Genomic DNA, 57,671 nt, shown 5'->3' with positions numbered 1-57,671 from the left:
ATTTCGCGTTCTGAACTCCTTTCTGGACTTGATATTGCGTTATTGACTCGGTGCATTATGATTCCCAACCATGTTCAGGCAATCAGGGAGTTTATGAGTGCGCTCGCTTCGGTCTAGTAACTAGATTTAGCGATCGCAATAGGTAGAGACATACCATGGCATGTCAGTTGTAGGGGCGGGTTTAGCCGTTTAATTGTGGTATCTAAGGATAACTTCAAAGGCAAAACCCGCCCTTCGTCCAAACTGACTCAAACATAATGGCATTCACCCATCTATCCGGCACAATGAAAGCTAGAATCGCATTCAACAGCTAACTCGTCATGCAAATTACCCAATGTCTTCATACAGCCATTCTCGTCTCTAACCTGGAGGACGCCGAAAACTTTTATGGCAACATCTTAGGGTTATCGAAAGTCGAGCGATCGCTAAAATATGTAGGTGTCTGGTATCAGATTGGCGATGTTCAACTCCACCTCATCGTTGACACTACGCTTTCAACTCACCGGCAAAACCCCGAAAAATGGGGACGCAATCCTCACGTCGCCTTCTCGATTGCTAACTTAGATGACGCTAAAACCAAGCTATTGGAACATAACTGCCCGATCCAAATGAGTGCATCGGGTCGTGCGGCTTTGTTCACCCAAGATCCCGATGGTAACATTATTGAACTCAGTCAAGTTTAGCCATTTATCCTTTGTCATTCGTCATCATTAAACTCTTGCCCTCAGTCAGGGCGGGTTTAGTTACATCTGGGCTAGATCAGAAACGAGAGTCGTGAAACCCGCCCCTACAAACCATGTCCGAAAAGCGTTGCGAAGGGTCAAAAATGCGAATCGTCGCCTACCTCTACAGCGATCCCCTCTTAGAATCTCCTCCTGATCCAGTGATCTGGGGTTGGGAGGTGGATTACGTCTATCAAGACTTGGGTGGGCGTCAACAGTGGCGACAACTCATCGCTGATTGTCAAACTGAATCGGCTGATTATTTGCTGATCCGCCGTTTAGAGGAACTGGGCGATTCTATTACACAAGTGAGCGATCGCCTCACTCAAATCCAAGCCCTAGGTGTCATTGTCATAGCGACTGAACAATCCTACTCCTCCCATGACACCAACTCCCAAACCAACTTACTCAAACTTCTCAGTGAAGTCCAGCAAGAAGCCAGTTCTCGCCGCCTGCGTCAAGGACATGCCCGTAATCGTCTCAACGCCTTACCTCCACCGGGAAAAGCCCCCTACGGCTATCGACGGGGCAAAGACCGCTATATTTTGGATCGCAGTACCGCCCCTTTAGTCAAAGATTTTTTTGACCAATTTCTGCTGTACGGCTCATTACGCGGTGCGGTGCGGTATCTGGAAAAAAAGTATAGTAAAAAAGTCTCAGTGGCAACAGGTAAACGTTGGCTAACCAGCCCCGTCTATCGGGGTGATCTCGCCTATCGCAACGGAGAAGTTCTCTGTGACACCCATAGCCCGATTCTCAACCGCGAAGAAGCCGCCCAAATTGACCGTCTGCTGCGTCGCAACCGTCGTCTCCCCTCTCGAACAGCCAGCGCCCCCCGTTCCTTAGCCGGTTTAGTCGTCTGTGGTGAGTGTCAATCTCAGATGAGTGTCACCAACGTCACTCGCCCCCGCCAGAACTGGGAATATGTTTACCTGCGTCCGGTTAACTGTCCCAAGCGCCCTAAATGTCGTGGTATTCCCTATCAACAGGTTTTAGAAACCACAATTCAATCCATTTGTCAAGAATTGCCCCGTGCCGTAGCTGGGATGAACCTGCCCAACTTGGATGATGTCAAAAAATCTCTAATCAGCCAGATTACTGAGAAAAAAGCGGTATTAGACCAGCTTAACCACTTAACCGCAACCGGTGTCCTGGATACCGAAACCGCCCAGCTACGCGCCTATAAACTCCGCACCGAACAGTCTCAACTCCTTTCCCAGCTTGCCTCCCTGCCCCCTGTGAATTTAGGCGCGATCGCACAAACCGTATCCATTCCCCAATTCTGGTCAGATTTATCGGAATCTGAGCGCCGATTTTATTTTCGAGAATTTATTCGGCAAGTCGAACTCATTCGTCAGGGTAAACAGTGGCGGCTTCAACTTATTTTTATCTTCTAGTTGACAAAGATTAAATTATATGAGGATTGCTTGACAACCAATTTCCCAACGATACGTCACCAGATGTTCCGGAGGAGTGTCAAAAATACGATATAGTATCTAACTTGGGTGCGTATCATTACTAAGGTGAGTTATCCTGATTACTCTATTCATAGGGGGTAAATCAAGGATAATCCCATCCCGACCAGGTGCAACTGCCTCAAATCACTGATGAATTAGGACGTTAGCGAGAGGCTAAGACCTGGGAATTTTTATGGATGCTGCTGAATTGCTAAAGGGTTATGCTGCCGGAGAGCGAGATTTTGAGGGAGTTGAACTCCGGGGAGCCTATCTGACTGAAGCAATTCTCAATGGAGCGAATCTGAGACACAGCGACTTGAGCGGTGCTAATCTCAGTGGCGCTAGTTTGAAAGGAGCGAACCTGAGCGAAGCCAATCTGAGTCAAGCCAACTTAAGCGTCGCTAATTTAAGCAAAGCTGAACTGAACGATGCCAATTTAACGGCGGCTGAGTTAGTCAGAGCCACGTTGATTGAATGCAACTTAAAACGGGCTAATTTGACGGGAGCGCACCTGCGGGAAGCAAGTTTGATGTTTGCCAATCTTGCCCAAGCCTGTCTTTATCAAGCTGATTTACACGGCGCAATGCTGCACCAAGCTATTTTACATTGGGCAAGCTTAAAGAATGCAGATTTAATTGGGGCAATCTTGCAAGGGGCGGATATGAGGGGCGCTGATCTCAGTCAAGCCTGTTTGATTCGTGCTGATGTATCCAAGGCAATTTTGATGGTTGCTGATCTGCGAGGGGCAATTGTCATGGGGGCTAACTTTAAAGCCGCCATACTCACAGGCGCTGTTTTGCCAGATGGCAAAATGCATCAGTAGAGGCAAGGCATCCCTAGTCTGGGATCTGTAGGGTGGGCATCGCCCACCAGCCTTTAGACTAATTGGCAAAACGACTATGCTCGAAAACTTGAAGACTATGCAAAGAGTATACCAGAAAAAAGGCGCGATCGCATATCCTGTAGGATCATGTCAGTTCTGCACAAAATTCTTGTAGGTTGGGTAGAGCGTAAGCGTTACCCAACAGCCTAACGATGGCGACAAAGATGACATGCTCTCATGCCCACCCGACGATTCTATTCCACTTTGTTTGATTAGGCGACTGCCTCGTATGACTGGGATTGAGCCTCAACTTGTCGGAGAATCTCCATGGCTTCTGGTAGAGTCTCACAAGTATAATTCGCTTTAAACTGAAAGGGTCGAACCCGAGAGTCACTCAGCACAGCCGGTTCCCAGATACACAGTTTGATCGGCTTGTTGGGATTGTTCGTGGCACTAATGGAGTATTGAACCATGGCAGTGCTTTGTTCTACAAAAGGTCGATGATATCGCAGTACAGATTAAGGAGATATTTTTCTCTCCATACTAAAATTATGAGCTAAAACGAGACTTGAATGTTCCCTCTGGCTGAGGATTTGCCAGGAAAAACAGCAAGGATGAAGGCAAACCTGGATTTTATCATCCTTCTCTAATTTAGCCACAACCACTATTGTCTGGCTTGAGCGCAGGGGACTTACACTCTCACAGTAAGGGACGGCTGAATAAGTGCAAGCGGTGGGTGCTTGTCGCAGGTAGGGAACTCCAATTAGTCTAGGTGGCAATGATGTGCAAGTCAACATCCTTGAGATATCGCAGCAACTGCTTCACAGGAGAACCTCGTAACGCTAACTGCCATCGGGATTTATGAGTTTGTCCCACCACAACTTGAGTAATGTGGTAGTTATGTGCTACTTTCGCGATCGCCTTGGGAATATTGGTGCTGGTGACGTGTAAAAATTCACCCCCAAATTCCTGACAAAAATGCTCACACATTTCTATATAGAGGCTTTCATCTTTGGTGAGAAACTGTTCAGGGTGAGCCACAAACAATCCATATAAACGCGCTCGCATGATAGTCGCTAACCGTGCCCCCCGTCGCAGCAGTTGAGCTGAATTAGGATAGGTTGATACAGAAACTAACACCCGTTCGTGAACGCTGTAAAACTTGCCTGTTAAGGTAGACTTTTCAGCGGTGGCTTCTAGGTTGTCAGCCACTTCCCGCAGTGCCAATTCTCGCAAGGCGAGTAAGTTTCGGCGTTGGAAGAAATTCTGTAGAGATTGTTCTATTTTTTCAGGGGCGTAAATTTTCCCTTCGATTAATCGTTCTTCTAAGGTTTCTGGCGTGACATCAACGATAACCACTTCGTCAGCTTCATCCAAGAGGCGATCGGGTATCCGTTCTCGCACGACAACCCCGGTAATTTTGGCAACTAAATCATTGAGACTTTCTAAATGTTGGATATTAACGGTAGAAAAAACATCAATCCCGGCATCTAAAATAACTTCAACATCTTGATAACGTTTTTCCCTAGGCAAACCCTTTATATTCGTATGGGCGAGTTCATCAACTAACACCAGTTGCGGTTGACGCGCCAGAATCGCATTGGTGTCCATTTCTGTGAGCGTTGTGTTTCCTCGACATATAGATAAACGGGGAACCATTTCTAGTCCCTCAGCGGCTTCTGCTGTCTCTTGGCGTCCGTGAGTTTCTAATAACCCAATAACAACATCAATTCCTTCTTCTCTAAGTTGATGTGCTTCTTGTAACATTCGATAGGTTTTACCCACGCCCGGTGCCATACCGACATACAAACGGTGTTTTCCGCGACGGCGTGTAGGGGGTTCGGAAGATTCAGGGGAAGCGGATAAATGGGTGAGTTCGTCTTTACTAATCATCGCGGATCAAAAAGTAGAAATTAACTTATAAAATAGTCTTCGGGAAGTGAACCACAATCATCGAGGTATCGGGATGAGTTCGTGCGATCGCCTCGGGTTCCATTAGTTGCCCTGGCAAACTTAATAAACGAGTAGAATCCGTGTGTGCCATTAAAATTAGCAAATCATCCCTTTGCAGCAGGCGCGAAACTTTTTTGACAAAATTTCCCCGCACTTGCATTAGTGGAGTATCGATACTTAACCCAACTGATTCTGGCTGTAGGTTGAACGGTTTCGAGTGAGTCGCAACTACCACAAGTTGGAGCGTTGCTTTGAGTTCTTTGGCTAAATTATCAGCGACTTCTACGGTTTGTTTAAATGTAGCCGATGACGTAGTTTGAGCGTCTGCGGCTAAAAGAACTCGTCGGGTATTTTCAATCGGTTGGGAAAACCGACTAATTAATACGGGGACAGGGGAGCGCTGGATTACATTATCGATAACACTGCCAAAAAAATTCTCGCGCGTGGTTGAGTATCCTTTCCACCCACAAATAATCAGACTGGCATCACGTTCTGATGCTGTGCGGGTAATTCCTCTGTCAATTGCATCATCCACTCGACCAATTGACTCCACCTGAGTTACGGCGGCATGAGCGATGGCTTCTGCTGTGGCTAAGAGCTGGGTTTGTAGCATCTTCGCTTGGGGAGTTACAGGTTTATATTTATCGGAAATAACATGAAGTGGCAGTAATGTTCCTTGAGCAGTTTTTGCTAAAATTAATGCCAATTGCAGCAGGTTATCTTCAGTGTTGGGATTCGCTACGGGTACCAGAACGCGCTTGCCCAATCGCTGAGGACTTTCGGTTTCAACTGAGACAGTTTGGACAGTTTCGACTTTCTTACCCCAGCGCTCAGTGATCCAGGGCGAAGCAATACAAGTAACTAGGATCATGGCAATAATGCCATTAACGGTTAACTCATCAACCAGTTCGACATCATAGGCAACTGTAATCGCGGCTAGGGTGGAAGCGGCTTGAGCCATGGACAAACCAAACATGACCATGATGCTGGGAAATCGAAAGCCAAACCACTTCCCTGTTCCCCAAGCCGCCAGAAATTTACTGATGACTTCAACGACAACAATGACAGCAGCAATTAAAATAGATTTTGGTTGCTGGATTAACACCATGGGGTTAATCAGCATTCCTACAGAAATCAGAAAAAATGGCACAAATAAGGTGTTGCCAATAAACTGAATCCGATTCATCAAAGGACTCAGTTGGGGAATTAGTGGAGTTAGGGCAATTCCCGCTAAAAATGCACCAATAATGGGTTCAATTTCAATCAAGCCTGCCAGATAAGAAATGACAAATAACGTCGCCAGAACAAAGATAAATTCTGCACCTTCGTCATGTCCAAACCGTCGGAAAAACCAGCGACCGATTTTAGGAACGCCCCAGAGGGTGGCAAATGTATAAATACAAAGCGCTGGAATCAGAAATAACCAAAAACTGAGGGTGAGTGTTCCGTCATAGGCTTTGAGGACAACGGCTAATACTAATAATGCCAATACATTCGTGATTAAAGTGGCTCCCAGAGTCGCGGTTACAGCCTGAGTTCGCATAATTCCCAGCTTGTTCAACAGGGGTAATGCTAGGAGGGTATGAGACGCGAAGCAGGAGGCTACCAGTATTCCGGCTAAGACGCCATATCCCAACACCAACATGGCAAATGTCCCCAGCACCATCGGCACAGTAAAGGTAGTTAACCCGAAAATAACGGCTTTACTAGCATTGTCTTTAAGGTCATTTAGGCTGGTTTCCAACCCCGCCATGAACATCAAAAATAGCAACCCGACGGTTCCTAATAGAACAATTGTACTGTCGCGTTCCAGCAGACCCAGAACATGGGGTCCAACCACCACACCAGCCAGGATTAACCCGACAATACCAGGGAGTTGCAGTCGCTCAAATAGCAGGGGAGCGACTAACATAATCGCCAAAATGGTGAGAAAAACGGCTACGGGGTCAGTAATCGGTCCGGGTAAGACTTGAGCTAGATAAGTTAGTAGGTGCATTCTACTTAGGGATGTCTATTTTACAAGTAACCAACAATTTAGTTTTGGACGGGTTTTTTTGTACGTTTAACCTGTGGAGAATAGCCGTGTTTATAAATAAACCATTGTTTTCGCACAGGTCGAGTGATTTGCCAAAACATCTTAGCAACAGGTTCTTCTATCCATTCCGGGATAAACACACCAATTATACCTCGCCCATCATCTTCTTGGAAAAGGACAAAAAGCCGCTCTAAAAAATAGAGAAATAGAAGACCTCCAAAAAAGTTAAACAGATAACTCCCGACGTAGAATCCAAAGAGCCTGAGAAATAGAAACCGCAGCGGAATCCAAATTAGAACTCTGACAATAAACGAAGTGGTCAAAAATAAAATTAACTTCCGCATGGCTTTACCTCAACGGAAAACGCCTTTTAGGTGATTGTGTGGCTCGTGTGAGGTTCGCTTGTGCCGATTTGGAGGTGGGGTCAAGGTCTAGAGCGACTCGGTAATTTTTTAACGCTTCCAATAACTCGCCTTTAATTTCCTGTAATTCCCCCAACATATAGTAAGGGTTTGAGGGCAGTTGGCAAAACTTAATGAGTCTACCCTTTTTTGGGTTCGACTACTTACTTAGTCACAACTCATTGAGGAAGAATGTCACTGAATTAACTTAGGTTATCGTTAACCCGTTACAGCGCATCAAGTGCCAAATTCAGCCTTAAAACATTCACTCCGGGTTCACCAAAAATGCCGAGAAATCGACCGTCTGTATATTGACGAATGAGAGTCTCGACTTGATTGGTTTCTAGGGAACGTGCCTGTGAAATCCGTTCAATTTGTCTTCTGGCTGCCTCAATGCTAATATGCGGATCTAAACCCGAACCAGAGGCATAAACTAAATCAGCCGTCGGCTCAATTCCTGCTTCCTGAAGTTGATCAATGGTTTCCTGAATTCGGATGATTAATTCTGGATTACTGGGTGCTAAATTACTCGCACCAGAAACACCAGTTGGTGCCGCATCTTCTCCTTCAGAGTAGTTTACGGTGCTGGGGCGACTCCAGAAGTATTGTTCAGAGGAGAAGGATTGACCAATCAACGCTGAACCGATGACTTGTCCTTGGTTATTGGTAATCAAACTGCCATTGGCTTGATAGGGAAAAAACACCTGACCGATAAAAATCATCAAAAAGGGATAAATTAGGGCGGTCAAAATCCACAAAACTAATGTGGCACGAATTCCGGTAATGGTTTCTCGAATGACAGACATGGTTTTGAATGATGAATGGGTAGTGCAGGTAGGGTAGGTTAAGGGAGCAAGATGCTCCCCCTATTTCTGAGGCAAATTAACGGAATTGACAGAGTTCCTGCGGCTGGTTCGGTTCAGATGTCTTTGATTGTTTTTTCTGGTGTTTCTTTTGATACCGTTCTAACCATATATGCCGCCACTGGCGCTTGATGCGCCAATTGGCTATTCTAGTCCGAATTTCTTCAACAAGTTCTTTCCACATAATTAAAATCGCTCCGGTTGAAAAATAACCACAAATAAGTACACGGATAGTCCCAGAGTGACAATGCCCAAAATGCCGAGCGCATAAGCCGCTTTTCGGGTAATTTCATTCCCTGTCGTGGCATAGACTGCTGGCGCGATCGCGAGATTTAAGCACATTAGTAGAAAGAGTTGAATCGGTAAGCGATTGCCTTGCCACTGTTCCCGGACTAACTCAATCAGTTCACTCACGTCTCTGGGTACAATTTCGTTTAAATCTCTCCCTGTTTTCATCGGTTATCTCCTTTTTAAATCTTGGTTCTACGCCAATCCCACAGCCGCTATTAACCAATCAATCCCTTTAATTCCGATAAACGGTGCAACAATTCCCCCTAACCCGTAAATCAATATATTTCGTCGCAACAGTTGATTAGCACTTAAGGGTCTAAACTTCACACCTTTTAATGCCAAAGGAATTAAGGCAGGAATGATCAAGGCATTGTAAATCAGCGCCGCTAATATGGCAGATTGAGCGCTGGCTAACCCCATAATATTGAGACTGCCAATACCAACAGCCGCAAACATGGCGGGTATGATGGCAAAATATTTGGCGATATCATTTGCCAGAGAAAAGGTGGTTAACGCCCCCCGCGTAATCAGCAACTGCTTGCCAATAGTGACCAAATCAATTAACTTAGTCGGATCAGAATCTAAATCCACCATATTCGCCGCTTCCTTTGCCGCTTGTGTGCCAGAATTCATGGCTAATCCCACATTTGCCTGTGCCAATGCTGGGGCGTCATTCGTCCCATCCCCCGTCATCGCCACCAATTTGCCCGCCGCTTGTTCCCGTTGAATCACGGCGATTTTATCTTCCGGTGTCGCTTCGGCGATAAAGTCATCCACTCCGGCTTCTTGGGCAATCACCGAGGCAGTAATTCGGTTATCCCCAGTCAGCATCACACTCTTAACCCCCATGCGTCGCAACTGGTCAAAGCGATCGCGCATTCCGGGTTTAATGATATCTTTGAGGTAAATGACGCCATAAATATCCTCACCACAGGCAACCGCCAAGGGAGTACCTCCTAAGCGAGAAACCCGTTCGTAAGCTTCATCTAAGTCAGATGTCAATTGACCGCCCCGAGACCGCACAAATCCCTTAATCGCATCCACAGCGCCTTTGCGTATCTCGTCCCCATTGGGGAGATTTGTGCCACTCATACGAGTTTTCGCCGTAAACTCCACCCCCTCCGCCGCGTTGCGGTCAAATGTGACGGCTGAACCCATCTGATGTGCCAGTTTCACAATCGACTTGCCTTCCGGCGTCTGATCAAAGATACTGGCAGCTAATGCCATATCGGCAACCTCGACAGCAGAATGACCATTTACGGGAATGAACTCCTCCGCCAAACGGTTCCCCAGGGTAATCGTGCCCGTTTTATCCAGAACCAACGTATTCACATCACCACAGGCTTCCACTGCCCGTCCCGAGGTGGCTACTACGTTAAACTGGGCAACTCTATCCATCCCAGCGATACCAATCGCACTGAGTAACCCACCAATTGTTGTCGGAATTAGCGCTACCAATAGGGCAATTAAGGTAACCACTCCCACCGGTGAACCCACATAATTAGCAATTGAGGGAATCGTTACCACGACAATTAAAAACACCTGGGTAAGAACCGCCAACAACACCGTTAAAGCAATCTCATTCGGCGTCTTGCTGCGTTGTGCCCCTTCCACCAAAGCAATCATCCTATCCAAGAATCCTTGACCCGGCTCTGCCGTTACCCGGATAATCAGTTCATCAGATAGAATCCGGGTTCCCCCTGTCACAGAACTTGCCACATCTGAACCGGGTTCCTTGAGAACCGGGGCGGATTCCCCAGTAATAGCTGATTCATCAACCGAAGCCACCCCTTCAATCACTTCCCCATCGGCGGGAATGATGTCACCGGCAATCACTTTAATGGTTTCACCTTTATGCAATTCGGTGGAACTCACCTCTACCACGGTATTATCAGGTAAAAGTTTCCGGGCGATGGTATCGGATTGAGTGGAACGCAAGGAATCTGCTTGTGCCTTACCCCGCCCTTCTGCCACGGCTTCGGCAAAATTGGCAAATAGAATCGTGAGTAAGAGAATGATGGCAACCAGACTATTAAATAAGCGCTGATTGTCTCCAGGAACCGAACCAAATAAACTCGGATATAGCGCCAGCAAAATGGTGATGATTGTACCCACCCAAACCACAAACATGACTGGGTTTTTCATCATCACGCGGGGGTTCAGCTTGAGGAAGGCTTCCCGTAATGCGCGTTTGTAAAGTCCTTTTGTATTCACTCGCCCTCGTTTATTTTGCTGTCGATTCTCACGACGGCGAGGTGGTTTTTGGGGTGTTTCCAGAGGTTGTTTGGTTTTCATACCGTAACGATGGATAATGAATGGGTTTAGTCAGGGCGATGAAAGGTTGAATATTAACCGCCAGCGGCAATTTGAAAGGCTTCGGCAATCGGTCCTAGGGCAAGTACGGGGAAGAAGGTGAGGGCGCCAAGGATGAGAATCACGCCAGCCGTTACACTGGTAAATAATCCCGTATCTGTCCGCAGCGTACCTGTTGTTTCTGGTACAGGTTGTTTCCGGTACATACTGTCGGCTAACAGTAATAGGGCAATAATGGGAATGTAACGTCCTGCCAAAAGGCTAATGCTGGCTGTCAAATTCCACCACAACGTACCATCGGCTAATCCTTCAAATCCTGACCCGTTATTGGCGGCGGCAGAGGCATATTCATAAATAACTTGGGAGATGCCGTGAAAGCCGGGATTCGTAATTCCGGCTAGGGTTTCTACCTCTGGCAAACCCACCGTATCCGCGAAGGAAATACTAATCGCACCAGGAATTAAAATCATAATCGGGTGGACTAGCAAAATCACACTTGCCAGAATAATTTCCCGCTTTTCAATCTTGCGTCCAAAGAGTTCGGGGGTTCGCCCTACCATCAATCCGGTGAGAAATACCGTCAAGATTAAGAAGGTAAATAAATAGGCAGTTCCCGTTCCTTGACCCCCCCAAACAATTTGTAGGAACATATTAAATAAAGTGGTAAAACCTCCGGGTGGCATTAGTGAATCATGCATTCCATTCACTGCACCACACATCGTTCCTGTGGTAGACACTGCCCAAAGTGCGGTTAATGCCCAATCAAAGCGCACTTCTTTTCCTTCTAAGTTTGTTGCCAGTTCGCCTAAAGGATTGTTGACTAAGGGATTGCCTTGATACTCACCTATGGCAGCAACTACAATCAGGACGGCATAGATCAAAAAGACCATGCCAAAGAGTAACCAGCCTTGCTTTTTGTTATTAGCAAAGATGCCGTAGGTGTAAATTAGTGCGGCGGGAATAACCAACATGGTAATCGTTTCAATTAGGTTAGAGGCACCGTTGGGATTTTCAAAGGGATGGGCTGAGTTGATGCCAAAAAATCCTCCCCCGTTTTCGCCCAGTTCTTTAATAATTTCAAAGTGAGCAACTGGACCTCTGGCAATGTATTGTGTGGCACCTTCTAAGGTGGTGGCAACCGCAGATCCAGCCAAGGTTTCTGGGACACCGAGGATGAGTAAGACTAATCCCCCAACTAGAGAAATCGGCAGTAAAATTCGGGTGATTGATCGGGTTAAATCGACATAGAAGTTCCCTAATGATCTACCTGTTAACCCTCGGATAAATGCGATTCCTACTGCCAAACCCGTCGCGGCTGAGGTAAACATTAAATACCCCAGCGCTAACATTTGAGAGGCATAACTGAATGTGGTTTCGCCAGAGTAATGCTGTTGGTTTGTGTTGGTGACAAAGGAAATCGCCGTGTGTAGGGCTAAATCCCAACTCGGTGGATCTAATTCTGTGGGATTTAGAGGTAGAATTCCCTGAAGCATGAAGATTAAATACACCAGGACAAACATGGTGAGGTTGCTGTACAGCACGCCTTTGGCATACTGCCAACCAGTCATATCCCGTTGCGGGCGGATTCCAATTAGCTTATAAATGACTCGTTCAATCGGTGTCAGAATTGGGTCGAGGATGGTTCTCTCACTCAAGAACACCCTCGCCATATAGGTGCCAAAAAAGGGAACAATTGCCACTAATATTGCTAAGATTATGGCAATTTGGAAAAAGCCTTGTAACATAAGTTAAGCTAAGTGGGGATAAGAAAGTTTAACGGCAGTGATTGTCATTGGTCATTGGTCATTGGTCATTGGTCATTTGTCCTTTGTAAGGGACGAATTCCGTCCGACGGGAATAGGGCATCACTGTTGTCATTTAGGACTTAGTAAATAGACGCGATCGCGTCGGAAAAAGCGACCAAGAGAAAGTCCTGTCCGTAATTCATTGCTGCTTCAATTGTGGCGGCAATTCCATGGGTAAGTCTCACCGTATTCATGAGTAGGCATTCTTTGGGTATCGGCATAACCGAAAAATTCATACCGAATTGGCGGCTATACCATTGAACTTGATAGTGAATCAGGTTGATTGACAATGTAAACATGGTTTTGCATTGATAGCTGTTCTGGGAATGGTGATCTGGTTTTCAATAATTTAATTATTAACGCTGAGGAAAAAATGCACATCAGCCATCGAATATAAATTTATTTATTTTTAAAAAAACGGCTTAAATTTATCGGATTATATGCGGATTTATATTTGATGAATATCTGGGTTTATTTAAAGATATATACTTGGAGATATAGTTGGTATCTGAACGCTAAGTTTAGGCTAGATTAGGAGTAATCTATAGGCTTGGATAAAATAAACAAAGCGAATTATAATGTTGCGCCGATTACTGGCTCTAAAACCTAATTTTTTCCCTGAAAACCAGTACCACAAAACCTGTTGGCTGATAGCTGGGACGTTTGCTGTGGTGATTGCCCTGGAGTATGCCACACCCTCAGACTACGTGTTTGGCTACCTGTACACCGGACCAATTTTGCTGGCGAACCCCCGCTTAAATCGTTCAGCAACCCTGCAAGTCACGCTGATAGCCTCTGTGCTAACGCTTTTAAATTTGGTGGTTCCCACTGTAGAATTAACCAATCCAGCAACAGTCGCCAATCGATTCATTGCGGTGATGGCATTAGTCGCGACAGGTTGGTTAAGCGATCGCAACCGCCGCTATGAAGAAGCGATCGCGCGACACAAAGCCCAGTTGCAAGCCCAAACCCAACTCGCCAGTATTCGCGAAGATTTTGTGTCTACCCTCACCCATGACCTGAAAACCCCCCTCTTGGGAGCAATTGAAACGATAAAATTGTTTCAGGGTGGTCAATTTGGCACGATAACGCCACCTCAAGAAAAAGTGCTGAGGATGATGGATCGCTCTCATCATGCCTCATTACAACTCATCCAGACGCTGCTGGATGTTTATCGTAATGATGCCGAGGGGCTAAAACTCCAACGCCAACCTGTAAATTTAGTCGCGTTAGCAGAGGAAGTGATTGCCACCTTCACCGATTTAGCCGCCAGCCGTCGGGTACATATCCTCTTGAATCATAGTGAATCGGACTTTCGCCGTTCTTTATGGGTGAATGGGGATGCTTTACAATTGCAGCGAGTGTTTGCCAATTTACTCGTTAATGCCATCAACCATTCCCCCCGTGGCGGCAAAGTCGAAGTGAGACTAGCATCCTCTGGAGAGTATCAAGTTGTCAGGATGCTTGACAGTGGACAAGGCATTACAGAGGAAGAATTACCTCACCTATTCGAGCGATTTTATCAAGGACACACCAATCGCCAAGCCACAGGTTCGGGACTAGGACTATACTTGACGAGGCAGATTATTGAAGCCCATGGCGGTACAATTTGGGCAGAGAACCGAAAACCAAAAGGGGCGCTGTTTGGGTTTAAACTGCCTGCTTATTTTAATGACAAATGACAAATGATACCAAATCCGGGTTAGCTACCCCCGTTATAACCCAGTCCGCGCAGGCGGACTTTGTTTGTATAGCAGCGATTTCAATCGCCTCTTACAGGGAGTAATAAAGGCGGATTTTGTATGACATAAACAAATGACATAAACGAATGCGGATTCTACTCGTAGAAGATGATGAACTGTTCCGCTTAGGACTATCGACGCGATTGCAGCAAGAACCCGGATTAGAAATTGTGGCAGAGGCGGTAGATGGCGAGACGGCGGTGGAATTAACCAATCAGTATCTACCCGATGTTGTACTGTTGGATGTGGGACTACCAGGAATTGGTGGTGTGGAAGCGTGCCGTCAAATTAAGCAGCAACATCCAGAATTACCGATTTTAGTTTTAACCTCTCATTCCCAGAAACCTCTAATTGAGCGGCTAATTGCAGCGGGGGCTTCTGGATACTGTCTCAAAGGCATTGAAGCAGAAGTATTAATCTTAGCACTGCGTTCTGTGGCGGTGGGGGCGTCATGGTGGGACAAAACCAGTACCAATGAAATTCGCGCCGCTGTGGGAGAACAGACGCCGGAGGTTGCCCAATCGACTGATGAATCGCCCGCCAATCCTCTGACTCAGCGGGAACAGGAAATTCTGGCGCTGATTGCGGCGGGTAAGAGTAATCAAGAAATTGGGGAACTCTTACATATTGCCACAGGGACAGTCAGGGTTCATGTTCATGCCATTTTACAAAAATTAGACGTGCGCGATCGCACCCAAGCTGCCGTTCTGGCGATTCAAAAAGGATTGGTGCAAACGTAACTGTTAAGAGTAATCAACAAGTGAGGCTGATCATTCGTGACCCGTTAAAATAAAGCGATCGCTTCTCAACTAGCAGCCTTAGACAGTCTTGAATGGAGAGTAGGGTTATGGTTTTTCGACTAGAGGCTCAGACAAAAGAAGATGTCATTTACCCGGAAAGTGATGGTCAACCGATGGCAGACAATACCAAGCAATTTCGCTGGATTACGATCATCTACTACAATTTAGAGTGGCTCTTCGCTGATGATGCCAATGTGTTTGTTGCGGGGGATTTGTTATGGTATCCCGTTCAAGGAAATAATAAAATTCGTCAAGCCCCTGATTTGATGATTGTCTTTGGTGTTACCAAGGGCGATAGAGGTTCCTACCAGCAGTGGAATGAGGGGAATATCGCGCCGCAGGTAGTGTTTGAAATTCTCTCTCCTGGTAATACCTTAACGGAAATGAATAAGAAGCAGGTCTTTTACGATCGCTATGGTGTTGAGGAATACTATCTGTATGATCCGGATAAAAATGATTTGAGTGGTTGGTTGCGTTCTGAGTCTCGTTTGGATGTAATTGACGAGATGAATAATTGGGTGAGTCCCCGACTGGGTATTCGCTTTGATTTGTCTGGGGAACAGTTGCAGCTTTATCGTCCTGATGGGAACCCATTTGCCAGTTATGTGGAGATTCAACGACGCCTAGAAGAGGCTCAACAACGAGTCCAAGACGCTGAACAACGAGCAGAAGCTGAACGACAACGGGCAGAAGCTGAACGACAACGGGCAGAAAGGTTGGCACAGCGGTTGAGAGAGTTGGGTATTGACCCGGAGCAAGTGGATTGACTAGCCGTGGACAAAAGCAGGGGAAGCAGGGGAAGCAGGGGAAGCAGGGGAAGCAGGGGAAGCAGTGTAGAGACTCCTAGGCGTGGAACCATGACTTTCGGTATTTAATAATATAGCGCTTTGCGCTGTAATAAAGTACAGTCGCTCAAAGTCCCCCTTTTTAAGGGGGATGCGAGGGGGATCGACAATGTACCGCATAGCCGAGCAAACTGCTGTATTGAGGGCGCACGTCGGTATTTAGCATTGAGGGCGCACGTCGGTGCGCCCCTACGGTTTTATTGAACTGGACTTAATTCCCGTTGTGCCACCGCATCGGGATTGGCTTCTGGGGTATCTTCTTCCGAGGGTGGCACGACTTGCCAGAATTTCGGTAAGAAGTCTGACCAATTTGCCAGAATTGTCTTGGCTTTAGCACTTCCAGTGCGGTCAACATGGGCTTGTATCAGGGCTTTTAGCTGCTGTTCCCCAGCCGATGTGGTTACCCGTTGAATCTTAACAATTTCGGGGTTGACTTTTGCCGGGAATTGTGAATCTTCATCCAAGAAGTAGGCTAACCCTCCGGTCATCCCTGCACCGACATTGCGCCCGACACGACCTAAAACCACAATCACACCACCTGTCATGTATTCACAGCAGTGATCGCCAGCGCCTTCAATCACGGCTTGACCTTTAGAATTGCGGACGCCGAATCGTTCACCCGCCCAGCCATTGGCAAATAAAGTACCGCCTGTGGCACCGTAAAGGCAAGTATTGCCCACAATCACGTTTTCTGCTGGGTTATAGGTGGCATCAGTGGGAGGCGTGATAATAATTTCACCCCCATGCATTCCTTTGCCTACATAATCATTGGCTTCCCCAACTAGGCATAGGGTGATTCCAGGTAAATTAAAGGCACCAAAGCTTTGTCCGGCTGCGCCCTTGAAGTTCAGGGTAATTTGCCCTTCAAAGCCATTGTTACCGTATTTTTTCGCGATCGCGCCCGCTAGACGTGTCCCGACACTGCGATCAGTATTCAACACCGCTACGTCTTTGGTGATTGTACCTTGGTTGGCGATGCAGGCTTGAATCTCTGGATTAGCCAATAGCTGATCATCGAGAACAGCTCCATTGCTGTGAACCGCCTCATGGTTGAGGAAGGAACGATCTGTGCGCGTATCGGGTAAATCGGTTAAGCATTTCACCGATATCGTCGCCGTCTTAGTTAACGCCACATCCTCTCGTTGCTGCAATAAATCCGCCCGACCGATTACCTCGTCTAACTTACGATACCCTAACCGTGCCAGGAGCGATCGCACTTCTTCGGCAACAAAGTAGAAAAAGTTGACCACATGATCCGGTATCCCGATAAACCGCTTTCGCAAATGATCCTGCTGTGTCGCCACCCCAACCGGACAGTTATTCGTGTGACAAATTCGCGCCATGATACAGCCTTCAGCAATCATCGCCACCGAACCAAAGCCATATTCTTCCGCGCCCATTAACGCCGCCATGACTACATCCCAGCCGGTTTTGAAGCCACCATCTGCCCGTAAAATCACGCGATCGCGCAATTGATTCCTCATCAGCGCTCGATGTACCTCGGTGACACCCAACTCCCAAGGAACACCCGCATGTTTAATCGAACTTAAGGGAGATGCGCCGGTTCCACCATCATGACCCGAAATTTGGATCACATCAGCATTTGCCTTAGCCACACCCGCTGCGATCGTACCAATCCCGATTTCTGCCACCAATTTTACCGACACCTTCGCCTCTGGATTAATTTGATGCAGGTCAAAAATCAGTTGAGCGAGGTCTTCAATCGAATAGATATCATGGTGGGGGGGTGGTGAAATCAGCGGTACACCCGCTTTAGAGCGCCGCAGCATAGCAATATAAGGACTCACCTTTTTCCCCGGTAACTGTCCCCCTTCTCCGGGTTTCGCGCCCTGAGCCATTTTAATTTCCAATTGTTTGCCACTCATCAGGTACTCTGGCGTTACACCAAAGCGCCCTGAGGCTACCTGTTTAGTCGCAGAACTCGCTGTATCCCCATTTCGCAGCCCTTTAAGATGAGGCAATGTGGGCGAATTTCCTTGATCATCCACATCATCCAGGATTTTAAACCGAACTGGGTCTTCCCCACCTTCACCGGAATTTGACTTCCCGCCAATCCGATTCATGGCGATTGCCAAAGTTTCATGTGCTTCCCGCGACAGGGAACCCAAGGACATAGCACCAGTACAGAAACGCTGGACAATCTCCGCCACAGGTTCTACCTCCTCAATCGGGATAGGGGCGCGATCGCTCCTGAAGTCTAACAAATCCCGTAACGCCGTCACTGGGCGCTCTTCGAGGTATTTTTTATAGATTTCATAGTGGTCATATCCTGTCTGTTCGTTGTCGGTTTTGCCGTTTGAGTTTTTGACCGAGGAACCTTGACCCTTAAAAGACGCCACGGCTTTATGCAGCGCCTTTGCCATCTCCGGGCTATTCATGTGATATTCCCCACCGGGACGATACTGGATAAACCCAAAATTTTCCAGTTTCTTACCCGTCAAATCCGGGAACGCCCGTTGATGGAAAGCCATCACTTCCTGTGCCAATTCTGCCAAATTCAAACCACCCAAGCGGGAGGTTGTACCGCGAAAGGCTAAATCTAATACCTCTGCACCAATTCCCAATGCTTCAAAAATCTGCGCCCCTTGGTAAGACGACAGTAAAGAAATCCCCATTTTGGAGAGGATTTTCAATAAACCCGCTTCCACCGCCTTACGGTAATTTTTCTGTGCCTCTTCAATCGTCAGCAGCTCAATTTTACCCCGATCCATCAGTTTCTGCGTCTTGGGATTAGACCACCACTGACGCACAGATTCCAATGCCAAATAGGGATGAATTGCTGAAGCCCCATAACCAATTAAACAAGCAAAATGATGAGTACTCCAACATTGTGCCGTTTCCACAATTAGGGATGCTTTCATCCGCAACCCTTCGCGAATCAGATGATGGTGAACCGCCCCGACTGCTAATAGCGGGGGAATATAACTGGTTGTTTCACCCACACCCCCGCCAATTTTATCGCTCAAAATCAGGACTTTTGAGCCCGATTTCACGGCTTGATCGGCTTGGTCACACAATTGGTCAATGGCATTTTTTAGCCCATCCGGACCCGCGCTAATTTCAAATAAAGTTGAGAGTTCTGTGGTGGTAAATCCAGAGGTTTTTACCGCATTTAACTCCGCTTCATTCAGCACAGGGGTTTTCAGTTTCAGCAGTTGGGCATACTCTGGTTTGGCATCTAGCAGATTACCGCGTTGACCCAGTTCTATACTCAAGGACATAACCAGACTTTCCCGCAAGGGGTCAATCGGTGGATTGGTTACCTGAGCAAAGCGCTGTTTAAAATAGTCATAAAGCAAACGTGGCTTATCTGAGAGAATGGCTAAGGGAGTATCATCCCCCATACAAAACGTGGCTTCTTTCCCTTGAGTGGTCATCGGTTCCAGGATCATATCCAAATCCTCAGCCGTATAACCAAAGGCGGTTTGCTGCTGTAGTAACGTCTGGGCGTCTAGTTGGGGATTATCCGTAAAAGGTTGAGCGGATAAAACCTGACGATGCTGTTTCAGCCAGTCTCCGTAGGGTAAGCGTTGGGCAACTCGCTGTTTGATCTCCCAGTTTTTGAGAATTTCGTGGTTGGCTAAATCCACAGCAATCATCTGTCCAGGTCCTAGTCTACCCTTTTCCACGATTTCCGCTTCGGGTAAGTCTACGACTCCAGCTTCTGAGGCGACGACGACATAACCATTCCGAGTAATACTATAACGGGCAGGTCGCAGTCCATTGCGGTCTAGGGTTGCACCAACCACTTGACCATCACTAAAGACTAACAGCGCAGGACCATCCCAAGGTTCTTGAATGCCACTGTAGTATTCGTAAAAATCAACAATTTCTGGATGATCCTGCAAATCGGGTTGATTTTTGTAGGCTTCGGGAACCATGATCATCAAGGCTTCCAAAGGAGAGCGACGCGATCGCACGAGTAACTCAACTATATTATCCAGAGTAGCTGAGTCACTATTATCCGGATCAACTGTTGGTTTGAGATCTTCGATTTGATTCCCCCACACCGGATGAGATAAATCCGCTTCCCTTGCCCGCATCCAGTTAATATTACCCAGCAGGGTATTAATTTCACCGTTATGTCCCAATAACCGCATCGGTTGCGCTAGGGGCCATTTGGGTAGAGTATTGGTACTAAAACGGCGATGATAGACGGCAAAGGGGCTTTGAAATTCAGGATGTTTTAAGTCCAGATAAAATTCACCCAGTACCGCCGAACGCACCATGCCTTTATAGACAATTGTGCGACTCGATAGGGAGCAAATATATAAATCATCAGACCAATGGAGGGTGCCATCCGCTTCTAAAGCATTGCCAATGCGACGGCGGGTTTTATAAAGGAGACGTTCCCGCTCATCCCCAGTCTGATTTGGGCAGCTAACAATAATTTGCTCGATTTGCGGTTGATTTTCTAGGGATTGAGGTCCAACAACCGACTCGTTTAGGGGAACGACACGCCAACCCAATACAGTAAAACCATCTTGTTTAAAGACTCCGGCAACAATTTCCCGCACTTTAGTCGCCAATGTCCCATCTTGGGGTAAAAATACCATACCCACCGCCAACTGTTCTGTTGGTGGCATGGTGATTCCTTGTTCCTCAAACCAAGACTTAAACAAGCCCCAAGGAATAGCCGCCATTAAGCCAGCGCCATCACCCGAATCTCGGTCAGCGCTACAGCCGCCGCGATGTTCTAAACAGGTTAAAGCACAAAGTGCCTGTTCAATCAGTTCATGGCTAGCGACACCTGCGACTGAGGCGATAAAGCCAACGCCGCAAGCATCCCGTTCTTCAACTAACCATCGTTGTCCTGGATAGGCTACATCGTCTCGATTCCAAGATTGATGCTGTTGATTTGAGTTGATGCTCCTGTTTGTCATAAGATAGTTCCTGGTGTTATTGGTCATTCGTTATTGGTCATTCGTCATTAGTCATACTTAAGGGGAATGGCACTGAAAATTTGCATTGTTAGATCGGCAAAACCTTTGATCTACCGTAGGGTGGGCAATGCCCACCAGCCTTAATTTAGTGATATTCTACTTAAGGGAGCGTCAACTGTGCCTCTGTCTGTGTAGTTGATAAAAAATAGATATTTTTTCAGGGGTAAAGGAGTAATTGAATTGTTTCTTCTCCTAGATGCGCCATGGCACGTTTGGTACATATTCCCTTACTCCTTGAAGTATTGGGTTGTAGGTGAAATAAGCCATAGCCATCAAACAGATAATCAGAGGGCTAGCAACCTTAGTGTTGACATGAAGCTTTTTAGATGGGGAGATTAATCTTAGCGAAAATACTTGACTCTGGCAATCCCTGATGTCATAAGTTTAGTCTGGAGTAATGCCACATATTAGAAAACGTGGCATAGAATGAATAATGTGGCACAAATAAAGCAGTATGAGCGAACTCTCCAAATCCGTAGAAGTACATTTGGATCGTCAGGGGCGGTTAGTCATTCCGGCAGTGTTGCGGCGGTTGTTGGGGTTTGAGGAAGGGGATAAGCTGGTTGCCCGTGAAGAAGCAGGGCGGTTGGTGCTGGAAAAGCCGGAGGCGATTAAGCAAAAGTTGAAGGCGCGGTTCGCACAGATACCCAAAAATCGCAGTTTGGTCGATGAATTGATCGCTGAACGTCGCCAAGCCGCGAAACAGGAAGTTACAGAATGACGGTAGTGTTGGATGCTTCGGCGTTGCTGGCTTATCTGAAGGGTGAGCCGGGAGAAGAGATTGTAGATGGCGTGTTAGCAGAATCAGTGATATCCAGTGTGAACTGGGCGGAAGTCGTGCAGAAGGCGATCGCGGCTGGAGTCGAGGTGGATGGCATGATGGATGATTTACAGGCACTGGGGCTGACGGTAGAGCCGTTTACGCTGGAGGATGGGGAAATGGTAGGACGACTGTGGGAGTCAACTCGGCAAGCGGGGTTATCCCTGGGAGATCGTGCCTGTTTAAGTCTGGGATGGCGATTGGGAGTTCGAGTTTTGACCTGCGATCGCGCCTGGGCTGCTCTCAATCTGTCTGTCGATGTGCAGGTAATTCGCTGATGAGCGACTTATGTTCTGTTAAGGAAAGTAGGGGGTTTCAACCGCCAAGACGGTTAAGACACAACGGATTTGTAGAGACGTTCCGTTGGAACGTCTCCAAAAAGTGCGTTTGTCCTAATTGATGTGTTTACTGCTATATAGCATTTCTCATAGGATGAGGTACATAAGTGTGGGCGCAAGCCTTGCGCCCCTACAGTTGGGTGTACTATTAGCACTTGAGAACCGCTATTATAGTGGTTTGTTCCAGAGGTTTTAGGCAACGTCTTTACTGTAGCCATCGCCTGTTTTACCAAGGACTTCCTACTAACGTAAATGCACTCCAATAATAAGGATGAGTTAGTTCTTTATCTGGTAATTCAGCCAACTGGGGCGGTAAAGGAATGGTACGATTCGGCGTAATCAGTTGACCCTTTTCAAGTCGCACTTCACCCCGAATCATCGCCAACTGTGTTTGTCGTAATGCTTCAGCTTTAATCGGCGCTTGTTTTAATTGGGAATAAAAGGTAGTCATTAATCCCAATGTCGCTTCATCACTCACGTACCAGAGACTTCCCAAGGCAGATTTCACCCCGGCTTGTACCGCTAATCCGGTAAATCCTAACTCAGCCTCTTCATCTCCTAAAGCGGTGCGACAGGCGCTTAATACCATTAGTTCCACTGGGGGGTTATTTAATCCCAGTTCTCGGATTTGGTCAAGGGCTAACTTGGTCTGCCAAAACTGAATATAAGAGTTTGGAATTTGGGTTTGGACGATTGGGGGTGGGTTTTGGGGCAATTGGAGTAGATTAACGGGATTAATCGTTGGATTAGCAGATGATTCATTGATGGGATTGACAGAATTAATTGTTGGATTGGCAGATGATTCATTGATGGGATTGACAGGATTAATTGTTGGATTGGCAGATGATTCATTGATGGGATTGACAGGATTAATCGGTTGAGGGGTTGATGGGGATTGGGGTTCGGGTTGAGGAGTTAATGGCGGTTGAGTTGGGTTATCTGTGTTGGTTAAATCAAAGGGTGTCAACTGTAAACCGTTAGCGGTAGCGATGACTTGATAGTTTCCCGCGACTGTGTTTGCTGTAACCGGATTCTCGGCGATACCTTGAGGATTGGTGAGTACGGTTGTACCGTTACCAAAACTGCCTGATGCACCACTTGATGGGGCATTGAAGGTGATAGGGACACCTGGAATCGGCTGATTAGCAAAGTTCTCTAACACTTGCACAGTCAATGAGTCAGCAAAAGCCGTATTGACTAGTGTACTTTGAGGGGAACCTGTGACATTTAAGGTAAAGCCTTGGGACTCAAATGCACCAATATCAACAATGTCATTAATAATGCGGGTTGCTCCTCGTTGGTCAGTCGTTATATCAGCAGGAATATTAGCATTATTCCCCGCATCCAAGGCGGGACTCCCTGGAAGAAGAGCATGGGTTTGAGTTGAGCCGCCATTGTTCGCTAAGGGAGCAAGAATTTGGTTGATAGTAGTGATACCTAAACTGGCAAAAGTGAGGTCACTCCCTGTACCGATAGTACCGTTTGCGCCTGTGGGGTCGCCGATGAGGTTATTCGCATCACCATTAATAGTAGCTCTACCCGAAACATCAGAGTGAATCCTACCTGCGAGATCAAAATTACCGGCAACAATGCTGTTGCGGATGGTTAAAGTGTTGCCGCCCAAAAGAGTTGAATTATAGATACCACCGCCATCTCCTATCCCATTGGCATCGGAGTCTGCTGTGTTGTTGGTGATAGTGCTGTTAATGATTGTGCCGCCACCACGGGTGTTAATACCGCCGCCGTCACCTGTTGCTGTATTGCCACTTATGGTGCTGTTGATAATGGTTACTCCACTCCTACTGAAAAGACCGCCGCCAAGTCCGACAAGACCGTCGCTCAATGCGCTTGCCGAATTTCCATTGACAGTGCTGTTGGTCAGGGTTACGGTATCTGCGCTGCGAATGCCACCACCAAGATTGTCACTCACCGTGCTGTTTTCCAGTAGCACCGCACCATTACTGATAATGCCATGACCAGAATTACCCCTCACCGTACTGGTATTGAGAGTGACTGTACTATAGATGCTGCGAATGCCTTCACGAGAATTTTCACTCACAGTGCTGTTGTTGAGTGTCACCGCACGCCCAGCTAAAATGCCACGACCAGAATTATTACTCACACTGCTATTGTTGAGTGTTACTGCATGTTCTTGGTTAAAAATGCCGTCACCAGAATTATTATTCACAGTACTGTCAGTTAGAGTCACTGCACCTTGAGCGGAAATACCGTCACCAGAATTATTATTCACAGTACTGTTGGTCAGAGTTACGGGATCTATGCTGCGAATGCCGTCACCAAGAGTGTCACTCACAGTGCTGTTTTCCAGCACCGCACCATTACTGGAAATGCCACGACCAGAATTACCCCTCACCGTACTGTTATTGAGAGTGACTGTACTATGCATGCTGCGAATGCCTTCACGGGAATTTTCACTCACAGTGCTGTTGTTGAGTGTCACCGCACCCGAAGCTAAAATGCCACGACTAGAATTATTACTCACACTGCTATTGTTGAGTGTTACTGTATCTCCTTGGCTAAAAATGCCGTCACCGGTAACAAAACTTATAGAATTACCACTCACAGTACTGTCGGTCAGAGTTACTGCACCCGAAGCGAAAATGCCACGACTAGAATTATTATTCACAGTGCTGTTGGTCAGAGTCACTGTACCAATGCTGCGAATGCCATAACGAGAATTATTACTCACAGTGCTGTTATCTAGTAGCACCGCACCCTTACTAGCTATACTACCAGCGGAAATACCGTCACCGGAATTGTCACTCACAGTACTGTCAGTCAGACGTAGCGTTCCCGGTCCAATATTCCAAGCTATACCACCCGCAGCGAGACTAACACCATTACGAATCGTCAACGCATCAATAGTGACATTGCCATCCCCCGTAATATTGAAAATACGGAAATTGGGCGTTCCTGCTACTGTACTGCGTTCAACAATTACATTACTGGCACCACCGGAGTCACCATCTATCATCAAATCCCCATTCCTGGTATTAATAGATAACTCATCGGATGTCAGCGTCACCTCAGTTAACCCAGGTACAAAGCGAATCTCATCATCTCCATCAGCAGCATTAGCATTCAGAATCGCTTGTCGCAGTGAACCTATCCCAGCGTCATTCCCATTCGTAGTTGTAAATACCTGTAATGTATCCCCATAATTCGCTAACACACTCCCCTCAAACGGTGCAGTCGCTTCAATCTCCCCCACACTCCGTTCTAACTGCCAATCTCCCCCAAACCCAGTCAAATTCGTAGAACCCGCCACATCTACCCCCGTGTAAAGTGCCAAAGTATTCAGCAAAGCGTCACCACTATTCCCCAATGCCACAAAACAGGCATAGAGTAAAATATCTGCCCCCACACTCAATCCCTGATTCCACGTCGCCATTTGAGGTTGATATTGACCGATAGTATTACTATCGACAAAAGCCTTCCCTAACCAGAAGTTCCCCTCACTCCCTTCGGAGACAATATGCAGCGCATCGACTAAACTCAGTCCAGGTGTGGTTAGGGTTTCAGTAATCGTCTCCATGCCATTTTCATTCGGCGTAACCACCACCGTCGTCGTTCCCGCCTCACCCCCGAAGAGTAAATTACTGTAGTTGGGGACAGTCGCATCTAGGAAAATGTAGCTGTTCGCATCGGTTGGATTAGCGGCAAACCGAGTAACCGTAGGGGCGCTGTATTCCCCGCTATCCGTGCGAATCAGGGTTTCAGAGTTACCAATGGGGTTAACCTGATTCGCCGCCGCCAGATGGACTTGATTCCCCTCAACCTGACCAGCAATTGTCACATTACCCGCCGTATCTAGGGGATGATTGGTATCTGTTAACCTGAGTTCGTCGTTGGCATCAACACGGATTCCTGTGTCATCTTCAAGATTGGAACCCGTGAGTAACCGGGCTAAATCTGTCGCCTGAATCCCACTCTCCAAATCAGCCGGACTAATTTCTAAGCCCAACACCATCCCCGCTTGGTTAATCCTCACCGTTCTATTTTCAGGGACAGCCGTAATCGTAATCGTCCCATCACCAGTGCTGAGGGTTCCGGTATTAATGACACTACTCCCGATTAAAGCCAAGTTTCCTTGGTTCAGTTCAAGTTCAGCCGCGTTGACAATACTGCCATTATCACCTGTAAAAACAAATGTATTCGGCGCACCAACCAGATTTTGATAGTTAACATTGCCTGTCGCCGGAAAGAAGCCACTCTCAAAACCAATAGCATCAGCAGTCGTAACCGTTAAACTGCCAGGAATGTTAAAACTTGCCCCTTGAGTAAACACAATCCCGGCGGGGTTCATCAGCAGCAGGTTACTATTACCCCCGGTGACTTGAAGTAACCCTTGGATAATCGAAGGATTGCCCCCAGTAACTCGCCCGAAAATCGTTTGGATATTGGGATTAGAGAGAAAGTTTGCAATTTCGTTGGGTGAAAGTCCGAGTTCCCCAAAGGAGTGGAATACCTTAGAGTCAACTTGTGTACCCCCCGTAATCGTGTAGGTATTACCCTCCTGTTGAATCATTGTACCCGTGCCATCGGAAGCTGGCGTGATAGATTGGGCAAGGGTTTGGGGCGCAAGGGTGGTTAGTCCCAGCAGGGGGAGAAGGGCAATAGCGATGTTGCGGCAATCTACCATGATGTTTGGGGGACTTTTATTAGGAGGGGAATTCCTATTATTCTCTCATGATAGTAGGACATTCGGCATTTTTATGGGTGCGATCGCGCAACTCGCTTCCAATTTTACCAAAAAAACTGTTCATAGTTATCATGACTCCCAATCCAAAACCAGGTTACTGTATCCTATTGTAAAATTCCAATAGCTCGGTAATTTCGGGTAATTCTCACTGACCAAATATCCTGATCGCGATTAATACATTTAAAGTGTAAAGAGGGATGAAAAGGATTATTTGACCACAAACATTTGTTGTTTCGCCAGTTTCGCTGCTTCTACTAACTTATTTTGTGTTTTACGAAAAGATTGCTCCCACTTTAATTCATCTTCAATATCAGCAATATAGTCCCGTAAATGCTCAATAATTCGCTCCTGCTGTGCATCAGGGAGAGATTCTAAAATTTTAATGACAGTGGCTATATTTTGCTTTAACATTTTTGATTTAAATAGTACAATTTTAATCAATATACTTAAAATATAACAGTTTTTCCTGATTTAAGGGCATTAGTCAATTGTTCAATGTAGAGGAATTCATCGTGCTTGCCCGCTTCATGGTCTCATGCGATCGCTAAAATCCTGCAACAGTTTCCTGTACCCGATGCGACTGATTCAACCTGTGCGATCGCGAATTCTTCTATAGCTACAGGCGCACACATTTTCCCACGATAACAATATACCATAAAACCTTAGTTTTGCAGCGCCTTTTGAAATGTTTTAATAGCATCCACATGATTCACCATATTGATGCAACGTAATAACAAATCTAGATCAATTCCTTTCACTTCCTCACTACTCTTAATCTGTTCATAGTCAAGTGTATTCCCCTCTCCTCGCAGGTGATAAAGCTCCAACACCCCATCTTCCCAAAACCACACTTCCTTGATCTTCAGCCGCTTATAGATCTCCAACTTGTTGATACCGCCACTGGTAAACACCACCTCAATCGCCAGATCTGGATGAGTTCGACCCGGAGCCAGTTTATAGGATTCATCGGCTTCTCGCTTGACGGCGACTCCTTCACTTTCCAACGTCATTGAGCCAGTTGGAGTAAAGTCAAATCCTGCCATCAACAGGTAAAGCTCCAACAATGCACCAATTCTTTCCTTAACAGTTTGGTGAGGTTCTCCAAGCATTCGTCGTATCTCCAAAACTCCATCTAAAAAAGAAAGTCGATATCCTGGACGGTCTAACAATTGCTCAACAGCTTTGAACTCTCTCCAGGTCATTCCCTCAAACAAAAGGGGGGATTCCTTTTTGGGTGTTGCGATCGTGGCTAAAGTCATTTGAGTCTCCCGTTTTTTCGATTATAAATAAACTTAAAACTGGACAGGTCTGCCACCTACCCTTTATTTGAACTGACTATTTTAACTTACAAGCAAATTGCCAGGGAACCTTTGAGCCGAGATGGCTGTCAACAGGAAAACAGATTATGTATAATTTAGCTTTGATTATTGAACTAATTTTCATAATATACATACAATACATGAATTAGTTAATCTGTACATTTAAACGTCAATTCATCTCACACCAAAGCAAAGATTATGACAAAGGATTTCTCACGGAATCAAGCCAAAATTGTGATAGGACTCTTAGCAATGTGTACTTCATGCCTAGGTTTAACCGCTAAACCTGTTAGTTCTGCGGAATCCTTAGTAATAAAGAGTCTAACTATAAGGGAAATTCTGCAAGGTTTAGTCGTTCAGTCAACCCTTGAACTCGATCGCGAATGGGTAGAAGCTGAAGCCGTGACTCCCTCAGCTTCTCCCTCACCTCAGACTCAAACTTTCGCTCAAACCCCAACTCAAGTCGTTGGCGCCGGGACAAAACTCTCATTAAATGGTCGCATACTACCTCTTGCCTGGAAACAGTGGCAAGTTGGGGGAGTCATACGCACGGGTATCAGTGATGTGGGAATCCAACAACTCTTCGGACTGGAATTGTTGAGTACCCGCAATTGGACACGACAACCGATACAGTGGTTCTCTAATCCCCTGAGTACGCCTCTGGTTCTGGTGGCTCACCATCGTGATGCTTATCGCTATTTAGATATTACAGAGTTTGCCCAACAGGTGGGATGGCAATTCCAAGCCCAAGGAGATACATTAGCGCTAACGTCTGCACCCGCCCGATTAGACAGTATCCGGGAAGAGGCACACCTGTGGGGGTTTAGGATGATTCTTGATTTAGATCGTCCCACACCTTGGCAAGTGAGCAGAAGCCCCGGTGAAGGGGTGATTATCTTAGACGCGATCGCGAATCCATCCCTGATTGAACAGTTTACCCCACCTCCGGCGGTGGAAGATGAGGCAGATGAGGCAGATAACTCAACACTCAACACCCAACACTCAAAACTTAGTCAGGGCGGGTTTAGTCACATCCGGGTGAAGCAAGAAATGATAGTAGTAAAACCCGCCCCTACACACTCAACACTTAAAACGTCCCCAATTGAGGGGGATGAGAAAAACAATGCAGCGCCGGAGAATCAACCGATTATCCGCGTTGAAACGAATCAAACCCAAACAACTATCGGCGTTTCGATTCCAGATGGTCTACGGTTACACGTCTTTAGCTTACCTAATCCCAATCGCTTAGTCATCGAACTTCGACCGGATGCCATGGTGGAAAAAGATATTCTGTGGGCACCGGGTATCTGGTGGCGTCAGCGGACTGTGACTCTGGGTGATACTCGATTTCCTTTGGTGTGGCTAGAGGTTGATCCCAAAAATCCCCAAGTCAACCTGAAGCCGATTTGGAGTAATCCCACAACTCAAATGGGAACCGCCCCCCTGATCCAAACCGCCCAGTTGTGGCAAGCCTCAGCCGCCATCAATGGTGGCTTTTTTAACCGCAATAATCAACTGCCCTTAGGTGCTATCCGTCGGGATGGACGCTGGTATTCTGGACCCATTCTCAACCGAGGTGCGATCGCGTGGACGGATCAGCATCAATTCAAATTTGGACGTCTCAGCCTTCAGGAAACCTTAATCACCGCCAAGGGAGAACGTTTTCCGATTCTGTTCCTGAATAGCGGTTATGTGCAAGCCGGGATATCTCGCTATACTCCAGAGTGGGGCGCAATCTACACCCCGTTAACCGATAATGAAGTGATCTCGGTTGTGCAAAATAACCAGATTACGGCTCAATTACCAGGAGGTTTAGCGGGTAAGGAGTCGTTTACTATTCCAGTTAATGGCTATCTTCTCACAGACAGAGGCAGTGATCCAAAAGTTGCGGTAAGTACTCTCACGATTGGCACACAAGTTCAGATTGAACAGAAAACCTTGCCGATTGAGTTTAATAATTATCCTCATATCCTCGGTGCGGGTCCGTTGTTACTGCAAAATCGCCAAATTGTGCTAGATGCCCAAGCTGAAAAATTTAGTGATGCCTTTGCTCAACAAGCAGCTATTCGGAGTGCGATCGGGATCACAGCAAATGGCACACTAATTATTGCCGCCATGCACAATCGTCTCGGTGGTAGAGGTCCCAACTTAACCGAAACCGCACAGTTGATGCAGCAACTCGGAGCCGTTGATGCGCTGAATCTCGATGGTGGGAGTTCCACTGGACTGTATTTAGGGGGTCATCTTCTGGATCGTTCTCCTTACACAGCCGCCCGGGTTCACAATGCTTTGGGACTCTTTCGACCCAATTTCCCCTAAGTAGGTTGCTGGAAATCAACTGAACCCTGTTAAGTTATGTAAAAATTTCTCAAATCCTTACAAATGACGAACACTCAGCTAGCTCTAACCTTTAACATCTTCTTCTTTATCTCCCAGAGCTTTTATCTAAAGTTTCGATAAAGCTCAAGTCTCTCAATGTGAAGACTTTCTACAATTTGACGTATCTATCCCCTAATGGGTGCAAAATCTAAGATGAATTTGCTAATCTTAACTGTAGTTGGCTTTTGTGTTGTTGATAACCGGGCAATAGCTAAATACCCGATTTAACCTTTTGATCACAATTAATGCCTGCGGGAGGCGGGCGGCTGCCTGTGGACGCTGAGTAAGACCAATAAAGGGCAACCTTTGGAGGCATCGGCGGATGAAGCGGGAAACCCTAAAGACGAATAAGACCGTCCTTGTTTTAAGAAGTTGGAAGCCCCAACTTCAGCGAAGCAAGTTGGGGTACTTCACTACCGTAACTATTTTCAGGAGAAATACTATGGTTCAGCAAGCAGTTCCTCAAGATTCGGCGATTACCCTGCCCAGATCGTTGACTGCCGAAGGCGCTGCCGCTACAGAACTAAGACCTTGGGGTTCATTTACTGTTCTGGAAGAGGGGCGAGGATACAAGATTAAGCGCATTGAGGTGAAGCCCGGTCATCGCCTCAGCCTGCAAATGCACTACCATCGTAGTGAACACTGGATTGTTGTCAGCGGCATGGCAAAGGTTATTTGCGGAGATAAGGAATTATTGATTCATCAAAATCAGTCCAGTTATGTGCCTCAAGGACATGCTCATCGCCTAGAAAATCCAGGTGTTATTCCGCTGGTATTAATAGAAGTGCAGAATGGCGAGTACCTTGGCGAAGATGACATTATTCGCTATGAAGATGACTATGCCCGCAACGAGTGTGACACAGAATAGGTGGGGTTGTCCGAAGTAGCTAGTACGGCTTCCAGGGAAGTCGAAGGTTAATATCGGTTTAGCTTGGTAAATTGGTGATTAATTACACCGTGCTGTACTAGCTTGACGCTAAATGAACTCCTCCCTAATACTAAGGGAGGAAATTTTTTTTGCCCCAAGTGACGACGATTTCTAAGCCAGGACAAAACCGATGATTACACTGAGTCAAGCGGCGACCAATGAAATAAGACGCCTCAAGACCAAGCGCCAGCAACAGCAAGCTCGATTACGCTTAGGCGCGAAGCCAGGGGGATGTGCTGATTTATACTATACTCTGGAGTTTGATGATGCCGTCAGCTCGAGCGATCGCGTCTATGACACTCAAGGTATCACTGTCGTCGTGGATGAAGTGAGCATCAAGTATTTAGCCAACCTAACCTTGGATTATTCAGAAGATCTCATGGGTGGTGGGTTTCGCTTTTATAACCCCAATGCCATTGAAACCTGTGGCTGCGGAAACTCGTTTCGATTGACATCCTCACCGCCCTACAAGGACGGTGATTCCCTACCAGTCGAACAGCGATAACTGCACGTACTCTCGGTGGGTTGACGGCTCACCACACACTGCCTCATCTGAGGTCTTACACGCGCTCCCCGTCCGTTTATAGTCGTGGGTATGCCCTACCCCGACCTTAAGTCCAGCTTGCTCAATGTTGATCGAGGCATTATCGTCTCGGTCGTGTTCTACTCCGCAGTTGACACAGACAATCGTTCTGACCGATAGGTCTAACTTGCCCCATCGGTAACCACACTCAGAACAAACTTGACTGGTGGGTTCCCATCGGTTGATGACTCGAAAGTCCCGGTTATGATTGCAGGCTTTACCCTCACACAATGACCGGAATTCATACCATCCAGCTTGGCTAATTGCCCGTGATAATCTGCGGTTTTTGAGCATACCGCCAACGTTTAAATCCTCTAAGACAATGACTTGGTTCTCGTCTACTACCTTAGTGGACAGCTTATGCAGAAAGTCCTTGCGCTTATCCCGTATCTGGGCGTTAAGCTTGGCTACTTTAACCCGCATCCGTTCTCGCCGTTTGCTCCCCTTTTGCCGCTTGGCTAACCGTCGTGAAGAGCGTTTTAACTTGCGGTAAAGGCGAGAGTAGTCCGGGCTATCAATCTTTTCGGTTGCAACCCGATTTAACTCGCGCCCGCCCAGACGCTTCTTGCATCGCGTCTCTACAATAGTTTCTAGACTTCCCGTGAAAAGTCAAGGCGTGATCAATGCTCCTAGGTGTAAGGAGTAGCAAATGACGAATGACCAAGGACAAAGGACAAAAAAATTGACATTGTTGCCCAAAAGTCAGTACAATCAGAATTTGTCAATACTTTAAACGATTAAGGAATTTTACGCGCCGTAACTCATGCCCACTATCCAGCAGCTTATTCGTAGCGAACGCGCCAAAATCAAGGCGAAAACCAAATCGCCTGCACTGAAACAATGTCCACAAAGGCGGGGTGTTTGCACCCGAGTCTACACGACAACCCCCAAAAAACCGAACTCAGCCCTGCGGAAAGTGGCAAGGGTACGCCTGACATCAGGTTTTGAAGTGACGGCGTATATTCCTGGAATTGGTCATAACCTTCAAGAGCACTCGGTCGTGATGATTAGAGGAGGACGGGTTAAAGATTTACCCGGGGTTCGATATCATATTATTCGGGGAACCCTAGATACGGCAGGTGTGAAAGATCGCAAGCAGGGTCGTTCCAAGTACGGAACCAAGCGTCCTAAAGTAAGCAAATAGAGCTTTTTAAAGTCTGCCCACACCGGGATCAACTTGCCCATAGCGGTTTAGGTTGGGTAAGCTGCCCTGGAAAATGGGAGATGATGTGGCTAGGTTTTTCTGGCTGGGTTTTTCTGGATTTTTCCAAGCAACCCTTAAACCTGGGGAAAAGAAAATCAATTCCCGGATAATTTGTTAAATTTGCCAACGGATTATGTATTTTGTAAAGGCTTACTATGTCTCGTCGTACAGTTGTTAAAAAGCGCCCTGTCCCCCCTGACCCGGTTTATAACAGCCGTTTGGTTAGTATGATGGTGCGCCGGATTATGCGTCATGGAAAAAAATCTCTGGCATCTGGAATTATCTATGACGCCTTCAAAATGATTGAAGAACGCACAGGTAACGAACCTCTAGAGGTATTTGAAAAAGCGATACGGAATGTCACCCCGTTAGTAGAAGTAAAAGCCCGTCGGGTTGGAGGAGCAACGTATCAAGTTCCCATGGAAGTCCGCTCAGAACGCGGAACAACATTAGCTATGCGCTGGCTGATTCAGTTTTCCCGAAGTCGCTCAGGGAAAAGTATGTCGAGTAAATTGGCAAATGAGCTGATGGATGCGGCAAATGAAACCGGGAATGCCATTCGGAAACGGGAAGAAACCCATCGGATGGCAGATGCCAATAAAGCGTTTGCCCATTATCGCTACTAACTCAGTTAGACCGATGAATGACAGCACTCGCGAAGGCGAAAGGTTGATTCGGGGGGTTCCGTGAGGAATAACCAATAACCTAGCTAGCTGGCTTTTTGAGGAGCGAATAGGACAAAGGACAAAGAACAAATCCCTAAAAAGTTAAACAAAGTATAGAATTGTAAAGAGATAGCAACGTGGAAACTTGCGGCGACGAAGGAGGTAGCTGTGGCACGTACCATCCCGCTTGAGAAAATACGCAATATCGGGATTGCAGCCCACATTGATGCGGGCAAGACAACAACAACCGAACGGATTCTGTTTTACTCAGGAATCGTTCATAAGATAGGCGAAGTCCATGAAGGGACAGCCGTGACCGACTGGATGGAGCAAGAGCGGGAACGGGGAATTACAATTACTGCTGCGGCCATCAGCACAAACTGGCTGGATCACCGGATTAACATCATTGATACACCGGGTCACGTAGACTTCACGATTGAAGTTGAGCGTTCGATGCGGGTTTTGGATGGTGTGATTGCTGTGTTCTGCTCAGTGGGAGGTGTCCAGCCCCAATCGGAAACTGTGTGGCGGCAAGCGGATCGCTACCGGGTACCGAGGATTGCCTTTGTCAACAAGATGGATCGCACGGGTGCTAACTTCTTCAAAGTATACGAGCAACTCCGCGATCGCCTGCGTACCAATGCAGTTGCGATCCAAATTCCCATCGGCAGTGAAAATGATTTCCACGGTATTGTCGATCTTGTCCAAATGCGTGCCCGGATTTATAGCAATGACCTGGGTACGGATATGCAAGACACAGAAATTCCGGAAGATGTTCAAGAGCTAGCCCAAGAATACCGAGTCAAGCTCATCGAAGCCGTAGCCGAGACAGATGAAGCGCTCTTAGAAAAGTATCTGGCGGAAGAAGAACTCACCGAAGACGAAATTCGGTCTGCTTTGCGTAAAGGGACAATTGCAGGAACAATTGTCCCGGTGCTGTGTGGTTCAGCCTTCAAAAATAGAGGAGTACAACTACTCCTAGATGGAGTGGTGGACTATCTACCCTCTCCCCCGGAAGTTCCGGCAATTCAGGGACTATTGCCCGATGGTACACCTGAAACCAGACCTGCAGACGATGAAGCTCCCCTAGCGGCGCTGGCATTTAAGATCATGTCAGACCCTTATGGTCGTTTAACCTTCATGCGGGTCTATTCGGGAGTTCTGCAAAAAGGCAGCTATATTCTCAACTCCACTAAAGATCAGAAGGAACGTATATCCCGTCTGATTATTTTGAAATCCAACGAACGGATTGAGGTCGATGAGCTACGGGCTGGCGATCTCGGTGCAGCGATTGGTCTAAAGCAAACGACAACGGGTGATACAATTTGTGGTGAAGAATCGCCAATTATTTTGGAATCGCTTTATGTTCCAGAGCCGGTGATTTCGGTAGCCGTAGAACCAAAAACCAAACAGGATATGGAGAAGCTTTCCAAAGCCCTCCAAGCCTTATCGGAAGAAGATCCGACATTCCGGGTGAGTATCGATCAAGAAACCAATCAAACCGTGATTGCGGGAATGGGTGAACTGCACCTGGAAATTCTGGTAGATCGGATGCTGCGGGAGTTCAAAGTTGAAGCCAATGTGGGGGCCCCTCAGGTGGCTTACCGGGAAACAATTCGTAAATCCGTGCAAGCGGAAGGCAAGTTTATCCGTCAAAGTGGCGGTAAAGGCCAGTACGGTCATGTTGTCATTGAATTGGAGCCAGGTGAATCCGGTAGTGGGTTTGAATTTGTCTCCAAGATTGTTGGTGGTTCCGTACCGAAGGAATTTATTTCTCCGGCTGAGCAGGGTATGAAAGAAGCCTGCGAATCGGGTATCCTGGCTGGGTATCCTCTCATTGATGTCAAAGCCACATTAGTTGATGGCTCTTACCACGATGTTGATTCTTCGGAAATGGCATTCAAAATTGCCGGTTCGATGGCAATTCGACAAGCGGTGATGAAGGCTTCACCCGTGCTACTAGAGCCTATGATGAAAGTGGAAGTTGAAGTGCCTGAAGACTTTCTCGGAGATGTCATGGGCGATCTCAACTCCCGCCGTGGTCAAATTGAAGGAATGGGTACCGAAGAAGGCATTGCCAAAGTTTCTGCTAAAGTTCCATTAGCCGAGATGTTTGGTTATGCTACGGATATCCGGTCTAAGACCCAAGGTCGAGGTATCTTCTCAATGGAGTTTAGCAACTACGATGAGGTGCCTCGTAACGTGGCTGAAGCTATCATTGCTAAGAGCAAAGGGAACGCATAACTAAGAAAAGGAAAACGTAATTCATGGCACGCGCAAAGTTTGAAAGGACTAAACCCCACGTCAACATTGGCACAATTGGTCACGTAGACCACGGCAAAACAACGCTGACGGCTGCCATTACCATGACTCTGGCTGCATCAGGTCAAGCAACCGCCAAGAAGTACGAAGAGATTGATGCGGCGCCAGAGGAAAAGGCGCGGGGGATTACCATTAACACGGCTCACGTTGAGTATGAAACGGCAAATCGCCACTATGCTCACGTTGATTGCCCGGGTCACGCCGACTATGTGAAAAACATGATCACGGGTGCGGCTCAAATGGATGGCGCCATCTTGGTGGTTTCAGCCGCTGACGGTCCAATGCCCCAAACTCGGGAACACATTCTCCTTGCCAAGCAGGTAGGCGTCCCCAACTTGGTGGTCTTTTTGAACAAGAAAGACATGGTGGATGACGAAGAACTACTGGAATTGGTGGAACTCGAAGTCCGCGAACTCCTCAGTGATTATGAATTCGATGGGGATAAAATTCCCATCGTGGCAGGTTCGGCTTTAAAGGCACTCGACTCTCTTACCGCTAACCCAACCCTTAAAAAGGGTGACGATGAGTGGGTTGATCAGATCTATGCGTTAATGGACGAGGTCGATGCTTACATTCCTACCCCAGAACGGGATGTAGATAAGCCCTTCCTGATGGCAGTCGAAGACGTCTTCACCATTACCGGTCGGGGGACAGTAGCTACGGGTCGGATCGAGCGAGGTAAAGTCAAGATTGGTGACGAAGTTGAGTTAGTTGGACTCCGAGATACGGTCAAGAAAACTGTCACCGGCATTGAGATGTTTAAAAAGAGTCTCGATGAAGGGATGGCGGGTGACAATGCCGGAATTCTACTCCGAGGTGTTGAGAAGAAAGATATTGAGCGGGGAATGGTAATTGCCAAGCCCGGTTCGATCACTCCTCATACTCAGTTCGAGTCGGAAGTCTATGTACTCAAAAAAGAAGAAGGAGGTCGTCATACTCCATTCTTTTCCGGCTACCGCCCCCAGTTCTATGTTCGTACCACCGATGTGACGGGAACAATCAGTTCCTACACCGCTGATGATGGTAGCAATGTGGAAATGGTCATGCCGGGAGACCGAGTAAAAATGACCGTGGAGCTAATTAACCCGATCGCGATTGAACAAGGAATGCGCTTTGCCATTCGCGAAGGCGGTCGCACCATCGGTGCAGGTGTTGTCTCCAAAATCCTCAAGTAGCACTGTTCTGGCTCAAAAGAGTAGGAGCAGAGAACTGCATCAGCTTCTCTGCTCCTTATTATCTGTTTTGGAAGTCCGAAAGGTGGAAACCATCGCACTCAAAGTCAGGGCTGGTTTGGCAACTTAGGCTTTGGGAAAACCAATCCATATTAATCCCTCAACCTGCCCCTACACCCTCAAAATTCTTAATTATTTCAGAACCTAGAAAACTTAAAAAAATGGCAACGATTCAGCAGCAAAAAATTCGGATTCGCCTTAAAGCATTTGATCGGCGATTGCTGGACACTTCTTGCGAGAAGATTGTGGATACAGCAAATCGCACCAATGCTGCCGCCGTCGGTCCAATTCCCTTACCGACCAAACGTCGTATTTATTGTGTCTTGCGATCGCCCCACGTTGATAAAGATTCACGGGAACATTTTGAAACACGTACTCACCGACGTCTGATTGACATTTATCAACCGTCGTCCAAAACAATTGACGCCCTGATGAAACTTGATTTACCTGCTGGTGTGGATATTGAAGTGAAACTATAGGGTAGGAGGGTAGGATCACGCGGAGGGTAGAAGGCAAAAGTATAAAGCGTAAGGATTTGGAAACCTGCGTTAGCGTAGCTTGGCAGACCTAAAATCTCCCTTGTTCCTGGAGCTTATGAAGCTCCTCTGCTCCAATGCTTGCTTCTTGTCCCCAAAAAATCCGTTAAAGTAGGTAAAGAAGCGCAGTTACCCTTTTCACCAAGGCACAATGGCATCCTCTTCCTCAATTGCTGTTAGAGAACTTCCTTTGTTTCCACTGCCAGAAGTGGTTCTATTTCCGGGACGACCCCTACCCCTACATATCTTTGAATTTCGCTATCGCATCCTGATGAACACGATTTTGGAGAGCGATCGGCGGTTTGGGGTATTAATGTGGGACCCGGTGCAAGGTCAACCCGCCGCCGTTGGCTGCTGCGCTGAAATTATACACTTCCAGCGTTTGCCCTTGCCCGATGATCGGATGAAAGTCTTAACCCTGGGTCAGCAACGATTTCGGGTGTTAGAATACGTCCGAGAAAAACCCTATCGCGTCGGGTTGGTGGAATGGATAGAGGATCAACCCTCCCAAAAAGACTTAAGAGAACTCTCCAAATCCGTTGAGCAATTGCTGCGAGATGTCGTTCATCTTTCTGCCAAGCTGACGGATCAGAAAATTGAGCTGCCTGAAGATTTGCCAGACCTTCCTTTAGAACTATCCTATTGGGTAGCGGGCAATCTTTACGGCGTCGCTTCGGAACAACAAGCTTTGCTAGAAATGCAGGATACAGCAGCCCGTTTGGAACGCGAAGCTGAAATACTCACCTCCACGCGCAATCATTTGGCAGCCCGTACAGTCCTTAAAGATGCCTTTAATTAGCCGTTACATAAGACTTACCCAAAGCTACCCACAAGTGGACATCCTTGACGCTTACTTCCTGCTTCATTCTGGAGGTGACGGCACTCAACCAGTCCACAGGCTCTCCCCACCTAACTGGCGGCTATCTCCAAATTAATGGAGGCATTGAAATCCCGGTCAATTTCCAACCCGCAGTTGTCACACCGAAAAACCCGCTCAGATAAGGGCATTGAGTCTTTTTCGGTGTGGCATCTTGAGCAGGTTTTGGTTGAGGGATACCATCGATCAACCACAATTAAGGTTGACCCGTACAACTGGCACTTGTACTCTAGTTGGCGTTTGAATTCCCCAAATCCCATGTCCTGAATAGCTTTCGCCAGTTTATGATTAGCCATCATGCCGGACACGTTCAGATTCTCTATTCCTATTCGGCTGTGGTTTTGGGCTAAATAGGACGTGAGAAGAGTGTAACGTATCTTTACGGATGTTAGCTATCTTTCGGTGCAAACGGGCTATCTTGACTTGGGAAGACTTCCAGTTACTTGAACCGATTTGCTTATGGCGGTTCAGCCATTGCATATGGGATAGTTTTTTCTCGTACTTTCGGTAACTTTTCGCCCCCTCCACTACAATCCCGGTAGATAGAACAGCTAGTGCTTTTATTCCCAGGTCTACTCCCACTACGGGATGGGGTTTGGGGCGGTTGACTGGTTCATATTCCAAATGAAAGCTGATAAACCATCGGTCAGCCGTTCTAAATATGGTCACAGACTTGGGTTGAAAGCAGACAGGTAGCCGCTCATAAGTTCTCAGCCAGCCAATGACCGGAACTCTCACTTTAAAGTGAGCTAATTTGATTGAACCATCCAAGGTAAAGCTATCGTGCTTTCCTTTGCGCTTGAATTGGGGCGGTTTGCTTGTCTTCTTAAATGCCCGTTTCCAAGCCTCAGCCAATTGCCTGAGTGCATACTGGGGAGCGCATTTGCTCACCTTGTAGTACCAGGGACAGGCAGGTTTAACCAGTGCCACTAACCATTTATGCAGGTCAATACCAGTAGGAAATTTTATCTTGCCGGATAGGTTATCCCGGTTATGGTCAAGTATCTGGTGAGTTAAGCCTAGTCCCCAGTTCCAAGCATGACGGGCTACACCCGCGTGTTTAGCTAATGCTGTTCGCTGTTTGTTGTTCAGTTTCAGTTCGGTTTTGAATCCTAAAAGCATTGACTCGACCTGCTCAATGATTGTTATAATCATATTATACATGAGCAATAGAAGAATTGGAATGCCTAGACAAAAAATTTATGATGAGTCAAAACGTAGGTTTACGATGACTTTGACTGAAACAGCTATCAACTGGCTAGAGATGAAGCGCGTCGATTTGGGCGCTAATAGCCTCAGCGACGTAATAGAAAGGATGGCGCGATATCGGCAAGACCTACCCAAAAAGTCCAGACATGGGTAAGTTTGGGCAGATATTAGGTTACAGTTGTTAACCCCTGTGGGTTTTCTACAGGCAAAGGCAGCCTATTCTTCCTCAATCAGCGCCATTGAGTCAATGGGTATGACACTGTAGCTGCCAAATATTTTCAGAATTTCTGTATGAGCGGCAGCTTCTGAGAGCGCCTCTTGCACCAACGGTGTAGAAGCATTAGCTTCTAAATCAATAAAGAAAAGATACTCACCCAGCGATCGCTTCGTTGGGCGAGACTCAATTCGACTCAGGTTAATCTCTCGCTGGGCAAAGGCTTGCAGGGGTTTAACTAACGCTCCTGGCACATTGGCAGGGGTGCTAAAAGCTAAGGAGGTATGACTACCGCCAGAGGATGGTTGCTGACCAACAATCCAAAAGCGAGTACAGTTATCAGGATAATCATTGATCGCCGCAGCCAGGATAGGTAACTGGTAAAGCAGTGCCGCCCGTTGTGAAGAGATCGCGCCGGCTGTATAGTCGGTATCCAAATGCTGTAAGGCTTCCGTGGTTGAGTTGGTCGGTATAAGTTGCACTGAGGGCAGACACTTCTGGAGCCACCCTTGACATTGGGCTAAGGCTTGAGGATGAGAATAAACTGTTTGGATTGCCTGGAGACGAGATGCTCGTGACAACAGGGCATGTTGGATCGGCAAAACCAATGCCTGTTGAATTTGCAGTTGATCCAGTTGCCATAGAGTATCCAACGTAATTGTTACACTGCCTTCAATGGAATTTTCCACAGGCACCACAGCCAAATCAGCTTGCCCTTGGGCGACCGCGTGTAAGGTTTGGGCAATGCTGGGATAAGGGCATAACCAGGGTTTTGAATCACATTTACTGGCAAGGGTGCGACAGTAAGCTAAGGCAGCCGCTTCCGCGTAAGTCCCTGGTGGTCCTAGATGGGCAATTGAAATTGACATAAAATACACTTTACCTTATAGTATGCGTTTTTTTATTCTCAGTAATGGGATTTAATCTTTTCCTTCCTGAGGACTAAACGTTTAGACTGATCGAGGTCATTAAAGTCTTCTATAGGAAGATAACGCTTGGCGATCAAAATTTCTACAATCAGAGTAAGGATTAAGTTATATGCTGTGGTCTCATTTAGCAAACTCGCTCATGTCCATAACCTTAAAAAATTTCGCCCAATTATGTAAATAAACCTTAATTAAAGTAAGATTAACATTAAGAAACTTAGACGAAACCCAACGTTGCTCTCACCCTATGACCAGCCAGTTTACTGCATCCCAATCCGTAGAAATTACTGTACCGGAACAATCTGTACCCATTCAGCACTATTTACGTCAACCTCAGCGGTTGGTACAGGCGATCGCCGACCCAAATCTGATCGAGCAACTGAGTCCAGAGCAGTTTCGCCTGAAGATGCGTCCATTGCATTTTCTGTCATTAACCTTTCAACCGAGAGTCACCCTCAAAGTTTGGACAGATGTTAACGGTACAGTTCAACTAAGATCGGTAGATTGCGACATTCCTGGATTGGACTACATTAATCAACGCTTTACCCTAGAGGTCAAGGGGAAACTCTATCCTGAGTCAAACCACAGCCAAACTAAACTTAAAGGCAGAGCGGATTTAAAGGTTCGGGTAGATGTTCCCTTTCCCATTTCCCTGACACCTCAACCCATTATCGAAAAGACCGGCAATGGATTACTCAAAAGTGTTTTACTACGGATTAAGCAGAAATTAATGCATCAACTGCTATTGGATTATAGTCAATGGGCTAACGCGGATCGTCAAACCCTTAATCAGCCTAACTCTCAGCATCTTACACCTGTCGATAATCCTACCATTTAGGGGGATTAGGGAAGTTTTGAGTTCACTCCCCTGCTCCTCTCCTGTGCTGTGTTCTCCTGCACCCCAGCTTCCTATCTCCCTCATCCCCCATCCCTGAATTGACAAGGACGAAAGGAACGGCGATGTTGCGGCGAAGGACCCAACTGTTGGAGGGCTAAACGATGTCGTTGAGTTCCGTATCCCTTATTAGCGGCTAAGTCATAATCGGGATACTTAGTCGCTAAACGCTCAATTAAATCATCACGCCAGACTTTCGCCACAATACTAGCCGCCGCAATTTCTAGTGATCGCTCATCCCCTTTAATTAGACTCTTTTGGGATACGGGTAAACCAACCAACGCTTGTCTCCCATCGATCAGGCATAAATCGGGCTGCACTTTCAACTTAAGCACAGCCCGTTTCATTGCCAACAAAGAGGCTTGTAATATATTAATTTGATCGATTTCAGCACTAGTGGCATAACCAATACTCCAATCGATAGCCACCTCTTTAATCGCTTGCGCCAATTTCTGGCGTCGTAGACGAGTTAACTGTTTACTATCTTTCATTCCCGAACCAGCCAAGTTGAGCAGAGTCGATGCAGGTAAAATAACCGCTGCTGCCACAACCGGACCAAATAAAGCGCCACACCCAACTTCATCCACTCCGGCAACCAATTTGCGATCGCCCGATAGTTCCGGTAGTTGGCAATAGTTGGCTGAATTCTCCATAGTCATGGATACCTGAAACTCAGTCAGGGCGGGTTTTGAGTGAAGGTTATCATCCTATACATAGTCCAACGAGAATAAACTACCCAGACCTGCTAAGAGCAGAGGTCTGGGTTTTCAGTAGCCCTGAAGCTATCAAACAAGCTTTGCTGAACATACTCAATAGTTCTGTTTAATTTGCACGATAACTCCGTGCCTCCAGGCTGGTTTATAGACAGCCCCACAAGTGCAATATTATTGGCTCCATTAAAGTCGGCATCTCCATGCCAACCACAATGCCCACATTTAAAAGTCTTACCACTACGGTAAGACTTTCCTTTTACGGGATGTATGTGCAGGCAGTTGTGACACATCTGGGAAGTATAGGCTGGGGGAATAGGAGTAACCATGACCCCAGCGCCGAGAGCTTTGTACTCAATGAACATTCGCAGTTGATAGAATGCCCATGAATTCGAGCGTCTGCGCTCAGTCTTGCTTCTGGGCTGCTCGTTGGTTCTCTCCCTTATGCCTGTCAGGTCTTCTATAGCAATTGAGGCACTTAACTCAACCGCTCGTCCGACCACTGACTTGGAGATGTTGTGATTGAGCCATTGTTGATAACGTCTCTCCCGTCCCGACAGCCGTCTCAAAACTTCTCGGCATCTACGCCGAGTTGTCCTTGTGCCTTTCGGGGCACTCTTCTGGAGAGATGCTCTAACTAGAGAAAATTTATCTCGCACTGATTGGATATGCTTACCGTCCCATTTCTCCCCCTCGGACGTAACGGCAATGTCGCGACGCCCTAAATCGATACCGAGGGTCTTGCTGGTATCTGTTGGGTCGGGAGGAGTATCCTTAATCTGAATGTGCAGATAGAAGTGACCATCCCGGTGCTTACACAATTGAGCGGAAGTTGGGTTCCTCCCTTTGAGTTTCCCTCTCTGGTAGTTACCCAAGGTCAATTCGACTCGCTCTCTACCGTGAATAGTAGCAAGGCTTACCGTCGAGTCGTATTCACGAAGTCGAAACAAGTCCTTGTCACAGTCCATGCTGGTTGGGGCAAAGCTTTTAACAGGCTTGCCTTTTAGCTTAGCTACCTTGCGGTTAGCCGCTACTCTTGCACAAGCCCTAACAGCCATATTTGCCACAAGGTTAAACTCGCTCTTGATGGTTCGGTAGGTTAGGGATTGAATGGCAATTTTATTGGTCAGCTTAGGGTCTGTGTGGTCATTCACGTAGTTGCAGGCATCTGCAAACGCCTGAAGGGTTGCTTCTAATTTGGCAACCTTTTCAGGCGTGGGTTGAAGTTTTACAACTATCGTGAGAACTTGTTTCATAACTGAGATTATACCACCTGTTGGGAAGTGATTGGAAATACTTCGGGCATTTAGCCCTCGTATCTCCCGCTATCCCCCAAAGGCTTACCTTCACTTTGTTCCGGTTGAAGCCCTAGCCCCTCGCGATTCAGGTGGCTCGCCTCCGCCCTTAAAGGCGCTTCTTGGATCACGGAAAGGAACACTCAAAACGTTTCCATTGCTCATTCACTCATTTTCCATCGCCGAAGAACGGCGGCGACGACGACGAATCAAAGATGGCTTCGTTTCCGATTCACTGGCTGAGGCTGATTCAGCCGATGATTCTGAATCGACAGCAACTCCCGATGAACTAACCAATACCTTGTCTGAACCCTCTTCTAAGTCAGATTCCTCTGATGGGCTAGAAATATCCTCCCATGAATCGTCAGCTACGTCAGCTATGTCATTGGTGGAATTATCCGATTCAGCTTCTCCAGGAAGTACCACTGAAACCATAACCGATCTGGGATTTCTAATCTCCCGGTCTAAGCGCACTAACGGTGAAATGCCCATCAAAGCATAAACATCCTGTTCCTCCGGGGTCATCTCAACCTGAATAACTTCCGGTGGTTCCATTTCTACCACCGAGCGAATTAGCTGGGGTCTGCCCACTCGTTCGCTGGGCTCTGGCGCGATGGGACGTTCAACTGAGGTACTCTCACGCCTGATCTCCTCTACGTCGTCACCCACATCAGAGGAGCGTTGAGACACGGGTATTGGACGAATATTGCTCTTGGCGATGGGTTCATCTTTGGAGATCACATCATCCAAGCGGCGACGGCGGCGGCGGCGATTAGTGCCATTGACGATTCCCCGTTCTTGATAACTCGGATGATTGAGTTCCAGTTCATCCGGTTCATTAAAGCCAGGGATATCCAAGGGTTCTGGAAGATCAGAGCTTTCTGGGACTTCAACGCGAGAAACAGGCTCTAGCTCTTGTTGCACTTGAGGTCCTGGTTCACCAGGAAGATGCACCAAATGTCCTAAACCACCGCAGCTTGGACAAGTGCGACCAAATAATTCGTAAATATTTTGACCCTGGCGCTTACGAGTGAGTTCGACTAATCCCAGTTCTGAAAGTTGGGCGATTTGGGGTCTGGCTTTGTCCATTTTCAACGCTTTGTTGAAATGTTCCAGAACCTGCAATTGGTCACGCCGCGAGTCCATATCGATAAAGTCCACGATGATTACGCCAGCAATGTTACGTAGGCGTAATTGGCGGGCGATTTCCGTTGCGGCTTCACAGTTAGTCCACAGAACCGTTTCTCGTGCGGTTGCCGAACGAGTAAAGGAACCGGAGTTCACATCAATGACAATGAGAGCTTCCGTCTGTTGGATGATAATGTAGCCTCCGGATGGCAGATCGACTCGTGGCTTTAAGGCTTCTCGAATCGCCGCATTAATGCGGAAATAATCGAGAATTGAGAGGCGATCGCGGTGGTGGTCAATTAAAACCCCTTCCGGTGATCTGCCGCCACTCCAGCTCACTAATTGCTGCTTCACCCGCTTGACCCCAGTATGGGAATCAACCACAATTCGATTCACATCCGCTGTGTACATATCGCGGAGGACTCGCTGGATAAAATCATCATCGCGATTGAGTAGGGACGGCGCTCTCGTCGAGGTTGCCTCCTGTTGGATGGCTTCCCATTGGCGTTGCAGTGCCTCCAAATCCTCCATAATCGCTTCTTCGGCTCTGCCCTCGGCTTCGGTGCGAACCAATAATCCCATCCCAGCGGGTTTGATCAGCACAGCCAAGGCTCTGAGGCGATTACGCTCGTTTTCGTTTTTTATCCGTCGGGATAAATTAACACCTCGTCCATAGGGCATCAGCACCAGATAACGACCCGGAAGGCTGATATTTCCAGTCAGCCGAGGACCTTTATTTCCCGTCGGCTCCTTCATCACTTGGACTAAGACTTTTTGCTGCGGGGTGAGCAGTTCCGTAATCGCCCCAGAGCGACGTTTCAGTCGCACAGGACCCAAGTCGGTAACGTGAATAAATCCATTGCGTTCAGCATCGCCGATATTGACAAATGCGGCATCAATGCCCGGTAAAACGTTTTCGACAATGCCGAGATAAATATCACCGACTTGGTGGCTGCCGGTGGCAACGACAAGTTCTTGAATCTGATCTTCTGAAAAGACAGCAGCCAGCCGATATTGCTCTGCAATAATAATTTGTTTTGCCATTCAATTTCCTCAAAATTTGGCAGTACGTTCAAGTACTGAAGCTTGGTTTTGGTTGGAATTTTAGATAGCTAATTAGTTTAGAGGGCAGGCAAACGAGCCAAGCTTGAAAAATGCTTGAATGCTTGTCTGAATTCCCTTTTCCTCCAAAAATATTAAATCGCATACCTAAAATTGATCGGTCACTCTTGCTTTGGCTACCCCTTATGATTCTGAAAAGCAAAAACTTTAGCTTTACTTACTTAGAAAACGTAAATTGTGATCGGGGAGTGACTGAAGACTACTGACACTCTCGTAGATCAACTTTTTCTCCAATGCTACAGGTAGCCAATGTCATGCCCCTTTGTCCAAGGGCTAGCATTGGAGTTTGGTAACGTGCAAGTTAAAGCTCTGGAAGTGTGAATCAGTTACGGATAGTATCTACAGATAGTTTACACAGGTCGAACCTAGTGTCACTGTTGGTACGCTAACTGTTTCCTCAATTTTACATTATACTGCGTTGATTGTTGATTGTTAATGGGTAGAAACCATCAGTTTACCTGTGAGGGGGTTCCGGGTGCTCCCGAAAGCTGGGGAGATGGGAGCGATTTCCTCATCAACAAAGGACAAAGGATGAATGAGGAATCCCCAATCACCCTCACTAGACCGACGTGTAAGGGGTTTGAGCTTGACGCAGGGACGTAATTGTCGCGATCGCGTGCTGGGCAACTATATCGATTTCCTCGGCTGTATTACAGCGCCCAATACCAAACCGAATCGAAGCATGAGCTAGGGATTCTGAATGTCCTAGTGCCAAAAGGACGTGGGATGGCGCTACATTAGTCGAGGAGCAAGCCGAACCTGAGGAAACCGCCACTATCGGCTGTAATCCCAACAGGAGAGCAGAACCGTCCACCCCTTCCACGGAAATATTAAGATTTCCTGACAATCGCTGGTGAGGATGACCATTCAGGTGAATCCCCCCTAGCTGAGACAGGGCGTTCCAAAGCTGTTCCCGTAGCTGGAGGAGGCGTTGAGATTCAAAGGTTTGTTCAGCTAATCCTAGTTCCACCGCTTTAGCAAAGCCAACGATTTGTGGTGTATAGAGGGTACCCGAACGGATTCCCCGTTCCTGTCCCCCTCCCTGAATTTGTGAGGCTAACTTAACTCTTGGGTTACGGCGGCGGATATAAAGCGCCCCAATACCCTTGGGTCCATAAAGTTTATGGGCTGTTAGGGACATCAGGTCAATATTCATATCCTGGACATCCAAGGGGATTTTACCAATCCCTTGAGCGGCGTCGGTATGGAAGAGTACCTGATGCTGGTGACACAGTTTCCCAATTTCAGCCAGGGGTTGTAATACACCAATTTCGTTATTGGCTGCCATGACTGAGACTAAGATTGTATCGGGACGAATGGCTTTTTCAAGCTGAGTTAAATCAAGTAGTCCATCCCTGTGGACAGGCAAAAGCGTGACCTCAAATCCTAAGTTTTGTAAATAGGTACAGGGATCAAGCACCGCCCGATGTTCGGTTTGGACGGTAAGAATATGACGCCCTTTACTGAAATAGGCTTCAGCAACTCCTTTAATCGCTAAATTATTCGCTTCTGTTGCACCACTGGTGAAAACAATTTCCTCTGGTGTGGCTTGGATAGCGTCAGCTAGAGTTTGTCGTGCTTGTTTTACCGCTGCTTCCGCTTCCCAACCGTAAGCGTGGCTAATACTGGAAGGGTTGCCGAAATGTTCTCTAAAAAAGGGCAGCATTGCCTCTAGCACCCGTTCATCCATGGGGGTGGTGGCGTGGTTATCAAGGTAAATTGGACGATGAGACATAATTAGTAAATCGCCATTTGTCATTTTTAGTATGCCACGCCACTCTAGAAAATTGGCTGACTGAAAGGGATGCAGAATGTGAGTTATGACGGACATCCTATTAAAGGTTTATTTTACTACAAGGGAGTGTTAGCGATCGCGCTTTTGTTAAGATGAATAGCACGCTCAGATAAGGCTGGTGGGCATTGCCCACCCTACGATCTATCAAGGTTTTAGGCGATCCAAAAATGCACGCTTTTCAGTGCCATTCTTGTTAAGATACTTTCAGGTATCTGAAAAAAAGAACCTTAATATACCCTTTACCCCCAATGACTTGGAATGGGTACAGGCGACGTTTGATGACTATGGGATGGAATTACGGGGATGTCGAATAAATATCATGTCCCCTTGTATTGTTAATTGTGGGGGAATGGCGTCCGCGATCGCAAGGTCTAATTTTGGCTTTGCTTTGATGAATTGGGTTAAAACGGGTTCTGATCATCCGTTGGGTTATGTTTTGGGGCGCTGCGGTTGGATTTTGCCCAATGGGGATGTGATTGAACCGGATAACTGTTTTATCCTCACTGCCGCTAAACAGGGTTTAAACGTCAAATCTATTCCACAATTTTAGCTGTGTCAATCCAGTAGATTTTTATATGAATCGGGCTGAGTAGCCGACGACGCCGACTATCCAAGAAACTGAGTGAGTGGTTTGCGATCGCACTCCTGACACTCCCCTATAGGATGTATTAAAGCACTCATACTAATGGCGATGAAAAGGACATTGATAAAAGGGCGAGTCAATATCAGTAATCCCTTACCCCATCTACAATAATCCAGCGACTCGCCCCTACAGGATATTGAATAATTGAAGACGTTTTAATGGGAAACTTCCTGATTTTAATCCTGGGGAGTGATGCACAAGCTCGTCAGTTTAGCGAATATAGGTCATGATTGATAATGTAGCCTCATCGATTAACTCTAAATGAGTTTATTTACCAATGCGTCAACATCCAACAGCGATCGCGCTTATTTCTCTCCTGTGTTTACTGAGTACAGCTTTATTCGCCGCTAAGACGAACCCATCCCCGACATCGACTAAAGACTTATCCTTTGACTTGAAAGCCGTTGATAACCGTTTTGATCCCCGTAAACTTGAACCGGGAAATAAATTTATGGGTCTAGAAGTCGTTTCTGTGCAAGCTGATTCATTACCAAACTATGGTGTAATTGGTAGAGTTAAATTTCGGGGTCAAATTGCTGTCACGGGGACTTACGAACCCAATCACCAGCTTCCAGGAAATACCGAGATACCGTGTTTTGTTGTTGATGAAGCCGCCGCAATACAGTTACCCCGATTTCAGGGCGATGATCGCCAAGTTTGGTTTTGTTTCAATAATCCCGAAGCCGCTAAGCAGCAATTGGGTGGAGAGGATACTCAACCGAAAAAAGCGATAATCGTGATCGATGATTACGAAACAGTATATTATCCCTCCGATGTCTTTGATACCGCTACTTTGGTGGGCGTGATTACCCAAGAGGATCGCGAAGATTAATTGTTATTTGTCATTTTATTCCCCAAATTTTAATCACATCATTCTGGCTACCACTGGCGATAGTCTGTCCATCTGGACTAATTGCTACCGCTAAAACGGCTTCTGCATGGTCACTAATCCTGTGCAAAATTTCACCTGTCTGTAAATCCCAAACCTTAACTGTTTTATCGTTACTTCCACTAATAATTCGACGTCCATCTTGACTAATTACCACTGAAGTAACAGTTCCCGAATGACCGATCAGTGTGCGAATTTCCTCTCCTGTTCTCAAGTCCCAGAGTTTAATCGTTTTGTCAATACTGCTACTCACCAACGTTTTCCCATTGGGACTAATCGCCACTGAGGTAACGCTACCTGCATGACCGGTGAGTATTTTTCGATGACCAATCCAAATAGTACCATCAGCACAACCACAAACTAATCGTTTACCATCTGAACTAATGGCGAGGGAATATACCCAGTCTGATGGTTCGGTTAGGGTGTGAAGTTCAGCACCATTTTTAATATCCCAAATTTTAATTGTTGTATCCTGGCTACCGCTATAAATTCTCTGTCCGTCAGGACTAATCGTCACACAATATACTCGATCTGAATGACCTTCTAAGGTGTGTAGTTCTTTCCCACTTTTCAGGTTCCACACTTTCAGCGTGCGATCAAAACTCCCACTCACAACAGTTTGACCATCTGGACTAATCGCTACCCCATGTACCCAGTCAGAATGACCTCTGAAACAGGAGAGTTCCTGTCCATTGCTTAAATCCCATACTCGCACGATTGTATCTCCGCCACCACTGATTAAGGTTTTGCCATCGGGACTCATTGCTAGGGAGTAAACTGTTCCCTTGGGTCCGGATAACCAAAGACCGAGGATTTGTTCTTCGTGCATTAATACATCTCTATAGCAGCAAAAGCTTTGTTTATTTCTGGTAGTCTATAAACTTAACCCCAGGGGGATTTTGTGTCACAATCTCAACAATGTGCGATCGCGCTAGGTAGCAATTTGGGTGATTCGAGTGCCATCCTAGAGGCGGCTATAGTCATGTTAGCGAAAACTCCCGGTATCAAGGTAACGTCTCAGTCTAGCTGGTATCAAACCGCCCCCGTTGGTCCGCCGCAGCCGGATTATCTCAATGGTTGTGTGATTATAGATGTACAGCTAACCCCCCAGGATTTATTACAAACCACCCTCAGCATCGAAAAACAGTTCGGGCGGGAACGGCGGGAACGCTGGGGACCGAGAACCCTAGACTTAGATATCTTATTATTCGATAATTTAATAATAGACACCCCTACCCTGCAAATCCCCCACCCCCGGATGAGTGAACGAGCCTTTGTCCTGGTTCCCTTAGCCGAAATTGCCCCCGATTGGCTAGAACCGATATCCGGATGTGCGATCGCACAACTCGTACAAAGGGTAGACTGTTCTGGAGTTCACCCCGTATAGTTAGACATGCCTCAAGGTAAAGAACCCCCTCAATTACTCAGACAACGCTTTGTTTATCAGGGACGCAAATTTAACTTTGAAGTTAATCACCTGCGTCTTCCCAACCAAGCTAAAGGCGACTGGGAATGCGTTCGTCACCCCGGTGGAGCGCTAGCGGTTCCTGTTACCCCAGATGGGAAACTGGTTCTCGTGCGTCAATATCGGTTTACGGTACAACGGCGGTTATTAGAGTTTCCGGCGGGTACGGTGGAACCTTTAGAAGATCCCGAAACGACAATCCAACGGGAAATCCAAGAAGAAATCGGGTATCGGGCGCACCGTTGGCAATCTTTGGGCAATTTTGCCTTGGCACCAGGGTATTCTGATGAATATATTTACGCATTTCTGGCGCAAGATTTAGAGAAACTGGAGACGCCGCCAGGATTGGATGCGGATGAAGATTTAGAAACGGTATTGATGACTCCTGAACAATTAGAAAAAGCGATTCATGGGGGGGATGCGGTTGATGCTAAATCGATTTGTAGCTTTTACCTAGCGCGTCCGTTTTTGCCGCAATAGTGGGTTAATTATTTTTGAAGATATCCGGGAAACCGTAGGGGCGCACAGACGTGCGCCCTATCCAATGTGCGCCCCATGCTAATATGTGGCAAAATAGGGTTGTGTGGCGAACATTGTAGAGACGTTTCTCTGGAACTTCTCTCTCTATCTGATCATTATATTTTTAACGCAGAGGGACGCAGAGGTTAACGCAGAGGAACGCAGAGGAGGTTAGTGGAGTTTGGCGACAATTTTATAGAATTGAGGAAACAAAGGGAAGCACGATCAACTCTTTGCCAAAGTCTAAAAGCTCAAGCCAGCTAAAGCTGACTGGATAAGAGTTTTAGCCCATTTTAATGCACTTGATTGATGACTTTGGAGGGCGCGTTTTGAATAAACGTTATAATCGACAGCGAAACTAGAAAGGCTCGCACCCGCCCCTACAAATTCACATCTCATTATTCATGACTGATCTGATTCTCTTCTGGCATCGCCGTGATTTACGCATTTCTGATAATATTGGTCTGGCTGCGGCTTGTAAAAAAAGCCAGAAGGTGATAGGGGTCTTTTGTATTGACCCGAATATCTTAGAACGGGATGATATCGCCCCAGCACGAGTCACGTACATGATTGGCTGTTTACAGGAGTTACAACAACGTTACGCTGAAGTTGGGAGTCAATTATTAATCCTGCATCAAAACCCTACTCAAGGAATTCCCGCCCTAGCTGACGCCCTCAACGCCAAAGCGGTATTCTGGAATCGGGATGTTGAACCCTATGCCAAAACGCGCGATCGCACGGTACAAGATGCCCTATCGGAAAAAGGGATTGCGGTTGAATTTTTCTGGGATCAACTCTTACACGCCCCCGGAGAAATTCGCACCAATTCCGGCGATCCTTACAAGGTTTATACCCCCTTCTGGAAAAACTGGAAAGACCAAGCCAAAACTGCCCCTGCTGAATCCTTAAAAAATGCTGAAGGAATCACTGAAAAGGAACAGGATATACTTAAAAAAGTTGGCACAATTGAGTTACCTACGGCTAAAGATTTAGGGTTGACTTGGGACAATCCCCTACTTCTGGAACCAGGAGAGAAAGCCGCCCAGGAGAGACTAGAGGAATTTTGCGATCGCACTATTGAAAAATACCAACATCAACGCAATCTTCCCGCCATTGATGGTACATCCCGACTCAGCGCCGCCCTCAAATTTGGGGCGATCGGTATTCGCACGGTTTGGCAAGCTACCCAAAGGGCTATAGAGGGCAGCTGTAGTGATGAAACTCGTGGTAGTATTCAAACCTGGCAACAGGAATTAGCTTGGCGAGAATTTTATCAACACGCCCTTTATTTCTTTCCTGAATTAGCAACAGGACCCTATCGTGATACTTTCCAAGATTTCCCCTGGGACAATAATCAAACCTTGTTTAAAGCCTGGTGTGAAGGTAGAACGGGTTATCCTATCGTTGATGCTGCCATGCGCCAATTAAATGAAACGGGATGGATGCACAACCGTTGTCGGATGATTGTTGCCAGTTTCTTGACTAAAGACTTGATTATTAACTGGCAGTGGGGTGAAAACTATTTTATGCAAAAATTATATGATGGTGACTTAGCGGCTAATAATGGCGGCTGGCAATGGAGTGCTTCTAGTGGTATGGACCCGAAGCCCTTGCGAATTTTTAATCCAGCGACTCAGGCACAAAAATATGACCCGGATGGAGAGTATATTCGCCAATGGTTACCGGAACTGAGTTCACTGGATACAAAATACCTGGTTACGGGGAAAATTCCTGCGGATGAACGTTCGAGTTGTGGCTATCCTGAACCAATCGTGGATCACAAAAAGCGACAGCAAGACTTTAAAGTGCGCTATCAACAGCAAAAAGGATAAGTTATTCGTCATTCGTCATTTGCCATTTGTTTGTTATACTCACTTCCGAAAAGAAGCAAGCTACGTTTATGTAAGGGTTTGAAGAATATTGACAGAACATATTGGGCTTTGGACAAATAGCGAAGGGTCAACACTAAAAACTCAGAACTTAAACTTATTGGGGCATCCATGGCATAATGGAGGGCATTTGCTCAACTCACACACTCACTGGGTACAGCACAAGCAGATGTACCACCTGCTTTATGGCAGTGTATACTTTATCGTTCATTTCTTCGGGAGCACAAGGCTAACGTGAAGATTTTGGTGGTTGGCAATGGGGGACGCGAACATGCCCTCGCCTGGAAACTGTTGCAATCTCAACGCATTAAACAAGTAATCTGTGTTCCTGGCAATGGGGGTACAGCAACAAACCCACAGTGTCAGAATCTGCCCTTACGAGTGGATGATTTTGCCGGAATTGCCCGGTTTGCTTTGGTTCATAATGTTTCTTTAGTGGTTGTTGGTCCGGAACTCCCTTTGGCGTTGGGGATTACGGACTATCTGCGCCGTCAAAACTTGGTGGTTTTTGGTCCCACTCAAGCGGGTGCCCAAATTGAATCGAGTAAGGCTTGGGCGAAAACGTTAATGCAGTCGGCTGGCGTTCCTACTCCTGGGTTTGCTATGTTTGCCGATAAGGATGAGGCGATCGCATACCTGAAAGAGCAAGATGCCCCGATTGTGGTCAAGGCAGATGGTTTGGCAGCCGGAAAAGGCGTCACGGTGGCTCAAACTATTGAGGAAGCGGTGGCGGCGGTTGAGTTCTTGTTTAAGAATAAGTTTAATGCCGTGGTTATTGAAGAATGTGTCACGGGTCAAGAAGTATCTGTTTTGGCACTAACCGATGGCATCACAATTCGTCCTTTATTACCCGCTCAAGATCACAAGCGGATTGGTGAAGGCGATACGGGACTCAATACGGGCGGGATGGGCGCTTTTGCTCCTTCTGTGTTGGTGAATCCTAGCTTGATGGCACGGATTGAGCAAGATATTCTTCAACCTACTGTTAATGCTTTGCAGGAACGCGGGATTGACTATCGCGGTGTTCTCTACGCGGGGTTAATGATTACGCCTCAAGGTGATCCTATCGTTCTGGAATTTAATTGTCGCTTCGGTGACCCAGAAACCCAAGCGATTTTACCGTTGCTGGAAACGCCTCTGCACGAGTTACTCCTGGCTTGTACAGGGCGGAAACTGGCAGAATTTCCCCCAATTAGCTGGCAACCTGGGGCGGCGGCTTGTGTGGTGGCGGCGGCTCAAGGGTATCCGGGTGCTTATCAGAAAGGTCATGTTATTAATGGGATTGAACAAGCCCAGGAACGAGGTGCTACGGTTTTTTGTGCCGGAACTCAGTTTAAGCAGCAACAAATGCTAACCGATGGTGGGCGCGTCTTAGGGGTGACAGCAACAGGCGAAACATTAGAAGGTGCGATCGCAGCCACCTATCGAGCGATAGACTGTATTGAGTTTGAGGGAATGTACTATCGTAAAGATATCGGTCATCGTGTCACTTAAGCCTAACCCTGTCATTGGTCACAGAAGAGGGAACAGGGAACAGAAAACAGGTAAGGTAGAGTTTTGAGTTAACTTCCCCCTCTCTCCATCTCCCAGACGTAGCATACTACGTCTCTACCTCCCCATCACCCTCTCCTTGCTCAACGCCTGAATTTTTGAGAGAATTAAGATAAATTAAGGAAACTTTTCCGTTTAATGCTGATTAACCAATTTTTCTGGCTTTGCTGAAAACCTTCCGAGAAGTACTGGCACGGTGGTGGTCGGAGTTTACTCTCCAGACCCGATTAATGGCGGCGGCGACCTTAGCCGTCTCCCTGATTATGAGTGGCTTGACCTTTTGGGCGGTCAACACGATTCAACAAGACGCCCGAGTGAACGATACTCGTTTTGGTCGGGATTTGGGTCTACTGCTGGCGGCTAATGTAGCGCCTCAGATTGCGGAAAATAATCTGACAGAAGTCGCTCGCTTTTCTAACCGTTTTTATAGCAGTACCTCTAGCGTGCGCTATATGATTTATGCTGACGAGGATGGCAGAATCTTCTTCGGCATCCCCTTTTCTGAATCAGAGGTTCACAATTCTCTGACGATTCAACGCCGAATAAAGCTTCCTGAAGATTATGCCAAAAACTCAGACCTACCGATGGTTCGGCAGCATCTGACCCCAGACGGGGAAGTTACTGATGTTTTTGTTCCTCTCACCCATGAAGGCAAGTATCTCGGCGTTTTAGCTATTGGCATTAACCCCAATCCCACGGTTGTTGCTTCCTCGAATTTGACCCGGGATGTCACCATTGCTGTGTTTATCTCAATTTGGGTGATGGTGATTCTGGGCGCGGTATTTAACGCCTTGACGATTACCCAACCGATTAAAGAACTGCTAACGGGTGTCAAAAATATTGCCGCAGGGAACTTCAAGCAGCGCATAGACTTACCCCTGGGAGGAGAACTGGGAGAACTGATTTCCAGCTTCAACGAAATGGCAGAACGCTTAGAGCGCTATGAGGAACAAAATATTGAGGAATTGACCGCAGAAAAAGCCAAACTGGAAACCTTGGTATCTACGATCGCGGATGGTGCTGTATTGATCGATACCACATTGAACGTGATTTTGGTCAACCCGACGGCGCGGCGTCTTTTTGGCTGGGATAGTCATACCCTGGTTGGCGAAAACGTGCTGCATCATCTACCGACAGCCGTTACCCTGGAACTAACGCGACCCCTGTATCAAATTGCTGGCGGCGAAATGACAGGGGAACGGGAAGGAGAGGAGTTTCGCATTACCCTGAGTGAACCTACACCTCGCACTGTTCGGATTCTGCTGACACGGGTGTTTGACCAATATCGCGAGAGTATCAAAGGCATTGCCATGACAGTGCAGGATATTACCCGTGAGGTGGAATTGAATGAGGCAAAGAGTCAATTTATTAGTAATGTCTCTCATGAACTGAGAACACCATTATTTAATATCAAGTCATTTATCGAAACCCTACACGAATACGGCGAAGACCTGACTGAAGTAGAACGGCAAGAATTTCTGGAAACGGCGAATCGAGAAACTGACCGTTTAACTCGTCTGGTTAACGATGTTCTGGATTTGTCGAGACTGGAGACATCTTGCCGCATTTATCATTTTGAACCTGTAGACGTGGCAGGACCTGTGGAGCAAACCCTCCGCACCTACCAGCTTAATGCCCGGGATAAAGGGATTGAACTGGTTCAGGAAATTGCACCCAAAATGCCTCTTGTGTTAGGGCATTATGACTTATTGCTGCAAGTCTTTGATAACTTGGTGGGCAACGCGCTGAAATTCACAGAATCTGGTGGAAGAGTGGTGATTCGTGCCTATCCCCTAGAAACTAATCCCCATCATCCGGATGAAATTCCCCAAGTGCGGGTGGAAATTTCTGATACGGGTATTGGGATTGATTGGGAGGATCAAGAAAACATTTTTGATCGATTTTTCCGCGTCGAGAATCGAGTTCATACCCTGGAAGGGACGGGTTTAGGGCTTTCCATTGTCCGAAATATTGTGGAGAAACACCACAGCCGAGTCTATTTAGTCAGTGAAGTGGGGATTGGTACAACCTTTTGGTTTGACTTGGATGTGTGTACAGAAAAAGAGCAATCTGAGCAGCCCTCAGAAGACCACCTAAATCGCGAGGGGCTACGGCTTCAACCTTCACGAAGTGGAGGTAAGCCTTTGGGGGAGAGCGGGAAATGCCAACGCTAAATGCCCGAAGTATTTCCAATATTTCCCGCTAGGTGGTATAACAGTAGTCATGAAACAAGTTCTCACGATAGTCGTAAAACTTCAACCCTCTCCTGAACAGGTTGTCTTCTTAGAGGTAACCCTTCAGGCGTTTGCGGATGCTTGCAACTACGTGAACGAACATACTGATCCAAAACTGACTAACAAGATTGCTATCCAATCTTTGACTTATCAAACCATTAAAAGTCAATTTAACTTGGTAGCAAATATGGCGGTCAGAGCTTGTGCCAGAGTAGCAGCCAACCGAAAAGCAGCTAAGCAAAAAGGC

Annotated in this window: 48 protein-coding genes and 3 pseudogenes (1 of these 51 running past the window's edge); 29 read left to right on the top strand and 22 right to left on the bottom strand. The window is 46.9% G+C overall.

Features of this window, described 5'->3' with window-relative positions:
• The 4 genes from RLO19_RS20330 to RLO19_RS20315 all read left to right on the top strand — a co-directional run.
• A protein-coding gene (locus RLO19_RS20330; protein ID WP_446359248.1) for a Uma2 family endonuclease crosses the window boundary here: on the top strand, positions 1–117 show its end. The gene continues 465 nt to the left of window position 1, outside the view; the window shows 117 of its 582 coding nt (coding positions 466–582); its start codon lies off the left edge, out of view; its stop codon occupies positions 115–117.
• A 203-nt stretch (positions 118–320) separates the two neighbouring features.
• Positions 321–683 (top strand): VOC family protein, encoded by a 363-nt coding sequence (locus RLO19_RS20325; protein WP_446359247.1) that lies wholly within the window; start codon positions 321–323, stop codon positions 681–683.
• Positions 684–826: 143 nt separating this feature from the next.
• Positions 827–2,119, top strand: a complete 1,293-nt coding sequence (locus tag RLO19_RS20320; protein WP_446359259.1) for a recombinase family protein — start codon at positions 827–829, stop codon at positions 2,117–2,119.
• 253 nt (positions 2,120–2,372) lie between these two features.
• The gene (locus RLO19_RS20315; protein ID WP_446338669.1) at positions 2,373–3,002 is read left to right on the top strand and encodes a pentapeptide repeat-containing protein; all 630 of its coding nucleotides are present in this window, start codon (positions 2,373–2,375) and stop codon (positions 3,000–3,002) included.
• Positions 3,003–3,274: 272 nt separating this feature from the next.
• Here the strand turns inward: RLO19_RS20315 and RLO19_RS20310 are convergent, their stop codons facing one another.
• The 10 genes from RLO19_RS20310 to RLO19_RS20265 all read right to left on the bottom strand — a co-directional run bounded on the left by RLO19_RS20310 (position 3,275) and on the right by RLO19_RS20265 (position 12,962).
• Positions 3,275–3,475 (bottom strand): hypothetical protein, encoded by a 201-nt coding sequence (locus RLO19_RS20310; protein WP_446336071.1) that lies wholly within the window; start codon positions 3,473–3,475, stop codon positions 3,275–3,277.
• A gap of 295 nt (positions 3,476–3,770) precedes the next feature.
• Positions 3,771–4,895 (bottom strand): sensor histidine kinase KdpD, encoded by a 1,125-nt coding sequence (locus RLO19_RS20305; RefSeq protein ID WP_446359246.1) that lies wholly within the window; start codon positions 4,893–4,895, stop codon positions 3,771–3,773.
• Positions 4,896–4,920: 25 nt separating this feature from the next.
• Positions 4,921–6,951 carry a cation:proton antiporter domain-containing protein gene (locus tag RLO19_RS20300; RefSeq protein WP_446359245.1) on the bottom strand — a complete coding sequence of 677 codons (2,031 nt, stop codon included), beginning with the start codon at positions 6,949–6,951 and terminating at the stop codon, positions 4,921–4,923.
• A 38-nt stretch (positions 6,952–6,989) separates the two neighbouring features.
• Positions 6,990–7,334 (bottom strand): hypothetical protein, encoded by a 345-nt coding sequence (locus tag RLO19_RS20295; protein ID WP_446359244.1) that lies wholly within the window; start codon positions 7,332–7,334, stop codon positions 6,990–6,992.
• A gap of 284 nt (positions 7,335–7,618) precedes the next feature.
• Positions 7,619–8,197: a K(+)-transporting ATPase subunit C gene (gene kdpC, locus RLO19_RS20290; protein WP_446359243.1), complete on the bottom strand. Its 579-nt coding sequence runs from the start codon at positions 8,195–8,197 to the stop codon at positions 7,619–7,621.
• Positions 8,198–8,273: 76 nt separating this feature from the next.
• Positions 8,274–8,438 (bottom strand): hypothetical protein, encoded by a 165-nt coding sequence (locus RLO19_RS20285; protein WP_446359242.1) that lies wholly within the window; start codon positions 8,436–8,438, stop codon positions 8,274–8,276.
• Positions 8,439–8,440: 2 nt separating this feature from the next.
• On the bottom strand, positions 8,441–8,710 hold the full coding sequence (gene kdpF / locus RLO19_RS20280; RefSeq protein ID WP_446359241.1) for a K(+)-transporting ATPase subunit F: 270 nt from the start codon (positions 8,708–8,710) through the stop codon (positions 8,441–8,443).
• 27 nt (positions 8,711–8,737) lie between these two features.
• A complete protein-coding gene (kdpB, locus tag RLO19_RS20275) occupies positions 8,738–10,840 on the bottom strand; it encodes a potassium-transporting ATPase subunit KdpB (protein ID WP_446359240.1) in 2,103 nt (700 codons plus the stop codon).
• A gap of 53 nt (positions 10,841–10,893) precedes the next feature.
• Positions 10,894–12,603 carry a potassium-transporting ATPase subunit KdpA gene (gene kdpA / locus RLO19_RS20270; RefSeq protein WP_446359239.1) on the bottom strand — a complete coding sequence of 570 codons (1,710 nt, stop codon included), beginning with the start codon at positions 12,601–12,603 and terminating at the stop codon, positions 10,894–10,896.
• A 140-nt stretch (positions 12,604–12,743) separates the two neighbouring features.
• A complete protein-coding gene (locus RLO19_RS20265; RefSeq protein WP_446359238.1) occupies positions 12,744–12,962 on the bottom strand; it encodes a hypothetical protein in 219 nt (72 codons plus the stop codon).
• Positions 12,963–13,241: 279 nt separating this feature from the next.
• Here RLO19_RS20265 and RLO19_RS20260 point away from each other — a divergent pair, with 279 nt between their 5' ends.
• From RLO19_RS20260 to RLO19_RS20250, 3 genes are all read left to right on the top strand, one after another.
• A complete protein-coding gene (locus tag RLO19_RS20260) occupies positions 13,242–14,345 on the top strand; it encodes a sensor histidine kinase (protein ID WP_446359237.1) in 1,104 nt (367 codons plus the stop codon).
• 146 nt (positions 14,346–14,491) lie between these two features.
• A complete protein-coding gene (locus tag RLO19_RS20255) occupies positions 14,492–15,145 on the top strand; it encodes a response regulator transcription factor (protein WP_446359236.1) in 654 nt (217 codons plus the stop codon).
• Positions 15,146–15,252: 107 nt separating this feature from the next.
• On the top strand, positions 15,253–15,972 hold the full coding sequence (locus tag RLO19_RS20250) for a Uma2 family endonuclease (RefSeq protein ID WP_446359235.1): 720 nt from the start codon (positions 15,253–15,255) through the stop codon (positions 15,970–15,972).
• A 275-nt stretch (positions 15,973–16,247) separates the two neighbouring features.
• Here the strand turns inward: RLO19_RS20250 and RLO19_RS20245 are convergent, their stop codons facing one another.
• Entirely contained in the window at positions 16,248–20,954 is a 4,707-nt protein-coding gene (locus RLO19_RS20245) for a glutamate synthase-related protein (protein ID WP_446359258.1), read from the bottom strand.
• 514 nt (positions 20,955–21,468) lie between these two features.
• Between RLO19_RS20245 and RLO19_RS20240 the strand changes: the two genes are divergently transcribed.
• Positions 21,469–21,735: an AbrB/MazE/SpoVT family DNA-binding domain-containing protein gene (locus RLO19_RS20240; RefSeq protein WP_446359234.1), complete on the top strand. Its 267-nt coding sequence runs from the start codon at positions 21,469–21,471 to the stop codon at positions 21,733–21,735.
• Positions 21,732–22,112 (top strand): type II toxin-antitoxin system VapC family toxin, encoded by a 381-nt coding sequence (locus RLO19_RS20235; RefSeq protein WP_446359233.1) that lies wholly within the window; start codon positions 21,732–21,734, stop codon positions 22,110–22,112. Before RLO19_RS20240 ends, RLO19_RS20235 begins: the two co-directional genes overlap by 4 nt.
• Before the next feature lie 286 nt (positions 22,113–22,398).
• Here the strand turns inward: RLO19_RS20235 and RLO19_RS20230 are convergent, their stop codons facing one another.
• Together RLO19_RS20230 and RLO19_RS20225 are read right to left on the bottom strand one after the other, a co-directional pair.
• The gene (locus RLO19_RS20230) at positions 22,399–26,835 is read right to left on the bottom strand and encodes a DUF4347 domain-containing protein (protein ID WP_446359232.1); all 4,437 of its coding nucleotides are present in this window, start codon (positions 26,833–26,835) and stop codon (positions 22,399–22,401) included.
• Positions 26,836–27,102: 267 nt separating this feature from the next.
• On the bottom strand, positions 27,103–27,306 hold the full coding sequence (locus RLO19_RS20225; protein WP_446359231.1) for a hypothetical protein: 204 nt from the start codon (positions 27,304–27,306) through the stop codon (positions 27,103–27,105).
• A gap of 105 nt (positions 27,307–27,411) precedes the next feature.
• On the opposite strand from RLO19_RS20225, the gene RLO19_RS20220 reads away from it, so the two are divergent.
• Positions 27,412–27,540: a hypothetical protein gene (locus tag RLO19_RS20220; protein WP_446359230.1), complete on the top strand. Its 129-nt coding sequence runs from the start codon at positions 27,412–27,414 to the stop codon at positions 27,538–27,540.
• A gap of 17 nt (positions 27,541–27,557) precedes the next feature.
• On the opposite strand, the gene RLO19_RS20215 is transcribed toward RLO19_RS20220, so the two are convergent.
• Positions 27,558–28,154, bottom strand: coding sequence for a Uma2 family endonuclease (locus tag RLO19_RS20215; protein WP_446359229.1), 597 nt, complete (start codon positions 28,152–28,154; stop codon positions 27,558–27,560).
• A 258-nt stretch (positions 28,155–28,412) separates the two neighbouring features.
• On the opposite strand from RLO19_RS20215, the gene RLO19_RS20210 reads away from it, so the two are divergent.
• The 3 genes from RLO19_RS20210 (at position 28,413) to RLO19_RS20200 (ending at position 32,026) form a co-directional block, all read left to right on the top strand.
• Complete coding sequence (locus RLO19_RS20210; RefSeq protein WP_446359228.1) at positions 28,413–30,533, top strand: phosphodiester glycosidase family protein; 2,121 nt, start codon at positions 28,413–28,415, stop codon at positions 30,531–30,533.
• Positions 30,534–31,035: 502 nt separating this feature from the next.
• A complete protein-coding gene (locus tag RLO19_RS20205; protein ID WP_446336048.1) occupies positions 31,036–31,461 on the top strand; it encodes a phosphomannose isomerase type II C-terminal cupin domain in 426 nt (141 codons plus the stop codon).
• Positions 31,462–31,651: 190 nt separating this feature from the next.
• A complete protein-coding gene (locus RLO19_RS20200; protein ID WP_446359227.1) occupies positions 31,652–32,026 on the top strand; it encodes a HesB/IscA family protein in 375 nt (124 codons plus the stop codon).
• On the opposite strand, the pseudogene RLO19_RS20195 reads toward RLO19_RS20200, so the two are convergent.
• A pseudogene (locus tag RLO19_RS20195) lies at positions 32,006–32,629 on the bottom strand (RNA-guided endonuclease InsQ/TnpB family protein); the annotation flags it as partial. The gene RLO19_RS20200 and the pseudogene RLO19_RS20195 overlap by 21 nt on opposite strands.
• Before the next feature lie 238 nt (positions 32,630–32,867).
• Between RLO19_RS20195 and rpsL the strand changes: the two are divergent.
• The 6 genes from rpsL to RLO19_RS20165 all read left to right on the top strand — a co-directional run bounded on the left by rpsL (position 32,868) and on the right by RLO19_RS20165 (position 38,862).
• On the top strand, positions 32,868–33,248 hold the full coding sequence (gene rpsL / locus RLO19_RS20190; protein WP_446336046.1) for a 30S ribosomal protein S12: 381 nt from the start codon (positions 32,868–32,870) through the stop codon (positions 33,246–33,248).
• 215 nt (positions 33,249–33,463) lie between these two features.
• Entirely contained in the window at positions 33,464–33,934 is a 471-nt protein-coding gene (gene rpsG, locus RLO19_RS20185; RefSeq protein ID WP_446359226.1) for a 30S ribosomal protein S7, read from the top strand.
• 207 nt (positions 33,935–34,141) lie between these two features.
• The gene (gene fusA / locus RLO19_RS20180) at positions 34,142–36,217 is read left to right on the top strand and encodes an elongation factor G (RefSeq protein WP_446359225.1); all 2,076 of its coding nucleotides are present in this window, start codon (positions 34,142–34,144) and stop codon (positions 36,215–36,217) included.
• Positions 36,218–36,240: 23 nt separating this feature from the next.
• On the top strand, positions 36,241–37,470 hold the full coding sequence (gene tuf, locus RLO19_RS20175; protein ID WP_446359224.1) for an elongation factor Tu: 1,230 nt from the start codon (positions 36,241–36,243) through the stop codon (positions 37,468–37,470).
• 218 nt (positions 37,471–37,688) lie between these two features.
• Positions 37,689–38,006: a 30S ribosomal protein S10 gene (gene rpsJ, locus RLO19_RS20170; protein WP_044208966.1), complete on the top strand. Its 318-nt coding sequence runs from the start codon at positions 37,689–37,691 to the stop codon at positions 38,004–38,006.
• Positions 38,007–38,214: 208 nt separating this feature from the next.
• Positions 38,215–38,862 (top strand): LON peptidase substrate-binding domain-containing protein, encoded by a 648-nt coding sequence (locus tag RLO19_RS20165; protein WP_446336042.1) that lies wholly within the window; start codon positions 38,215–38,217, stop codon positions 38,860–38,862.
• Here RLO19_RS20165 and RLO19_RS20160 read toward each other — a convergent pair.
• A pseudogene (locus RLO19_RS20160) lies at positions 38,855–40,062 on the bottom strand (RNA-guided endonuclease InsQ/TnpB family protein). The gene RLO19_RS20165 and the pseudogene RLO19_RS20160 overlap by 8 nt on opposite strands.
• A gap of 106 nt (positions 40,063–40,168) precedes the next feature.
• Between RLO19_RS20160 and RLO19_RS20155 the strand changes: the two are divergent.
• Positions 40,169–40,303, top strand: a complete 135-nt coding sequence (locus RLO19_RS20155; RefSeq protein WP_446359223.1) for a hypothetical protein — start codon at positions 40,169–40,171, stop codon at positions 40,301–40,303.
• A 62-nt stretch (positions 40,304–40,365) separates the two neighbouring features.
• Here RLO19_RS20155 and pheA read toward each other — a convergent pair whose 3' ends face one another.
• Positions 40,366–41,232 carry a prephenate dehydratase gene (pheA, locus tag RLO19_RS20150; RefSeq protein WP_446359222.1) on the bottom strand — a complete coding sequence of 289 codons (867 nt, stop codon included), beginning with the start codon at positions 41,230–41,232 and terminating at the stop codon, positions 40,366–40,368.
• Positions 41,233–41,536: 304 nt separating this feature from the next.
• On the opposite strand from pheA, the gene RLO19_RS20145 reads away from it, so the two are divergent.
• Positions 41,537–42,127: a DUF1997 domain-containing protein gene (locus RLO19_RS20145; RefSeq protein WP_446359221.1), complete on the top strand. Its 591-nt coding sequence runs from the start codon at positions 41,537–41,539 to the stop codon at positions 42,125–42,127.
• An 80-nt stretch (positions 42,128–42,207) separates the two neighbouring features.
• Here the strand turns inward: RLO19_RS20145 and RLO19_RS20140 are convergent, their stop codons facing one another.
• The 4 genes from RLO19_RS20140 to RLO19_RS20125 form a co-directional block, all read right to left on the bottom strand.
• Positions 42,208–42,843, bottom strand: coding sequence for a ribonuclease HII (locus tag RLO19_RS20140; RefSeq protein ID WP_446359220.1), 636 nt, complete (start codon positions 42,841–42,843; stop codon positions 42,208–42,210).
• Between the two features lie 86 nt (positions 42,844–42,929).
• Positions 42,930–44,150 carry an RNA-guided endonuclease InsQ/TnpB family protein gene (locus tag RLO19_RS20135; RefSeq protein WP_446359219.1) on the bottom strand — a complete coding sequence of 407 codons (1,221 nt, stop codon included), beginning with the start codon at positions 44,148–44,150 and terminating at the stop codon, positions 42,930–42,932.
• 204 nt (positions 44,151–44,354) lie between these two features.
• On the bottom strand, positions 44,355–46,361 hold the full coding sequence (locus RLO19_RS20130) for an Rne/Rng family ribonuclease (protein ID WP_446359218.1): 2,007 nt from the start codon (positions 46,359–46,361) through the stop codon (positions 44,355–44,357).
• A 637-nt stretch (positions 46,362–46,998) separates the two neighbouring features.
• Positions 46,999–48,174 (bottom strand): cysteine desulfurase family protein, encoded by a 1,176-nt coding sequence (locus RLO19_RS20125; RefSeq protein ID WP_446359257.1) that lies wholly within the window; start codon positions 48,172–48,174, stop codon positions 46,999–47,001.
• A gap of 241 nt (positions 48,175–48,415) precedes the next feature.
• On the opposite strand from RLO19_RS20125, the gene RLO19_RS20120 reads away from it, so the two are divergent.
• Positions 48,416–48,784: a hypothetical protein gene (locus RLO19_RS20120; protein ID WP_446359217.1), complete on the top strand. Its 369-nt coding sequence runs from the start codon at positions 48,416–48,418 to the stop codon at positions 48,782–48,784.
• A 370-nt stretch (positions 48,785–49,154) separates the two neighbouring features.
• A complete protein-coding gene (locus RLO19_RS20115) occupies positions 49,155–49,709 on the top strand; it encodes a hypothetical protein (protein ID WP_446359216.1) in 555 nt (184 codons plus the stop codon).
• A gap of 10 nt (positions 49,710–49,719) precedes the next feature.
• Here the strand turns inward: RLO19_RS20115 and RLO19_RS20110 are convergent, their stop codons facing one another.
• Complete coding sequence (locus tag RLO19_RS20110) at positions 49,720–50,595, bottom strand: WD40 repeat domain-containing protein (RefSeq protein ID WP_446359215.1); 876 nt, start codon at positions 50,593–50,595, stop codon at positions 49,720–49,722.
• 72 nt (positions 50,596–50,667) lie between these two features.
• Between RLO19_RS20110 and folK the strand changes: the two genes are divergently transcribed.
• The 6 genes and pseudogenes from folK to RLO19_RS20080 all read left to right on the top strand — a co-directional run.
• On the top strand, positions 50,668–51,153 hold the full coding sequence (folK, locus tag RLO19_RS20105) for a 2-amino-4-hydroxy-6-hydroxymethyldihydropteridine diphosphokinase (RefSeq protein WP_446359214.1): 486 nt from the start codon (positions 50,668–50,670) through the stop codon (positions 51,151–51,153).
• A gap of 6 nt (positions 51,154–51,159) precedes the next feature.
• Positions 51,160–51,711, top strand: coding sequence for an NUDIX hydrolase (locus RLO19_RS20100; RefSeq protein ID WP_446359213.1), 552 nt, complete (start codon positions 51,160–51,162; stop codon positions 51,709–51,711).
• A 443-nt stretch (positions 51,712–52,154) separates the two neighbouring features.
• Positions 52,155–53,582, top strand: a complete 1,428-nt coding sequence (locus RLO19_RS20095) for an FAD-binding domain-containing protein (RefSeq protein ID WP_446359212.1) — start codon at positions 52,155–52,157, stop codon at positions 53,580–53,582.
• A gap of 291 nt (positions 53,583–53,873) precedes the next feature.
• Positions 53,874–55,133 (top strand): phosphoribosylamine--glycine ligase, encoded by a 1,260-nt coding sequence (gene purD / locus RLO19_RS20090; RefSeq protein ID WP_446359211.1) that lies wholly within the window; start codon positions 53,874–53,876, stop codon positions 55,131–55,133.
• Positions 55,134–55,348: 215 nt separating this feature from the next.
• Positions 55,349–57,364, top strand: a complete 2,016-nt coding sequence (gene nblS, locus RLO19_RS20085) for a two-component system sensor histidine kinase NblS (RefSeq protein WP_446359256.1) — start codon at positions 55,349–55,351, stop codon at positions 57,362–57,364.
• Between the two features lie 49 nt (positions 57,365–57,413).
• A pseudogene (locus RLO19_RS20080) lies at positions 57,414–57,671 on the top strand (RNA-guided endonuclease InsQ/TnpB family protein); the annotation flags it as partial.

The sequence above is a fragment of the Coleofasciculus sp. G2-EDA-02 genome, from assembly GCF_040226375.1.
Classification (GTDB): domain Bacteria; phylum Cyanobacteriota; class Cyanobacteriia; order Cyanobacteriales; family Coleofasciculaceae; genus Coleofasciculus.
The sequence above is the reverse complement of the archived record's forward strand: the minus strand, read 5'-3'. Positions and strand labels throughout refer to the sequence as shown.

Coding starts and splice junctions, on each gene's coding strand:
- RLO19_RS20140 (WP_446359220.1), bottom strand. CDS start 42,843: ATGACTATGGAGAATTCAGCCAACTATTGCCAACTACCGGAACTATCG.
- rpsL (WP_446336046.1), top strand. CDS start 32,868: ATGCCCACTATCCAGCAGCTTATTCGTAGCGAACGCGCCAAAATCAAG.
- kdpF (WP_446359241.1), bottom strand. CDS start 8,710: ATGAAAACAGGGAGAGATTTAAACGAAATTGTACCCAGAGACGTGAGT.
- RLO19_RS20100 (WP_446359213.1), top strand. CDS start 51,160: ATGCCTCAAGGTAAAGAACCCCCTCAATTACTCAGACAACGCTTTGTT.
- rpsJ (WP_044208966.1), top strand. CDS start 37,689: ATGGCAACGATTCAGCAGCAAAAAATTCGGATTCGCCTTAAAGCATTT.
- RLO19_RS20095 (WP_446359212.1), top strand. CDS start 52,155: ATGACTGATCTGATTCTCTTCTGGCATCGCCGTGATTTACGCATTTCT.
- RLO19_RS20240 (WP_446359234.1), top strand. CDS start 21,469: ATGAGCGAACTCTCCAAATCCGTAGAAGTACATTTGGATCGTCAGGGG.
- RLO19_RS20245 (WP_446359258.1), bottom strand. CDS start 20,954: ATGACAAACAGGAGCATCAACTCAAATCAACAGCATCAATCTTGGAAT.
- RLO19_RS20325 (WP_446359247.1), top strand. CDS start 321: ATGCAAATTACCCAATGTCTTCATACAGCCATTCTCGTCTCTAACCTG.
- RLO19_RS20210 (WP_446359228.1), top strand. CDS start 28,413: ATGACAAAGGATTTCTCACGGAATCAAGCCAAAATTGTGATAGGACTC.
- RLO19_RS20255 (WP_446359236.1), top strand. CDS start 14,492: ATGCGGATTCTACTCGTAGAAGATGATGAACTGTTCCGCTTAGGACTA.
- RLO19_RS20165 (WP_446336042.1), top strand. CDS start 38,215: ATGGCATCCTCTTCCTCAATTGCTGTTAGAGAACTTCCTTTGTTTCCA.
- RLO19_RS20260 (WP_446359237.1), top strand. CDS start 13,242: ATGTTGCGCCGATTACTGGCTCTAAAACCTAATTTTTTCCCTGAAAAC.
- RLO19_RS20115 (WP_446359216.1), top strand. CDS start 49,155: ATGCGTCAACATCCAACAGCGATCGCGCTTATTTCTCTCCTGTGTTTA.
- RLO19_RS20320 (WP_446359259.1), top strand. CDS start 827: ATGCGAATCGTCGCCTACCTCTACAGCGATCCCCTCTTAGAATCTCCT.
- RLO19_RS20295 (WP_446359244.1), bottom strand. CDS start 7,334: ATGCGGAAGTTAATTTTATTTTTGACCACTTCGTTTATTGTCAGAGTT.
- RLO19_RS20300 (WP_446359245.1), bottom strand. CDS start 6,951: ATGCACCTACTAACTTATCTAGCTCAAGTCTTACCCGGACCGATTACT.
- RLO19_RS20250 (WP_446359235.1), top strand. CDS start 15,253: ATGGTTTTTCGACTAGAGGCTCAGACAAAAGAAGATGTCATTTACCCG.
- RLO19_RS20200 (WP_446359227.1), top strand. CDS start 31,652: ATGATTACACTGAGTCAAGCGGCGACCAATGAAATAAGACGCCTCAAG.
- RLO19_RS20265 (WP_446359238.1), bottom strand. CDS start 12,962: ATGTTTACATTGTCAATCAACCTGATTCACTATCAAGTTCAATGGTAT.
- RLO19_RS20130 (WP_446359218.1), bottom strand. CDS start 46,361: ATGGCAAAACAAATTATTATTGCAGAGCAATATCGGCTGGCTGCTGTC.
- kdpA (WP_446359239.1), bottom strand. CDS start 12,603: ATGTTACAAGGCTTTTTCCAAATTGCCATAATCTTAGCAATATTAGTG.
- RLO19_RS20315 (WP_446338669.1), top strand. CDS start 2,373: ATGGATGCTGCTGAATTGCTAAAGGGTTATGCTGCCGGAGAGCGAGAT.
- RLO19_RS20125 (WP_446359257.1), bottom strand. CDS start 48,174: ATGTCTCATCGTCCAATTTACCTTGATAACCACGCCACCACCCCCATG.
- RLO19_RS20225 (WP_446359231.1), bottom strand. CDS start 27,306: ATGTTAAAGCAAAATATAGCCACTGTCATTAAAATTTTAGAATCTCTC.
- rpsG (WP_446359226.1), top strand. CDS start 33,464: ATGTCTCGTCGTACAGTTGTTAAAAAGCGCCCTGTCCCCCCTGACCCG.
- RLO19_RS20110 (WP_446359215.1), bottom strand. CDS start 50,595: ATGCACGAAGAACAAATCCTCGGTCTTTGGTTATCCGGACCCAAGGGA.
- RLO19_RS20145 (WP_446359221.1), top strand. CDS start 41,537: ATGACCAGCCAGTTTACTGCATCCCAATCCGTAGAAATTACTGTACCG.
- RLO19_RS20285 (WP_446359242.1), bottom strand. CDS start 8,438: ATGTGGAAAGAACTTGTTGAAGAAATTCGGACTAGAATAGCCAATTGG.
- RLO19_RS20155 (WP_446359223.1), top strand. CDS start 40,169: ATGACTTTGACTGAAACAGCTATCAACTGGCTAGAGATGAAGCGCGTC.
- pheA (WP_446359222.1), bottom strand. CDS start 41,232: ATGTCAATTTCAATTGCCCATCTAGGACCACCAGGGACTTACGCGGAA.
- RLO19_RS20305 (WP_446359246.1), bottom strand. CDS start 4,895: ATGATTAGTAAAGACGAACTCACCCATTTATCCGCTTCCCCTGAATCT.
- RLO19_RS20215 (WP_446359229.1), bottom strand. CDS start 28,154: ATGACTTTAGCCACGATCGCAACACCCAAAAAGGAATCCCCCCTTTTG.
- RLO19_RS20235 (WP_446359233.1), top strand. CDS start 21,732: ATGACGGTAGTGTTGGATGCTTCGGCGTTGCTGGCTTATCTGAAGGGT.
- RLO19_RS20310 (WP_446336071.1), bottom strand. CDS start 3,475: ATGGTTCAATACTCCATTAGTGCCACGAACAATCCCAACAAGCCGATC.
- tuf (WP_446359224.1), top strand. CDS start 36,241: ATGGCACGCGCAAAGTTTGAAAGGACTAAACCCCACGTCAACATTGGC.
- RLO19_RS20205 (WP_446336048.1), top strand. CDS start 31,036: ATGGTTCAGCAAGCAGTTCCTCAAGATTCGGCGATTACCCTGCCCAGA.
- kdpC (WP_446359243.1), bottom strand. CDS start 8,197: ATGTCTGTCATTCGAGAAACCATTACCGGAATTCGTGCCACATTAGTT.
- RLO19_RS20230 (WP_446359232.1), bottom strand. CDS start 26,835: ATGGTAGATTGCCGCAACATCGCTATTGCCCTTCTCCCCCTGCTGGGA.
- kdpB (WP_446359240.1), bottom strand. CDS start 10,840: ATGAAAACCAAACAACCTCTGGAAACACCCCAAAAACCACCTCGCCGT.
- RLO19_RS20135 (WP_446359219.1), bottom strand. CDS start 44,150: ATGAAACAAGTTCTCACGATAGTTGTAAAACTTCAACCCACGCCTGAA.